Source organism: Pseudomonas sp. PF05 (assembly GCF_056521845.1).
In genome coordinates this window covers 1-57,671 of sequence record NZ_JBWLPW010000023.1, presented here as the reverse complement: position 1 = coordinate 57,671, position 57,671 = coordinate 1, and the positions used below count along the sequence as shown (strand labels likewise).

46 protein-coding genes, 3 tRNA genes, 1 other RNA gene and 1 pseudogene (1 of these 51 running past the window's edge) are annotated in these 57,671 nt (G+C 57.4%); 33 read left to right on the top strand and 18 right to left on the bottom strand.

What is annotated here, in order from left to right; all coding sequences use genetic code 11:
• Positions 1 to 147: the start of an integrase domain-containing protein gene (locus AC09SL_RS26830; RefSeq protein ID WP_058543813.1), read on the bottom strand. The gene continues 717 nt to the left of window position 1, outside the view; only the first 147 of its 864 coding nucleotides appear in the window; the start codon lies at positions 145 to 147; the stop codon falls past the left edge of the window.
• Between the two features lie 1,235 nt (positions 148 to 1,382).
• On the opposite strand from AC09SL_RS26830, the gene AC09SL_RS26825 reads away from it, so the two are divergent.
• From AC09SL_RS26825 to AC09SL_RS26815, 3 genes are all read left to right on the top strand, one after another.
• A complete protein-coding gene (locus AC09SL_RS26825) occupies positions 1,383 to 3,209 on the top strand; it encodes an ATP-binding protein (RefSeq protein ID WP_058543812.1) in 1,827 nt (608 codons plus the stop codon).
• Between the two features lie 380 nt (positions 3,210 to 3,589).
• The gene (locus AC09SL_RS26820; RefSeq protein ID WP_155742109.1) at positions 3,590 to 6,985 is read left to right on the top strand and encodes an NACHT domain-containing protein; all 3,396 of its coding nucleotides are present in this window, start codon (positions 3,590 to 3,592) and stop codon (positions 6,983 to 6,985) included.
• 845 nt (positions 6,986 to 7,830) lie between these two features.
• Positions 7,831 to 8,604 carry a hypothetical protein gene (locus AC09SL_RS26815; RefSeq protein WP_058543811.1) on the top strand — a complete coding sequence of 258 codons (774 nt, stop codon included), beginning with the start codon at positions 7,831 to 7,833 and terminating at the stop codon, positions 8,602 to 8,604.
• Positions 8,605 to 8,943: 339 nt separating this feature from the next.
• Here AC09SL_RS26815 and AC09SL_RS26810 read toward each other — a convergent pair.
• The 12 genes and pseudogenes from AC09SL_RS26810 to AC09SL_RS26755 form a co-directional block, all read right to left on the bottom strand.
• Positions 8,944 to 9,563 (bottom strand): annotated as a pseudogene (locus AC09SL_RS26810) (transposase family protein); the annotation flags it as partial.
• Between the two features lie 358 nt (positions 9,564 to 9,921).
• A complete protein-coding gene (locus AC09SL_RS26805) occupies positions 9,922 to 10,773 on the bottom strand; it encodes a TIR domain-containing protein (RefSeq protein WP_058543810.1) in 852 nt (283 codons plus the stop codon).
• 444 nt (positions 10,774 to 11,217) lie between these two features.
• A complete protein-coding gene (locus tag AC09SL_RS26800) occupies positions 11,218 to 11,463 on the bottom strand; it encodes a hypothetical protein (RefSeq protein WP_058543809.1) in 246 nt (81 codons plus the stop codon).
• A gap of 307 nt (positions 11,464 to 11,770) precedes the next feature.
• Positions 11,771 to 12,916, bottom strand: a complete 1,146-nt coding sequence (locus AC09SL_RS26795) for an STY4528 family pathogenicity island replication protein (protein WP_058543808.1) — start codon at positions 12,914 to 12,916, stop codon at positions 11,771 to 11,773.
• Between the two features lie 165 nt (positions 12,917 to 13,081).
• Complete coding sequence (locus AC09SL_RS26790) at positions 13,082 to 14,338, bottom strand: integrase domain-containing protein (protein ID WP_058543807.1); 1,257 nt, start codon at positions 14,336 to 14,338, stop codon at positions 13,082 to 13,084.
• 183 nt (positions 14,339 to 14,521) lie between these two features.
• Positions 14,522 to 14,915, bottom strand: a transfer-messenger RNA (tmRNA) gene (gene ssrA, locus AC09SL_RS26785).
• A gap of 96 nt (positions 14,916 to 15,011) precedes the next feature.
• On the bottom strand, positions 15,012 to 15,302 hold the full coding sequence (locus AC09SL_RS26780) for a hypothetical protein (RefSeq protein WP_058543806.1): 291 nt from the start codon (positions 15,300 to 15,302) through the stop codon (positions 15,012 to 15,014).
• A 99-nt stretch (positions 15,303 to 15,401) separates the two neighbouring features.
• Complete coding sequence (locus AC09SL_RS26775) at positions 15,402 to 18,269, bottom strand: FAD-binding and (Fe-S)-binding domain-containing protein (protein WP_058543805.1); 2,868 nt, start codon at positions 18,267 to 18,269, stop codon at positions 15,402 to 15,404.
• Positions 18,266 to 18,937, bottom strand: coding sequence for a LutC/YkgG family protein (locus tag AC09SL_RS26770; RefSeq protein ID WP_058543804.1), 672 nt, complete (start codon positions 18,935 to 18,937; stop codon positions 18,266 to 18,268). Before AC09SL_RS26770 ends, AC09SL_RS26775 begins: the two co-directional genes overlap by 4 nt.
• Entirely contained in the window at positions 18,934 to 20,391 is a 1,458-nt protein-coding gene (locus AC09SL_RS26765) for a LutB/LldF family L-lactate oxidation iron-sulfur protein (RefSeq protein ID WP_058543803.1), read from the bottom strand. The genes AC09SL_RS26770 and AC09SL_RS26765 overlap by 4 nt, the downstream gene beginning before the upstream one ends.
• Positions 20,388 to 21,212 (bottom strand): (Fe-S)-binding protein, encoded by an 825-nt coding sequence (locus AC09SL_RS26760; protein ID WP_058543802.1) that lies wholly within the window; start codon positions 21,210 to 21,212, stop codon positions 20,388 to 20,390. Before AC09SL_RS26760 ends, AC09SL_RS26765 begins: the two co-directional genes overlap by 4 nt.
• A 150-nt stretch (positions 21,213 to 21,362) precedes the next feature.
• Positions 21,363 to 23,057 carry a lactate permease LctP family transporter gene (locus tag AC09SL_RS26755; protein WP_058543801.1) on the bottom strand — a complete coding sequence of 565 codons (1,695 nt, stop codon included), beginning with the start codon at positions 23,055 to 23,057 and terminating at the stop codon, positions 21,363 to 21,365.
• A gap of 262 nt (positions 23,058 to 23,319) precedes the next feature.
• Here AC09SL_RS26755 and AC09SL_RS26750 point away from each other — a divergent pair, with 262 nt between their 5' ends.
• Entirely contained in the window at positions 23,320 to 24,087 is a 768-nt protein-coding gene (locus AC09SL_RS26750) for an FCD domain-containing protein (RefSeq protein ID WP_058543800.1), read from the top strand.
• Positions 24,088 to 24,205: 118 nt separating this feature from the next.
• Here the strand turns inward: AC09SL_RS26750 and smpB are convergent, their stop codons facing one another.
• Positions 24,206 to 24,688, bottom strand: a complete 483-nt coding sequence (smpB, locus tag AC09SL_RS26745; protein WP_047229073.1) for an SsrA-binding protein SmpB — start codon at positions 24,686 to 24,688, stop codon at positions 24,206 to 24,208.
• A 118-nt stretch (positions 24,689 to 24,806) separates the two neighbouring features.
• Between smpB and AC09SL_RS26740 the strand changes: the two genes are divergently transcribed.
• The 3 genes from AC09SL_RS26740 to AC09SL_RS26730 are packed head-to-tail and all read left to right on the top strand — an operon-like array spanning position 24,807 to position 26,960.
• Entirely contained in the window at positions 24,807 to 26,210 is a 1,404-nt protein-coding gene (locus AC09SL_RS26740; protein WP_058543799.1) for a sodium-dependent transporter, read from the top strand.
• Between the two features lie 7 nt (positions 26,211 to 26,217).
• The gene (locus AC09SL_RS26735) at positions 26,218 to 26,661 is read left to right on the top strand and encodes a type II toxin-antitoxin system RatA family toxin (protein ID WP_058543798.1); all 444 of its coding nucleotides are present in this window, start codon (positions 26,218 to 26,220) and stop codon (positions 26,659 to 26,661) included.
• On the top strand, positions 26,658 to 26,960 hold the full coding sequence (locus AC09SL_RS26730; RefSeq protein WP_058543797.1) for an RnfH family protein: 303 nt from the start codon (positions 26,658 to 26,660) through the stop codon (positions 26,958 to 26,960). Before AC09SL_RS26735 ends, AC09SL_RS26730 begins: the two co-directional genes overlap by 4 nt.
• Positions 26,961 to 27,019: 59 nt before the next feature.
• Here the strand turns inward: AC09SL_RS26730 and AC09SL_RS26725 are convergent, their stop codons facing one another.
• Positions 27,020 to 27,547 carry an outer membrane protein assembly factor BamE gene (locus AC09SL_RS26725; protein WP_058543796.1) on the bottom strand — a complete coding sequence of 176 codons (528 nt, stop codon included), beginning with the start codon at positions 27,545 to 27,547 and terminating at the stop codon, positions 27,020 to 27,022.
• A gap of 97 nt (positions 27,548 to 27,644) precedes the next feature.
• On the opposite strand from AC09SL_RS26725, the gene fur reads away from it, so the two are divergent.
• A complete protein-coding gene (fur, locus tag AC09SL_RS26720) occupies positions 27,645 to 28,049 on the top strand; it encodes a ferric iron uptake transcriptional regulator (protein ID WP_058543795.1) in 405 nt (134 codons plus the stop codon).
• Between the two features lie 76 nt (positions 28,050 to 28,125).
• On the opposite strand, the gene recN is transcribed toward fur, so the two are convergent.
• Positions 28,126 to 29,799, bottom strand: a complete 1,674-nt coding sequence (recN, locus tag AC09SL_RS26715) for a DNA repair protein RecN (protein WP_058543794.1) — start codon at positions 29,797 to 29,799, stop codon at positions 28,126 to 28,128.
• A gap of 240 nt (positions 29,800 to 30,039) precedes the next feature.
• Between recN and grpE the strand changes: the two genes are divergently transcribed.
• From grpE to AC09SL_RS26675, 8 genes are all read left to right on the top strand, one after another.
• Positions 30,040 to 30,606, top strand: a complete 567-nt coding sequence (gene grpE, locus AC09SL_RS26710) for a nucleotide exchange factor GrpE (protein ID WP_058543793.1) — start codon at positions 30,040 to 30,042, stop codon at positions 30,604 to 30,606.
• A gap of 101 nt (positions 30,607 to 30,707) precedes the next feature.
• Positions 30,708 to 32,624 (top strand): molecular chaperone DnaK, encoded by a 1,917-nt coding sequence (gene dnaK, locus AC09SL_RS26705; RefSeq protein WP_014336568.1) that lies wholly within the window; start codon positions 30,708 to 30,710, stop codon positions 32,622 to 32,624.
• Between the two features lie 322 nt (positions 32,625 to 32,946).
• Entirely contained in the window at positions 32,947 to 34,071 is a 1,125-nt protein-coding gene (gene dnaJ, locus AC09SL_RS26700; protein ID WP_058543792.1) for a molecular chaperone DnaJ, read from the top strand.
• Positions 34,072 to 34,080: 9 nt separating this feature from the next.
• Entirely contained in the window at positions 34,081 to 34,887 is an 807-nt protein-coding gene (gene dapB, locus AC09SL_RS26695; protein ID WP_058543791.1) for a 4-hydroxy-tetrahydrodipicolinate reductase, read from the top strand.
• A gap of 255 nt (positions 34,888 to 35,142) precedes the next feature.
• Positions 35,143 to 36,279 carry a glutamine-hydrolyzing carbamoyl-phosphate synthase small subunit gene (gene carA / locus AC09SL_RS26690; protein WP_058543790.1) on the top strand — a complete coding sequence of 379 codons (1,137 nt, stop codon included), beginning with the start codon at positions 35,143 to 35,145 and terminating at the stop codon, positions 36,277 to 36,279.
• A 105-nt stretch (positions 36,280 to 36,384) separates the two neighbouring features.
• Entirely contained in the window at positions 36,385 to 39,606 is a 3,222-nt protein-coding gene (gene carB / locus AC09SL_RS26685; protein ID WP_058543789.1) for a carbamoyl-phosphate synthase large subunit, read from the top strand.
• A 2-nt stretch (positions 39,607 to 39,608) separates the two neighbouring features.
• Positions 39,609 to 40,085 (top strand): transcription elongation factor GreA, encoded by a 477-nt coding sequence (gene greA / locus AC09SL_RS26680; protein ID WP_058543821.1) that lies wholly within the window; start codon positions 39,609 to 39,611, stop codon positions 40,083 to 40,085.
• A 28-nt stretch (positions 40,086 to 40,113) separates the two neighbouring features.
• Positions 40,114 to 40,518 (top strand): hypothetical protein, encoded by a 405-nt coding sequence (locus AC09SL_RS26675; protein ID WP_058543788.1) that lies wholly within the window; start codon positions 40,114 to 40,116, stop codon positions 40,516 to 40,518.
• A gap of 10 nt (positions 40,519 to 40,528) precedes the next feature.
• Here the strand turns inward: AC09SL_RS26675 and AC09SL_RS26670 are convergent, their stop codons facing one another.
• On the bottom strand, positions 40,529 to 40,837 hold the full coding sequence (locus AC09SL_RS26670; RefSeq protein ID WP_003177852.1) for a YhbY family RNA-binding protein: 309 nt from the start codon (positions 40,835 to 40,837) through the stop codon (positions 40,529 to 40,531).
• Positions 40,838 to 40,942: 105 nt separating this feature from the next.
• On the opposite strand from AC09SL_RS26670, the gene rlmE reads away from it, so the two are divergent.
• The 16 genes from rlmE to AC09SL_RS26590 all read left to right on the top strand — a co-directional run bounded on the left by rlmE (position 40,943) and on the right by AC09SL_RS26590 (position 56,474).
• On the top strand, positions 40,943 to 41,575 hold the full coding sequence (rlmE, locus tag AC09SL_RS26665) for a 23S rRNA (uridine(2552)-2'-O)-methyltransferase RlmE (RefSeq protein ID WP_003177853.1): 633 nt from the start codon (positions 40,943 to 40,945) through the stop codon (positions 41,573 to 41,575).
• 200 nt (positions 41,576 to 41,775) lie between these two features.
• Positions 41,776 to 43,686 carry an ATP-dependent zinc metalloprotease FtsH gene (ftsH, locus tag AC09SL_RS26660; RefSeq protein WP_013692252.1) on the top strand — a complete coding sequence of 637 codons (1,911 nt, stop codon included), beginning with the start codon at positions 41,776 to 41,778 and terminating at the stop codon, positions 43,684 to 43,686.
• Between the two features lie 8 nt (positions 43,687 to 43,694).
• Positions 43,695 to 44,546, top strand: coding sequence for a dihydropteroate synthase (gene folP, locus AC09SL_RS26655; protein WP_058543787.1), 852 nt, complete (start codon positions 43,695 to 43,697; stop codon positions 44,544 to 44,546).
• 16 nt (positions 44,547 to 44,562) lie between these two features.
• Positions 44,563 to 45,900 (top strand): phosphoglucosamine mutase, encoded by a 1,338-nt coding sequence (gene glmM / locus AC09SL_RS26650; RefSeq protein WP_058543786.1) that lies wholly within the window; start codon positions 44,563 to 44,565, stop codon positions 45,898 to 45,900.
• Positions 45,901 to 45,966: 66 nt separating this feature from the next.
• The gene (gene tpiA, locus AC09SL_RS26645; RefSeq protein WP_058543785.1) at positions 45,967 to 46,722 is read left to right on the top strand and encodes a triose-phosphate isomerase; all 756 of its coding nucleotides are present in this window, start codon (positions 45,967 to 45,969) and stop codon (positions 46,720 to 46,722) included.
• A gap of 4 nt (positions 46,723 to 46,726) precedes the next feature.
• Complete coding sequence (secG, locus tag AC09SL_RS26640) at positions 46,727 to 47,110, top strand: preprotein translocase subunit SecG (RefSeq protein ID WP_081264508.1); 384 nt, start codon at positions 46,727 to 46,729, stop codon at positions 47,108 to 47,110.
• Between the two features lie 21 nt (positions 47,111 to 47,131).
• Positions 47,132 to 47,217, top strand: a tRNA-Leu gene (locus tag AC09SL_RS26635).
• Between the two features lie 97 nt (positions 47,218 to 47,314).
• Positions 47,315 to 47,391, top strand: a tRNA-Met gene (locus AC09SL_RS26630).
• Positions 47,392 to 47,531: 140 nt separating this feature from the next.
• Positions 47,532 to 47,990, top strand: a complete 459-nt coding sequence (gene rimP, locus AC09SL_RS26625; protein ID WP_013692254.1) for a ribosome maturation factor RimP — start codon at positions 47,532 to 47,534, stop codon at positions 47,988 to 47,990.
• 59 nt (positions 47,991 to 48,049) lie between these two features.
• Entirely contained in the window at positions 48,050 to 49,531 is a 1,482-nt protein-coding gene (nusA, locus tag AC09SL_RS26620; protein WP_003177868.1) for a transcription termination factor NusA, read from the top strand.
• Between the two features lie 27 nt (positions 49,532 to 49,558).
• Positions 49,559 to 52,078: a translation initiation factor IF-2 gene (gene infB / locus AC09SL_RS26615; protein WP_058543784.1), complete on the top strand. Its 2,520-nt coding sequence runs from the start codon at positions 49,559 to 49,561 to the stop codon at positions 52,076 to 52,078.
• Positions 52,079 to 52,237: 159 nt separating this feature from the next.
• Positions 52,238 to 52,639 carry a 30S ribosome-binding factor RbfA gene (gene rbfA, locus AC09SL_RS26610; protein WP_003177871.1) on the top strand — a complete coding sequence of 134 codons (402 nt, stop codon included), beginning with the start codon at positions 52,238 to 52,240 and terminating at the stop codon, positions 52,637 to 52,639.
• 3 nt (positions 52,640 to 52,642) lie between these two features.
• Positions 52,643 to 53,560: a tRNA pseudouridine(55) synthase TruB gene (truB, locus tag AC09SL_RS26605; protein WP_014336577.1), complete on the top strand. Its 918-nt coding sequence runs from the start codon at positions 52,643 to 52,645 to the stop codon at positions 53,558 to 53,560.
• Positions 53,561 to 53,703: 143 nt separating this feature from the next.
• Positions 53,704 to 53,973, top strand: a complete 270-nt coding sequence (gene rpsO / locus AC09SL_RS26600; protein ID WP_003197723.1) for a 30S ribosomal protein S15 — start codon at positions 53,704 to 53,706, stop codon at positions 53,971 to 53,973.
• A gap of 194 nt (positions 53,974 to 54,167) precedes the next feature.
• Positions 54,168 to 56,273: a polyribonucleotide nucleotidyltransferase gene (pnp, locus tag AC09SL_RS26595; protein WP_058543783.1), complete on the top strand. Its 2,106-nt coding sequence runs from the start codon at positions 54,168 to 54,170 to the stop codon at positions 56,271 to 56,273.
• A gap of 125 nt (positions 56,274 to 56,398) precedes the next feature.
• Positions 56,399 to 56,474: transfer RNA gene (locus AC09SL_RS26590), tRNA-Thr, on the top strand.
• Between the two features lie 9 nt (positions 56,475 to 56,483).
• Here AC09SL_RS26590 and AC09SL_RS26585 read toward each other — a convergent pair.
• On the bottom strand, positions 56,484 to 57,032 hold the full coding sequence (locus AC09SL_RS26585) for a hypothetical protein (RefSeq protein ID WP_058543782.1): 549 nt from the start codon (positions 57,030 to 57,032) through the stop codon (positions 56,484 to 56,486).
• Positions 57,033 to 57,338: 306 nt separating this feature from the next.
• Here AC09SL_RS26585 and AC09SL_RS26580 point away from each other — a divergent pair, with 306 nt between their 5' ends.
• Positions 57,339 to 57,644 carry a DUF6388 family protein gene (locus AC09SL_RS26580; RefSeq protein ID WP_058543781.1) on the top strand — a complete coding sequence of 102 codons (306 nt, stop codon included), beginning with the start codon at positions 57,339 to 57,341 and terminating at the stop codon, positions 57,642 to 57,644.
• The last annotated feature ends 27 nt before the right edge of the window (positions 57,645 to 57,671 follow it).

Sequence of the window (57,671 nt, the reverse complement as noted above, 5' to 3'; positions counted from 1 at the left end):
CGAGGGCGCTTTCATCTGCCGGAAACCAGACTCGTGCAGTTGGCGGGCGATCAGTCCCAGTGAGCGGATACGGTCGGCTTGAGTGTTGTGACTGCCATCGCGATTGCGTCGGCAAAGTTGCCGCAGGGTGTAGGTCAAATCGTCCATATACCATCCACGCTCACAGGCTTTGACTGTGTTGTTGTCCTGTCCTGAAATCATTGGTAAGTGTTGGTGCCAACTCGCTAGGCGAGATCCCCGAAGGGCAGGGGCATGGTGTTCAGGAAACACCGGTGTCTCGACTGAGACGTCCGTCTTTCTTCCTGCTGGAAGGCCGGACGGAGATGGAGATGGAGCCGGATGAACGAGTTTTTAGCGTCGATGAGAACTCCAAAGAAATGGGTGGGATAGTTAAATGGGAGCAGTCGCGTTGTACAAAGGACCGCTGCCAAGGACGATGCAGTAGCGGAACATCATGGAATAAATCCGATAGAACAAAAGTGGCTCCGCCCCATCGGGTATGGGTCGGTATGCTTTTGGAGCCTTGCTTACCTGGCTAACTCCATCCTGCTGGATCAGCGCTTGCAGGAGTCTTGCGCTGCTGGGATGACGACTTTCGAACCTGTCGTCTTAGGTTTTGCTGGGCCAGTGTATGGGGGCATCATCATGTATGCCGCACTCTTTAGGGTTCAGGATTTGCCCGTGATGTTGGGGCGTCGGCTAGGCCGTCACTGCGGATTGCAGTGACGGCCCGGCTCATGACTTGCGCGATGCCGGGCAAAAACTGGTTTTGCGGCAGGTGCATATTTATCAATCACCTGGGGTACTGACGCGACCTTCGGCCTTGTCGGCTCCCTGCGCAGGTGCGGCATGGTCCCCATGCCACGCCTGCGCAGGGAGCTTGTGTGAAAAGCGGAGCAGGGAACTACATCGTCCATGCTCGCCATGTGAGCGGGACAGTATCTCGTTCGTCACCGAACCGTCTCGACTATGTCGGGTCGCTGGTCCAACGCGCGGTTCACCACCAAGTCGCGCAGATTGATGACCTGCGCAATGCCCCGCGAGGTGTTGCGACTGGTGCCTTCCAATGGACCCACCGGATCAAACGCGTGATATTAGCCAATGCCAGCGGCTCGCAGGCTCGGGGGAGCAAGTCGGTGACGTTGGTATCCGGGTAGACAGAGAGCTTTCTGTCGGAGGTCTGACGCGATTGATAATTGGCAGCCGCAATGGGGCGGTTACGATCCATTGCCGACATGGACAGTTGCAGCCTCATGCGGCGGGCTGGCGTTCCTGCCCACCTAGGCGACTTCGCACCATCGTTCATCCCTGTTGCTCCACCAGTTTCCCCAAGGCATCATCGACGCATAGCCGATCTGGCTGACGTTCAGTGGAGCGACAACATGCGCTTGGAAGCAGTCAGCATTATCAACTTCCGATGCTACGGGGAAGAAGTTCGGGTCGTATTCGACGATTTGACGACCTTTGTGGGGCGGAACGACATCGGCAAATCGACCATCTTGGAAGCCTTGGAAATCTTCTTCAATGGGGATCTTGTTTCCATGGAGCAAGGCGATGCACATGTTCACAACGCTGACAAAACTGTCTCAATCACCTGCGAGTTTTCGGAGCTTCCGCCCACGCTGACTCTGGATGCGGGAGCGGAAACTACCTTGGCTGACGAGTACCTGTTGACCAAGGAAGGGCGGTTGAGGATTCGGAAAACCTTCGATTGCACTAGCAAGAAGCCGACCGCAGAGGTCCTGGTCATCGCCAACCATCCCACCGCTGCCTCCTGCAGCAATTTGTTGGAGCTTAAAGAGAAAGAACTTCAGAAAAGAGTCAAAGACCTCGGAATTGAAGTCGCTCTGAAGGGCAACCCCGGGATGCGACACGCCATCTGGGCCGCCAACGACGACCTGCAGCTTCAAGAACTCGCAATTCCCGTGGGCAAGCCCAAGGAAGATGTAAAGCGGATCTGGGAGCAGATCGAGCTGCACCTGCCCATGTTTGCGCTGTTCCAAAGCGATCGAAGTAGTCGTGATTCCGATGACGAGGTCCAGAGCCCCATGAAGGCCGCTGTGGCCGCAGCGATAGCGGAGGTCCAGGGGGACATTGAGCGTATTCAGGCTAAGGTGCGTGAGAAGGCGGAAGAGATTGCGCGGAACACGCATGCCGCGCTGGCTACGATCGATCCGAACCTTGCCAGTGAGCTGACGCCCGAGTTCAGCCCGCCCACCGCGGCAAAATGGCAGGGGCTATTCTCCCTTGGCTTGAACACTGAAGATGGTATTCCCTTGAATAAGCGGGGCAGCGGCGTACGGCGATTGGTTTTAGTGAGTTTCTTCAAGGCTGAGGCGGAGCGTCGCCTTAAAACCAGCGCCAAGCGCAGCATCATCTATGCTGTAGAGGAGCCGGAAACAGCGCAGCACCCCAAAAATCAGCGCATCCTTATCGACTCATTCAAGGCTCTGTCAGAAGACTCAGGTTGCCAAGTGCTTCTGACCACCCACAGCCCCGGTTTCGCCTCCTCGCTGCCTCAGGAGAGCATTCGCTACGTATCGCGCCATGTCGAGACTAAGAAGGCCCAAATCCAATCAGGGGTCGATGCGTTCGGCCAAGTTGCGGAAGCGCTTGGCGTGACCCCGGACAGCCGTGTTCAAGTATTGGTGTGTGTCGAGGGGCCTACCGACGTCTTGGCGTTGAAAGCTCTGTCCAGTGCATTACACCAAGCCGATGCAACGCTGCCAAACCTAACATCTGATGAGCGCCTAGCTTTCGTTGTCCTCGGCGGTGGCACGCTGGAGCATTGGGTCAACCAGCACTACTTGCGCGGCCTCAACAAGCGTGAGGTGCACATTTACGACGGGGACGTGCCTGAATATGCGGAATCTGCAAGAAAGGTGAACGAGCGGGGAAACGGCTCGTGGGCAGTTGTCACTACCAAGCACGAGATCGAAAGCTATCTTCATAAGGACGCTATCTCGATGGCGTTTGGCTTCGATATCGAGGTCACCGACCATCCGGTGGAGGGCAAAGCGACACCCAAGGTCTTTGGTGAAGCATTTGTAGCTCACTCTGGTAATGGAAAGCCCCTCAAAGATTCCAATGCGAAAAGGAAGCTTGCTCAACAGGCCTTCCCGTATATGACAGCGGCAATGCTAGATGAGCGAGATCCGAACGGGGAAGTTCGAGGCTGGTTTCGTCGGTTGGGCGACATGCTAGCGTAGCCATCAGATCCAGCTACTGGAGCGCATTGTGGACGTGAAACTCGAATTGCCACTCTCGTGTTCAATTGAGCCGAGCCAGAATGGCACTGAATAAATATGTAATTTGAAATCAGACTAGAAAAATGTCAAACGGATCAGATACTACCTCTAACCAAGCCCCATATTACGAGGGACTAGGTTTTCCTGTTGACCGTCTAAATTCGGAAAGTTTCGAAAATTTTGTTTTTGGTTGCCTCTTAAGCATTCAGGACGTCCTTGGACTGAAAATCATTGGCAAACCCTCTGGTTCTGGGGACGGCGGATTTGATGTTCAAGGGGAGATTGTGGCTACTGGTCGTCTTGTGTGCGTTCAATGCAAGCGACAAGGCCAGCCTCTGGACATGGGACAGTTGGTAAAGGAACTTGCCAAGGTCGCGGCTACATCTGCGCTGGAAGGCTCAGATATTGGGGAGCACCGATTCATTTGCACAGGAGGTGTACGCAATAAAGTGATTAGGGCATTGAGGGCCGTCTCACGAGAGGAGATCGCCGAAGAAGTTGGGAGTGTTTTGCAAAACGCCACTGCAGGAGAACTCCTATCCTTGCGAGTTAAGTTAGAGCAGCGAGGGAAGACGCCTCGAGCTATCGCGGAATCGTATGTACTTAAGCTTGATCGCCTCATAGCCTGGGATCTTAAAGAATTCGACGCTGCGTTGTCTCCCCGTTGGGAGGCGGTATTAGAAGTAGCACAGCGTTACTTCCAAATAGCGACAGTAGTAAGGGATAACCCTCGTGCAAAGTTTAATCGCTTGGCCTACATTGCCGAATATCGTGATTTCAACACAGCCATCGAGCCTCGCTTTGTTGCCGCTGATTTGCCTACGGGGATCTCCATAACTACGGCAGCGAATTTCAATACGAGTCAAAATACAGAGCTAAGAAGTTTTGATGATATTGATAGCTTTCTTCAGCTTGACGTTGGTGATCTTGCGCTTATAGTAGGGCAAGGGGGAAGTGGTAAATCTACCTCTTTGGCTCTAATACGCGCCAGAGCATTGCAAATAAGTCCGGAATATTTTTTGCCTGTTTTGATTTCTTTGGCGACATATACTCCAGGCTCTCTTGAGGTGCTAATCAATCAGGAACTCAATACGGATTACGGAACTTGGCGCTTGCTACCAGATAAGGTGCTACTGCTTTGTGATGGGTTAAATGAGTGCTCTCATCTCAATACGACTACATTCCTTGGAGAGTTATCTCTCCTACTTAGACGCAAGCGTATTGCTTGCATTCTTTCGTCTCGCGAGCCAAATAGGCTGAGCAATATTATTCTTCCACAACCCCCGCTGGGGTGTGTAGCGGTTCAGAATATAACGCCTATCGTTGTTCGGAAGATCGCAGAAAGTGAGCTTGATCAGCACTCCGTCGGCATCTTCACGAGGAACTATATTCAATTGGCCGATAATGCTGGGTCATCACTTCTTTGGACCCCCTTTGCAGTTAAAGTCGCCTTGCGAGTTTGGAGTGTTAAGTCAGAAGTTCCTAATACTTTAGGTGAGATGATTGAGGTGCTGCTCCAATCACGGTCGATCCGCAACGCAGACATTCCGCAACCAGAGATTCACTCCACAGTTCTTCTCCAACTTGCAAGTGCGCTAGCGTTTCAGTGCATGTTTGTCAATAAACGCATCGAGTTTCCCCTAAGCGAAGCTGGGAGGTGGATTCGTGAATCAAAAAAACACTGCAGTGATGCACTTGGAATAGAAGAACTTAGAGACAGGGAAATAGTTGAGCTTCTGGTAAGTCATGAGCTACTTTGCATCTCTGAAAGAGGGTATATCGGCTTTGGACACCAACTACTTGCAGGTAGCCTTGCTGCCACACTGCTGGCGGAAACATGGCTAAATCATCTAGATTCTTTGCGTGAATCGGTGACAGACGACGCTTGGGTGTTTGCTGCAAGATTAGTTTCAACAAAACACATGCAAAATTACCTTAGAACTGTCCTTAATGTTGATTTGATTTTAGGCGCTCGAGTTGCTAGAGAACTTCCGAGTGATCTACAAGATATCGCTGCAGAAATGCTGAGTCGATCAATAGCTCCAGAGGTTTCTGAGATAATTAGGCTTCAAGGCCTGTATGCGCTTGCCCGACTTGGTACTCCTAGAGCGGTGGCACAATTGAGAGATGCTACGAACGAGGCCGACCGCCAGATTAGCTATTCAGCCTTTCGAGCGCTCGCCTCTACAGGAGATGTAATTTATCTCCGAGGTTTGCTTCCTGAAATTGATAGGCTCAAATCACTTCCCATGAAATTTTCGGGTGGAAAATCAGACATTTGGAAGATGGCCCCCTTATCAGTGCGAATCAACCTTGCAAGAGAAAGGCTATCCCGATGCGGCGCAGGGGAGCCAGTGGGTGAGTCGCTACTTCTTCTTGCCCACGAGAAAGACCCCAGTGATATATCGGTCATTAAACTACATCTACAAGCTGCTCCTGACTTGATAGCTTTTCAGATTGGGTTATATGCGCTTCATTCTATTTCTCCTTCGCAAGCAAAGGAGATTTTTGATGAGGTACTCTTTGAGCACGTAGAACCACACGACAAGGCTAAACTAATAAGAGTTGCCAGTGGAATTGGCGTAGATATTGACATGCACTTGGCCTTTGAATGTGCCATGACCGAGGTAACGCCGGAGGAACCGAATGATAGTTCTGAACTCTATCTACAAAAACTTATAGCAGATGTGTTAAAGAATTCGGAATTACCACACGATCTAGTACCTATGATTGAGCGGGACTTACCCGGCGCTACGGGGGCGAGGAAGGCCCGGTTGTGGCAAGTGGCTCATCGATGTGAGAGCCCTACAATTTCCCGTTATGCATTATCTTGTATTGAACAATGGACCTCGGATCGAGGCTATGCTTGTAACTATTTCAGTGAGATCCTGCACTCCGCCCTTACCCCGAAGCAGGTACTACTGAGTTTGTGCGAAAGAGGACTGTCAGAGAAAGAGAACGCGTACGACTGGACTACAACCAGAGTATTCGCTCTAGTGGCATTGCTTGGCTTTACAACTAGAACGGCTACAAGCCTTTCAATAATGATAAAGCGACTGGCAAGAATTCGTATTGCAGTAGAGAGCAACGACCACTCAGGCCTTTCAACTGAAGATCTCCATGCATTTAACTCCATAAAGTCAGATCATATGCTTATTCATCTAGGAGGGCTTGCTACAACGCTAATCCCTGCTGCTGCAAAGGCGCGCCACCTACTATCATCTGACGACTTGCTTCTCTTACTACCTTTTCATACAAACGGAAATGACGGCTTAATTGAGCTCCAGCGCGAGATGATATGTGATGTAGATGATATTCATATCGATAATGTGCTGGCAAGTATCAGAGACAAGTGGTCGCGCCTTTCAGCGCTGTTGATTGTAAGCAATCGCAAGCCAACCGACATTCGCATAAAACTTATTGAGCAAGAATTACGAGCTTCCTATGCCCATCCATCAGTACTGCATATTCTCTGCCGGGCAATCAAAAATTGCTGGTGTGAGGATGTTCTTGAGATGATTCTGAATACGATTGCATCCATCCCAATATGGCGCGAACAGGATGCTCAATTTTTCTGGGATTTTGTTCGAATGGTCGCCGAACGTCTCCATGTCGAGGATCTTCCTGCTATCGAATCCACAGCGTTGTCTGCCAGAACTCCATTTGCGGTAAAAATTATCAACATATGGAAAGAGCATGCTTCGGAAGAGAAAATAGGATTGGCTAGGCTTGATTAGCCCTTGAGCTCCAGGTTTGGTTTTCTGAAGCACGAATTCCTGCGATCCGACAGCTTACTGTTTCTGTACTCGCGCCGAATCGCCGAAGATGTGTGCACGAAGGGGCGCCCATCGTAAGCGTCCGGGCATCTCGTTTGCGTACCGAAGGCATTCGGGTGTCAGGTTTCCGCTATCGGAAACTGGGCTGCTACTCACCTCAAGCAAATGTTCCGTTGGCCAAGTCCAGGCATAAGTAGACCTTCGGATTATCAAGGTAATCCTTGTTCCTGATGAGAGGTTGAGATAAGTACTTCTGGAGCCGCTTTGTGATGTCATGAAAACGCGATATTAGCGAGCCATGGGGGCCGCTCCGCTCGGGTGAGACGGCGAGCGCCACGGGAGTCTAGTCCAAGCGATCGCTACCGTCAGATGCAGCCTGATCGGTAAGGGACTGATCTGGACTAGGGCATAGTGGAGTCGCTTTCACAAGGTTTTTTGACGAGTTCCTGACGTGGATCATGTCGAGGTCCGACCACTTTTGAGGAGGTGGGGTTAACGAAGCGACTAATGGCCTATGGGCATCTCTCGGCCAGATGCGGACGTTTGGAGCATAGAAAATTGATCCGTCTCCATTTCTCGGGAGTGGTTGCCGATGTGGAAATGAGCGCGAATTCTGAGATGCTGTCGAACAACTGGGAACCGGTTAGTAGGTGTGATTCTCGTTGCTCACCTTTGACCGATTAGCGCTATTGTATCTCCTCAAGATGTTCACCTCTCCGTCGATAAAGACACAAACGCTAGTTTAATTCGTGACTCCAGTTTGGACGAGCGTCGGACATATTTTTCGGTTTCAAGAGGATCTTGTCATGTTTGATCAGTTACTTGCGATGGTTAATCTCGGAGAGAAGCTACCGGAGGCTGTTGGCTGGAAGTTTATTGGCCCCTATGGGTTTTCTCTTCCCGAGGAGCTTTTGGAAGCAATTAGCGATAAGCAGGCGAAAATCGATAGCACCCTCACCGGCTCTGCGTTGGTCGTGTACAACTACTCAGGAGTTTCGAAGGCTGAAATACGGGTTCTGTACAGTGGTAGCTTTAAGTTCAGACCCAAAGTCTCCTATGGGCGCCGCAATGTCCCTGTGAAATGGGAGCACGATAGCGAGAACAATGAATTCGTATTTTATGATACCCCTCCCAACGAGAGCATCGAAATAGAGCTGTTTAATGTCTATAAGGATTTTTCCGTGGACCAAGTTCTCGTTGACGGAAAATTGATTACGAAATTCATGAGCAAGAGGGCGTTGGCCAAGGCGTATCCCGATCTGTCTTCCAAGATATTGCTTATCAGCCTACCAATTCTTTTCACAGTGACTATCGCGATGACCGCTTACACCAGCTATACCGCTTACAAGCAGAGTCAAGATAACAAGCTAGTCAGCGAAGCCTTTGCTGGTTTCTCCGGGTGCGCGCTCTCCGTATATGACAACCCACCAGGTGAGAAAAGCAGGGAGGTACTCGCCAGAAAAATCAAAAAACTGGAACCTTGGATGAAGCAGGTGCTGCTTGCAAAGAACAAGGTCTCTTCGGAAACTGATCTTTACGACCTTGACCATGTAATAATTTGCAGTCCAGACGCTGTGTAAGGTGAGAGTCGCGTCACTCACTCTATGGCGGATGTGCTCTCAGAGAAAAGGGGACGGATCCTGAGGGATCCCCCAAAAATCTACTCCAATGCCTGTGCCTGTTGATGTAGTTCTGCTCGCAAAGCGTGCTCAAACCTCTCCAACGTGCTTCGAGAATTTGAGCCGCGTCCGCTGCGCCAGTATTCCAAGCCCAGCCGCCACAGCGATAGCACTCGTCGGCGTGTAAGACTATTGCTTGAAAGCGACGCTCGTGACACGCCTCGCGGGCCTGCAACCCAGTTAAACAAACGATGTATTAGCCAGAGCCGATTCAACAAAAGCACTTCGATTCGGTGTGGGCAGTGGCTTCGGTGAAAACGATGCCAGAGCGTAGAGGGTTTTAACTGGCAGCCATGTGTCTGACCCATTTCGGTAGAGATCCCAGTTACGCACGCGTCCACGTAATACCAGCCTTGCGCCTCGACGGCTTTGATTCATGGCCGGCGGAAACCTGCATCAGCCACAAGGATCGGAACGCAGTCTTTGGGGAGCATTTCGGCCAGCGCTTGTAGCAATCGCCGTTGATATTTCGGACAACCCTCGCGCTCATCAACGCTTTCGTAGATCGGGGATGGCAGCGCGCAACAAAAAGAACCCTCCAGCCGCCTCAATGGGTAACCAATCGACCAAGATCAACGAATGCTTCAGCGAACCCTACAAGGCTCGCAGCATGACACAGTAGAACAGCGGGTGAGCGGGTGCTCGGTTTGCAGATGCTGATTATCCAGCAACCGATCTACTCGTTTGATGGTGTGTTTGGGATAGGCTTTGCTCGGCAACAATTGACCAAGCCCCGCCAGAGCGAGCCTACGTCCTCGGAGTAATCCACTGACACAACACATCAACGTCTTCGGACGACGAGAATGAACACCGGGAAGTGCTTGGGCGAGCGCGCTGTGTAAGAGTCGGATGGCCTGTATGGGGCGGGATATTGTTTTGTGTGGTGCAACACAAGCTTCCGACTCATGCAGGTCTCTTAAATATTCCAACTTCTTGGTTTTGCATAAGAAAGTTTGGGGTTCCTTAGGGGTTGCCCCCAATTTTACCGATTTTATTGTTCAGTTTTGATGGTTCTAAGGCTTGCGTATATCGAATGTATGAGTTCGACAGGTCCATATTCGCGTTTGGCGAGGCAATAAGATTTTTTATCGATACAGTCGTTCACCTCCCGAGAAGAATAAATCAGGGGCTAAAGAAAGAGAAAGAGGATGAGTGGCTGCCTGGAAATACAACTGCCTCCATATCACCTCCTAGTCGGTTGCTATGGAGTGGTGTTCCCTAGAATGGTATATCATCATCAAACGAATCAAAGTCTGTTGCTGGACTTACAATATCCTTCTTTGTCGGTTTTGGTTTTTTTGCCGCTTTGACTTCTGTTTCATTTGCTAGGATATAATCTAGCCCGTCAGGCGTCACGGAATATGTGTAATACTCGTATCTTTCATCAGCATATATAGACTTCTGGATAAGCCCTAGACGCTCCAGTTTGATGACCGCGATAGAGTAAAAATCATTCAATTTAGAGTCATTGAATAGTTCGCCCGACATAACTCCCTCGACATTATGTAGGCCTTTTTCAAATATTTCTAATAACAGGCGCAACTCTATTGTTCCGACCTTGTAGTCAAATCCTGTTTTCTTTGTGCGAGCTTTGATAATAGTAACATCGTCCGAAGCCAAGCCAAGTCGTAGAATCTCTTTTTTAACCTTATTACATGGGGCATTTACTGCTTGTGTTAGGTCATTATCTGAACGGTTTCCCTCGAAGTCAGCTGGTGTTAACCCCAGCAGGTCCGTAGGAAAATGAAGAACAATGCCACGAGGCTTAATGATGAAGCATCGTTCCTTTGATAGGCTGCCTATAAAAAGCCCTAACTCGAAAAGCACATTGTCCCTGACTACAATGTGGCTCTGCTCCCGGATAGTTGAAACGTCATCCGGAGTGAACACAAAAATAGCAAAGTCCACCGTTCGAGATTTTTCCATCAAGCTATCTATTGTATAGCTAGACAGCTCAAACCCATCCTTCCAGTGAACAATCTCGGCATCGTAGTCGAGGCTCTCATTGATAGCATTGGCTACATCGAGCCCCTCAACAGAAGACGCCAAAAATATCCGGGGTTTCCTCATCTCTACCGATCCTTGTCCGTGGTGAATTGAGCATTTATTTAGAATAGCGAAATGCCTCCATCTTCACCACTATGTTGAGAAAGCGCAGGAAATTGGGCTCTGCTCCCCCGGAGATAAACGGGTTATCTAATGATCATCATTGAATTTGCACCAGGGGCAATGCACCCCGACTGCTCTCCACCACTGACAGCCCGTACGGCTTGTACTGCGAGGCAGGCAAACTCCGCCCCAAAAAATCTGAACAGAACTGACTACTTTGGTCGGAAGCGGATCTGATGCGGACGTCCTCTATTGGTCGATAGGTACCCTTGGTCGAAGGTCTGTACCTAGTCTAACGCTAGCACCTAGAAAACAAGGCCTGCGCAATTCAGTGACTGGTCCCCAAGAAAAAACCACCTGCCCTAGAACAGGTGGCTCCTGGTACCAACGGAAAAGATGGTCTCGTTAACGAATAAACGCGACTGCGGCGAACAGAATCGCCACCGCGAGGAAAATCATCACGCCAATATTCATAGTAAGACTCACCTCAAGCTGAGATAACGCTGCCCGAAATTGTGCGATGTCGGAATCGGACTTAACTGCAGGAGATGGGTGCAGAGCAGGCTCCATGGCTTGGATTACTGTTTCGATTTTCGGCTCAGGCACGTTAATCGCTTTCAGTGCTTCATACATTGCCAGTCGAATTTTCATTAAGGCCTCCAAAAACAAAGAAAGGCCTGCCCCAGGACGGGGAAAGGCCCGTCGTGGGTGGGGTGGGAATATCGTGCTTCCATCGACACTCAAGTCGACTGTCCGCGCTGCCGGAAGCGATACGGTCATTGGCAGGATCCTGCGGAAAACCGCAGTGCCGTCTTGATGATCCTGACGGCCAGTATGCGCTTGTAAAAGTGCATCCGCGGACGTTTTGCTGTCAATCCAAAAACCGGCTATGGAGTGTTACCTGATGTTAGGTAAGAGCACCGGATATTCATGAGTTAAAGGCGTTGATCACGCATCCTTAGGCGGGGCACGGCTGCCACCCTTTGCTTTCCATCACCTGTGCAGCCAAGTCTCCAGCGTTCCTCGGACCGGCCAGGATTTTGCGCATGTTGGCAATGTGTGGCCGGCCAATTTCGCGCCATGCCGAGCGCTCTGGTGGCTTCTTGCAGACTTCTGTGTAAACGCGAAGTGCGGGCTGAATCGCGACTGGCTCGCCAGCCGGGTGCTGTTTTTTGCGGCCAGCCCACAAGCGAAACTCGCCGATCAACACACGCTTCACCAGGGCGAAGAAATAGGCGACGACATTGCGTACCGTGCCGCTTTGGCTACGTGCCTGTAGTTCGTCCAGCACGTCCTGGCGATGGTGTGACGGCAACCGTTTCAAGGCCGCCAGCACGTCTCTCTGCTGATCTGCTTTGGCACTGGCCAGGCATGGCGGCAATGCCTGGGGCGCTGATGGTGAATCGCTTTCCTCACGCGTATGCGCGCGGTACGTACGTTCTTTTTTATACAAATACGGCTTATACGTACGGTCTTGCTCTTGAGGTATCTGGCGGGTCTGTTTGGTCTGCTGCGTAACGGTCGATCTGTTTGCGGATGTTCGATTGACCGTTGGACGCTTCCGCGATGGCGCCGAGGGCGGTGGTTCATCGTCTTTGTTCCGTTGCTCCCGGATGGCAATGGGGAGATGTTCAGACGTGTTCTCAGAGGTCGCCAGAATGTGCTCGGCAAGATGCTTGATCTGTTTGTTCTCGTGGCCGATGCAGGTTGCCATAAGCTCCTCCAGGCTGTCGTCGAGAGCACAAGCTTCGTGGAAGCTTAGAGCGCGCTCATTGACCCGATACAACACGCTTTGAACATTGCCAGTCAGGAGATCGCAATGCTGCCCCACAAAGCTGATCCATCCTGTAAGTCGTAGCACCGCTAAAGCGCGCCAAGCCGTTGCAGCGCCAGCGCGCTGACCACAGGGAGTACAGGTGAGGTAACGGCGCAGTTGCCCCATGTTCACGAGCGGGCTGAGGCCATCTGCGGTGCGGAGCATGCGCAAGACCTGCCAGCCATTGCGCTCCAAGGGGGTGAGGCGTACGTCGAGCATTAGCGCGGTCAGGGTGGTGCACAGAGCATCTTGGTCTTGCGAGTTCTGGTAAGTGCGTTGGTCTGCCATGAGATGACTCCGAGGTATGGACCACGACGGCCCGTTCCCCTACATCTCATCGCGGATCACCCTGCGTGTAAGTCGACAATGCGATTTGCATCACCACCGTATTGTTCGGGGGCTGACAGTTCGATTGTGAAAAGCTGTTCCGTATCAGCCGATGGAACTCCTTCATCAGCGTATGGCAACCACTTTCCGATCGCTGCTTTCGATGGTTGCTGATACCGAGAGATTGCCGGTAGCTGCTCCCTGGATGTGTTCACTCCACCACTTCATCATTGGCCGTCTGCGCTCAATGTAGTCCGCTCGGTTATAGGCGCTACGAACCTCGTCCTTATCAACGTGGGCAAGTGCAACCTCGATCAGCTCAGGGTCCCAGCCCTTTTCATTGAGGATAGTGCTCGCCATTGAGCGCATTCCATGACTGACCAGGCGCCCCTCAAAGCCCATCCGTTTCAGCGCCATGTTGGCGGTCTGGCTGTTGCAATGGGTGCGCGGATTGCGGTCGGCGGGAAACACGTACTCCCTGTGTCCGCTGTAGGGCTTGATGGCTTCCAGGAGCGCCAAAGCCTGCTCCGTGAGCGGGATGATGTGTGTGCGGCGTTTCTTCATTCGCTCCGGTGGAATCGTCCAGATCTTCTTCTTGAAGTCGATGTCAGCCCATCGGGTGGTCGCAGCTTCGGATGGCCGAGTCATCGTGTGTAGCTGCCACTCGATGAGGCATCGGGTGGTTCTTTTGATGCTGGCATTAGCAATCGCCACCATGAGTTCATTGAGCTCATCGGGGGGCAATGCCGCCATGTTTTTCTTCTTTGGTTTTTTGAAGACCGATCGAATTCCGCTCAGGGGGTTGGCATGAATGAGTCCGTAGTTCACCCCGTAAGTCATGATTTCGTTGAGACGTTGGGTCAGGCGCTTGACCGTTTCCAAGCTGCCTTTGGTCTCAAGTGGTTTAAGCAATTTGATGACCTGAGGAGCGCTGATTTCAGAAATTGGGGTCGCGTGTAGATCCGGGAAGACGTGAAGCGTGAGCGATCGCCAAATATCTTCAGCGTAGGCGGTTGTCACTGAATCTTTCTTCAGTTCAAACCATGCGGTCGCCACGTTTTGAAAGGTGTGCTCTGTCGCAGCTTTTTTCGCTTGGCGATCTGCATCGCGTTGCTCTTTCGGGTCCAGTCCTTGGGCAACCAGCTCCCTGGCTTCAACCGTGCGTTTTCGCGCATGAGCCAGGCTGAGTTCCGGGAACGTCCCCAGTCCCATGTTGATCCGTTTCTTGGTCACGGGATGGATGTAGTTGAAATTCCAAAGCCTCGAACCGTTGGTTCGGACTCGTAACTGAAGGCCGTCGCCGTCGGTCAATGTGTAGTCCTTGTCCTTGGGCTTGGCGGCTTTGATTTTTAGGTCTGAAAGGCGTGTGGCTCGGGCTCCCATGGGTACTCCAACGCTGTTTGTGTATTCCAAAATTTACCAGTCACGGGCTTGGAATACGCCTTGGAATACATTTCAAAATGGATCTGCCTGAAGCGCTGTGGAGCTCAATGGCCCTGAAACCCCCGTATTCACTGGATTTCAGGCACAAAAAAAGACGTCCGTGGACGTCTTTAGATGATGAAGTGGTGGAGCCGGGGGGATTTGAACCCCCGTCCGCCAGTACTCCGCTGTCGGTACTACATGCTTAGCCGTGTCTATTAAGTTAACCCTCAGCGACCCGACGGGCAGGGTGCTTTGGGCGAGTTGTGTAAGTTTTAGCCGATTCGTCCACAACGTACTGCACGGCGATTCTGTTCTATATGACAATCACTTTGGGTTTACAGACATCCCCTGATGATTGCTGGACCCGAAGGTACCAGAAGGGAAGGGCTAAGGCTGCTTACGCAGCGAGAGCGTATTCCCCGTAGGTTTCGTCATTGGCAACTATAGGAAGTTGCAACAGTGGATTTACGAGTTCTGTTACCAACTCGGCATGCACCTAAAGTTTCGCAACCGGCGTCGAATCCTAAACGGCCCCGAACCTGTCGCTCCATGAAGCTGGAGGAGCGGCAGGCATTTGCAGTGTACGCCAATCCGCGTCTGAGGCCAACCCGAAGGTTGGCCGGACGCGACATTACTGCGGATCGCCTTTGGTGTTGTTCTGCAATTTCTGAATGGCTTGAGTGGTCAGCGAGATGCATTCCTTCGTGCCTTGCTCGGTGCCTTTGGCCTGTGCAGCGGAGGCCTGCTGGACGGTGGCATCCATGTCAGATTTCATGCTTTCACTCATTTGCTCGGTGCTGACCTTGGCATCCTTGATTTTTTGCAGATTGACTTGGCAAAGGTCTGCTTGGTCATTTGCAAACACCGGAGAGGCCAACATCGCAGCGGAAATGAACAAGCCAGCAAGTGCGGTGTGCTTCATGTGAATCTCCTTTAACGTCTGGTCTCGGTGCTGGCCGTAGGGTCACAGACAGGGCCGAGCATAAGGGAGGACCCAGCAAAGCCGGGCCTATTCAAGTGACTACAGCGATGCGCAGGAATTCGATTTTTCTTCGAGCCCCCTGGCAAGGCCCTCACCATTGACGGGTTTGGGGCGGGTGACGCGGTCTACCAGATACACCAGCCCGTGGTAGTCGATTGCGCCGTGCTGTGTAAGACCTATCTCACAGGTTCGGCTGGTGGAAATCCCTTCGCTGCAATGCTGTACCGCGTCCTTCAGTGAGCGCAGCGAGTGGGCGTTCAGCTCTGGCGTGGAGAAGCCCTTGTCGCCGGCGAAGCCGCAACAATGGATGCCTTCGGGGATGACCACGTGTTTGCTGCACTTGCGCGCCAGGTCGATCAGCGCCTGGCTTTCGCCAAGGTGCTGCGTGCTGCACGTGACGTGCACGGCGATGGGCGCCTCCTGGGGAATGAAGTCGAGACGATCCATTAAATGCGTGCGGATGAAGCGCACCGGGTCATACAGGTCCAGGCGCACGTCACCGAGGTCCTGAACCAACCGCAGCGTGCACGGGCTGGTGTCGCAGTAGATGGGATCGAGCCCGCCACGACTGGCGTGCAGCAATGCGCCAATCAGTTCCTGGCGCTTGTGCTCGGCCTGTTCGGTGTAGCCTTTGGATGCAAAGGGTTGGCCGCAGCAGAGGCTGTCCACGTTGTCTGGAAAGACCACCTGATAGCCGGCCTTTTCCAGCAGCCGTTGGGTTTTTTCGTACAACGACATCTGTTCTTTATCCCCCGCTGCCGGGCCCATGACCCGAGACACGCACGCCGCCAAGTACACCACCCTCGGACGTGCGTCCGACACGGTAGGGCTGAACCGGATGGCTTTTTCCGGTTGGGGCATGGCGTTGGTCCACTGTGGCACCTGGCCCTTGGACAGGCGCGTCAATGAGGCCGACAGTTTCGCCAGGCGAGGCGCGCCAAGCAGCATGCGCGCACCGTTGGCGACGTGCAGGGCAAAGCGGGCGCCTTGCAATGTGGTGGCGAAATTTCCTTCAATCCAGTTGGCGGTTTTCGTCTTCGTGGCGTCACGGCTGCGCAGCTTTTTCACCAGCTCGCCGGTATTGATGCCTACCGGGCAACGTTGCGCACATAGCCCGGTAGCGGCGCAGGTGTCGATGCCCTGGTATTGGTAGGCACGTTCCAGTTCGGTGGTGTCCGTGCCGGCGCGTTTTTTGGCTTGGATATCCCGCCATATCACGATGCGCTGGCGCGGGCTCAAGGTCAGGTCCTTGGACGGACACACCGGCTCGCAAAAACCGCACTCGATGCACTTATCCACAATCTCATCGGCGGCCGGCAGCGGTTTGAGGTGCTTGAGGTGGATCTGCGGATCTTCGCTGAGCACCACGTCCGGGTTGAGAATGCCGTTGGGATCGAGCAGGCGTTTGAGCTGCCACATCAATTGGTAGGCATCGCTGCCCCATTCCAGCTCGACGAACGGCGCCATGTTGCGCCCGGTGCCGTGTTCGGCTTTCAGCGAGCCGCCGAATTCCACCGCCACCAAGTGCGCCACGTCGTCCATGAACGCCTGGTAGCGTGCGACTTCTTCGGCGCTGTTGAAGCCCTGGGTGAAGACGAAGTGCAGATTGCCTTCCAGCGCGTGTCCGAAAAGGATCGCTTCGTCGTAGTGATGTTTGTCGAACAGCTCGATCAGGCGGTTCACGCCGATGGCCAGTTGTTCCACCGGAAAGGTCACGTCTTCGATGATCACCGTGGTCCCGGTTTTGCGTACTGCGCCCACGGCTGGGAAGGTGTCTTTGCGGATTGCCCAGAGCCGGGCGTTTTCCCGTGGGTCTTCAGTAAAGTCGACTTGTTTTTCCACTGGGAAGCCGGCCAGCGAGGCCATGATCCGGGCCAACTGTTCTTGTAGTAAAGACGAGGAAGCGGCGCGGGATTCGATCAGCAAGGCGCAGGCATTGGTCGACAGATGCTGTACGAAATCCGGCATGCCCGGTTTGTCCTGCACCGAGCGCAGGCTGCGACGGTCCAGCAACTCCACGGCCGATACCGGCTGGCTTTTCAGCACGGTGACGGCGTTGCAGCAGGTTTCCACATCCGGGAAGACGATCAGTGCCGAGGCTTTGTTTGGATGGTCGATGACGGTGTTGTAGGTCACCGCGCTGATAAAGCCGAGGGTGCCTTCGGAGCCGACCAACAGGTGGCTCAAGATATCCACAGGCTCGTCGAAATCCACCAGGGCGTTGAGTGACAGGCCGGTGGTATTTTTCAGACGATATTTATGCCGGATTCGCGCAGCCAGTTCAGTGTTGGCACGGGTCTCGCGGCCCAGAGTGGCGAGGCGTTCCAACAGTTCGCCATGACTTGTACGAAAAGCCGCCACGCTGCTGTCGTCTTCAGTATCCAGACGTGTGCCATCGGCCAGTACCAGGCGGATGCCGGCCAGGGTGTGATAGGTGTTCTGCGCCGTGCCGCAGCACATGCCGCTGGCATTGTTGGCGACGATGCCGCCGATTTTGCAGGCATTGATCGACGCCGGATCTGGGCCGATCTTGCGCCCGAACGGCGCCAGCCAGGAGTTGGCTTGGGCACCGATCACGCCGGGCTGCAAACGGATCTGCGTGCCCTGTTCACGAATCTCGCGCCCGTTCCAGTTATCCCCCAGCACAATCAGCACCGAGTCGCTGATGGCTTGCCCGGACAGGCTGGTGCCGGCGGCACGGAACGTGACGGGGACTTGGTCGCGCTGGGCCAGTTTGAGCAGGGCAATCACTTCATCTTCGGATTCGACGCGCACCACCAGTTTCGGAATCAGCCGATAGAAACTGGCGTCGGTACCGAAGGCCAGGGTCGACAGCGGATCGTCGAAACGGCGTTTTTGCGGAATCAGTTGCTGTACATCACGCAGGAAAGGGGCCGGAAGGGTCATTGGTCCTCCAGAATCAAGACCACCAGATCCTTCGGACCATGGGCGCCATAGGCCAGGACCTGTTCGATGTCAGCGGTTTTCGACGGGCCCGACACCAGCAGGGCGTTGGTGGGCATGCCTTGGGCCCATTGGAATTGCTGCTGCACTTCATAGAAGTTGTCACGGATCTCGCTGGCCTTGAGCAGGGCGAAATGCACCGGTGGCACCAGGCTCATCAGCCGTGGTTCTTCCCGCGTCGGCCAGATAATCAGGCTGCCGGTGGCGGCGATGGCGCCGAGGGTCCCGGTGAGGCTGGCGGGGGTGTCGTTGAACAACTCGGCCTTCCACTCTTCTACCGGGCGGTCGTAGGCCTTGAGGGTTGGCAGGTCCGGATGGTTCGCCCAGAACTGTGTGATTTTTTGCCCGTGCGCGGTGGTCGGGGCGATGAGCAGGCTCGGCAATTGACGGTCGCGCAGCAATTGCGCGAGCAGGGCCGGCCAGCCTTCGTCGGTCGTCAGGTGGATTTCGGTGTGTACCGCTTCCATCAGCTTGCGCAATTGCGCGATACGATCCTCGGGCGCGTAGCGGTAGGTTTGCGTCACCAGCTCGACGTCGAAATTGTCGGCAACCGGTGTGGCGCCGGTCAGGCTTTTGCGCAACTTGGCGAGGATATTGTCCTTGGCGCTCATCGGCGGTCTCCCTGCTGGTTCAGGTGTTCGCGGGCCAGATCATGCAAAGAGCGGGCGGCGGGTTTGGGGGCGCTGTGGTTCTGGGTCCATGGCCCGACGTTGTTGGGCGTCAGGGCGCGCAGGCGCGTGGCGAGGAACCCGAACAGGCGATACAAGCGTGGCGAACTGTTGAGCTGAGCCCAGGCATTCCAGATGAAGCGTTCCTTGGGCGAGTATTTGCTGCCCTGGCCACGCATCACCTGATGGGGGCTGGCCGGCGCCTTGACGTTTTCTTCCCGCAGCCGCCGCAGCAGCGCGGGAATCGGGATTTTCACCGGACACACTTCACCGCAGGCGCCGCACAGCGAAGACGCGCTCGGGTGGTCCGGCACCTTGGCCAGGCCGACCATGTGCGGGGTGATGATTTTTCCGATGGGGCCCGGGTAAACCTCGCCGTAGGCATGGCCGCCGATTCGGGTATAGACCGGGCAATGATTCATACAGGCGCCGCAGCGGATGCAGTTCAGTGTCTGGCGCAATTCGCTGTCGGCAAACGCCTGGCTGCGACCGTTGTCGAGCAGGACCAGGTGGACTTCCTGGGGACCGTCCAGTTCGTCAGCCTTGCGCGGGCCGGAGATCATGTTGACGTAGGTGGTGATCGGCTGGCCGAGGGCCGAACGGGTCAGCAGCGAGAGCAGCGGCACGACGTCGCGCAGGTTCTCGACGACTTTTTCGATGCCGGTCACGGCAATGTGCACCGGCGGCACGGTGGTAGACATCCGCCCGTTGCCTTCGTTTTCCACCAGCAGCAGCGTGCCGGTTTCAGCGACGGCGAAGTTCACGCCGGAGACGCCGATGTCGGCCTCGAAGAATTTCTGCCGCAGCACTTTGCGACCGATCTGAATGAGTTGGTCAACGTCCTTGGTGTACTCCACGCCGAGTTTGTCGTGGAACAAGGACGCGACCTGACCGGCATTCTTGTGGATCGCCGGCATAATAATGTGTGAAGGCTTCTCGTGGTCGAGCTGGACGATGTATTCCCCCATGTCGGATTCGAGACATTCAATGTCCCGAGCCTCGAGGAAATGGTTCATCTCCATCTCTTCGCTGACCATCGATTTGCCCTTGATCACTTGCCGCGCCTCGTGAGCGCGGATGATCGAGAGGACGATGCCGTTGGCTTCGTCCACCGTTTCCGCCCAGTGCACATTCACACCGTTGCGGGTCAGGTTGCTTTCAAGTTGCTCGAGCAGGTCGGGCAGCTTCGATAACGCACGGGCGCGGACGGCGTTGCCCAGCACGCGCAGGTGTTCTCTTTCGTGGGCATCGCTGAAGGACGCTGCCCGCTTGGTCATCAGTGAATCCATCGCTGTGCGAAAGTTGTTTCGCAGTTGCGTGTCGCCCAGCGCCTTGTGGGCGCGGGCGCGAAAATCTTCCTGCACCTCAACGGTCGGAATCAGCGTCGGCGTGCTCATGCGACACCTCCGGTACGCTGCCAGAGGAAGCTCGCCAGGTGCTGGCCGCGTAGCGCCTCCTGCTGTTTTTCCAGTGCGCCATTGATGTTCATCAGGCAACCACAATCGGCACTGATGACCTTGTGCGCGCCGGATTCCTTCAGCGCTCGGGTCTTGTCGGCCACCATCGCGCCGGAAATATCCGGCATGCGAACGCTGAACGTCCCACCAAAACCACAGCATTCGCTTTCGTGGCTGTGGTCGACTCGTTCCACATTGCGCAACTGCGCCAACAACGCGCGGCCGTGCAGGTGGGTGTTCATTTCACGCCGTGCCGAGCAGGACGTGTGCAGCGCGACTTTCACCGGTCCACCGCTGTCGTTCAACTGCACTTTGCAGACGAACAGCAGGAACTCGGCCAGTTCATAGGTCCGGGCGGCCAGGGCCTGGACTTGCTTGAGCGTGTCGGGCTCGTCCTTGAACAGGTCGGCGTAATGCTCGCGCAGCATGCCGGCGCAGGAGCCCGAGGGCACCACCACCGGATAGTCTTCGGCAAACAGGGCCAACTGCGCCCGCGCCACCGTTCGCGCCTGCTCGGTGTAACCCGAGGTGTAGGCCGGTTGGCCGCAGCAACTTTGCCCTTGCGGGTAGTCCACCCGGATTCCTTCGCGCTCCAGCAGATGAATCGCATCCATCCCGGCTTCGGGATAGAACAGGTCCACCACGCACGTGCCGAACAGGTAGACCCGTTGCGGTTTCTCGCTGGGGTACTGCCGAGGCTCGGGCAATGGCGGGGCGACACGGGTCGCGTTCGGCACGGCGTTGTAAAAAAGCTCGCTCATCAGGCGTGTCTCCGGGTGGTCCCGGTTATCCGTCCGCTGAGGCTGCTGAATATAGCCAGGAAATCTTTCAGCAGCCTTGCAGACCCGGTTGTGAATAGCAGACGCCGAATCACGGTTCGGCGTCGGTTTTTCCAGTATCGCGTGTAGGACTTAATGAACCAGCATGCCGGTAAACCAGTAGGCTTGGGCCAGCGTGATCAGGCCGACAATCGTTGCAAAGAATAGGCTGTGTTTGAGGGTGAAACGGAACAGATCCGATTCCTTGCCCACCAGCCCGGTCGCCGCACAGGCCACTGCGATCGATTGTGGCGAGATCATTTTGCCGGTCACGCCGCCGCTGGTATTGGCCGCGACGAGCAAGGTGTCGTTGACGCCGATCTGATGCGCGGTGGTGGCTTGCAGCGAGCTGAACAGCGCGTTGGACGAGGTATCGGAACCGGTCAGGAACACCCCCAGCCAACCCAGGAACGGCGAGAAGAACGGGAACGCTGCGCCCGTGCCGGCCAGCACCAGGGCCATGGTCGACGACATGCCCGAGTAGTTGGTGACGAACGCGAACGCCAGCACCATGCCGATGGACAGGATCGGCCAGCGCAGATCGAAAAGTGTTTCTTTAAAAGTGGTAAGACCAGTTTTGATGTTGATCTTCAGCACCAGCATCGAGATCAGTGCGGAGAAGAAAATCGCCGTGCCGGTGGCGGAAATCGGATCAAGCTTGAACACGGCCGGAATGGCGGTGGGGTTGGTCACGATGGGCGCGACCTTGATCACCATCTGGTCCAGGTGCGGGATGGCGAAGTTGAACACCCAGCCGTACATCGAGCCGCCAGCGGCGAACATGGCCTTGAACGGCTTGAGGGTCCAGATCGTCACCAATACGGTCAGGATCAGGAACGGCGACCACGCCTTGATGATTTCCCCCAGGCTGTAGGGCGAAGCCACGGTGCTGCGCGGTTGGCCGAAACCGCCGACGCTGGCGGTGACCGTTGCGCTGGAGGTGGCACCTGCAATCTGGGCGCCAGCGGTGCGCTTGGGCTGCCAGACTTTGAGGAACAGCGTCAGGGAAATCAGGCTGGCCAGGGCGGAGGTGATGTCCGGCAGTTCCGGGCCAATGAAGTTGGAGGTGAAGTACTGAGTGATGGCGAAGCTCAAGCCTGCCACCAGTGCAGCTGGCCAGGTTTCCCGCACGCCGCGCAGGCCGTCCATCATGAACACCAGCCAGAACGGCACGAACAGCGAGAGCAAGGGCAGCTGGCGACCGGTCATGGCGCCGATCTTGAAGGCGTCGATCCCGGTGACCTGACCGGCCACGATGATCGGAATGCCCAACGCACCGAACGCGACCGGGGCGGTGTTGGCGATCAGGCACAGGCCGGCGGCGTACAGGGGGTTGAAACCCAGGCCTACCAGCAGCGCGGCAGTGATCGCCACCGGTGCACCGAAACCGGCGGCACCTTCCAGGAAGGCGCCGAAGCAAAAGCCGATCAGCAGCACTTGCAGGCGTTGGTCATCGGTAATCGACAGCACCGAGCTGCGAATCACCTCGAACTGGCCGCTCTTGACCGTCAGTTTGTAGAGGAATACGGCGGCGACGATGATCCAGGCAATGGGCCACAGACCATAGGCAAAGCCATAGCCGGCGGCGGCAAAGGCCATGTCTGCGGGCATATTGAACGCGAAAATCGCCACGGCAATCGCCAGCGCCAATGTGATGCTGCCGGCCACATGCCCCTTGAGGCGAAACACCGCCAAGGCCAGGAAGAAAAATACAATGGGAATGACGGCCACGAGTGCGGACAAGCCGAGGCTGCCGAGCGGGCTGTAGAGCTGTTGCCAGGTTTGCATAATGGGTGGGCCCCTAATTGTTGTTGGTCAGGCACTGGTCAGCGGTTTTGGATAATTGGTAATACCAATTTACAAGCGCTGTTGGCTAGGGTAAAAGCGTTGGTTGTCGTGTGTCAATTTGCCGCCCTGAAACTTTCGTCGAATAAGCGGTGCAGAGGGCATCTGATCCGGTGGTGAAACGGCTTTTGATGGGTGTGGACAAAGCCCGGATGGGCCAGAATAGAGAGCCCGGCGAGCCGTCGGGATCGTGGAGAATTGAGTTATGGGGTTTGATCAGATTCGTCAGCGCCGTTTGTCTGACGATATTGTCGAGCGGCTTGAAGGCATGATCCTTGAAGGCACGCTGAAGTCGGGTGAACGGCTGCCGGCCGAACGGACCCTGGCCGAACAGTTCGGCGTTTCACGCCCTTCGTTGCGCGAGGCAATCCAGAAACTGGCGGCCAAAGGCTTGTTGGTCAGTCGCCAGGGCGGCGGCAACTATGTGGTGGAGTCGCTAGGCTCGACGTTCAGTGATCCGCTGCTGCAGCTTTTGGAAAGCAATCCCGAAGCGCAACGTGACTTGCTGGAGTTCCGTCACACCCTGGAAGCGTCCTGTGCTTATTACGCGGCGTTGCGGGCCACGGAGGTGGATCGCGAGCGACTGACGGCGGCATTCGACGAGTTGCAGGATTGTTACTCGCGCCACGACGAGGTCAGCCGGGCGGAAGAGGGCGCGGCGGATGCCCGGTTTCACCTGGCGATCGCCGAGGCCAGTCATAACGCGGTGTTGCTGCACACGATTCGTGGCTTGTTCGATTTGCTCAAGCGCAACGTGGTGACCAACATCGGCGGCATGTACAAGCAGCGCAGTGAAACCCGCGACATGTTGATCAGCCAGCATCGGGAGTTGTACCAGGCCATCATGGGCGGGCACGCGGAGCAGGCGCGGGAAGTGTCCAGCCGACATATCTTGTATGTGCAGGAGGTGTTGGAGGAGGTGCGTCAGGAAGTGCAGCGCGTGGCGCGGGCGGAGCGGCGCAAAGGGATGTGATCGCGGCTTTGGACCCTGTGGGAGCGAGCTTGCTCGCGATGGCGGCCTGTCTGACACATCAATGTCGCATGTGTCATCGTCATCGCGAGCAAGCTCGGCTCCCACAGTCGATCCCGGGCTAGTCTTCCTTGCCCTTGTTGCGCACCGCGCGCTGCAGCTCGCGGCCGGCATCGCGTTCGCGCTCGGTATCGCGCTTGTCGTATTCCTTCTTGCCCTTGCCCAGGGCAATCTCGCACTTGATCAAGTGCTTGCTCCAGTACAACGACGTGCAGACGCAGGCGTAGCCCTTCTGCTGAACGGAGGCGAAGAGTTTTTCCAGCTCGCGTTTGTTGAGCAGCAGCTTGCGCGAGCGCGTCGGATCGGCAATCACGTGGGTGCTGGCCGTGGTCAGCGGCGTGATATGGCTGCCCAGCAGCCAGGCCTCGCCGTCCTTGAGCAGCACGTAGCTGTCGACCAGTTGCGCCTTGCCGGCACGCAGGCTCTTTACTTCCCAGCCGGCCAGGACCATGCCAGCCTCGAAACGCTGTTCGATGAAGTAATCGTGTCGCGCCTTTTTATTTTGCGCGATGGTCCCTGTGGGGTGTTTCTTCTGTTTAGCCATAGGGGCGGCATTATAGGCAGTTGCGTGCGTGTCGGCTACGGTGAAGCTGCGTGCTTGAGCACGTTGAGTGAATCCCGGACAATGCGGCCTCTTTTTTTAACGCTTGGGCGTGATCACGATGTCGACAGACAAGGTTTCTGTCCACGGCAGTTGGGCTAGCCGCTGGGTCTTTATATTCGCTGCAACCGGTTCGGCGGTGGGGCTGGGCAGTATCTGGAAATTCCCCTACATGGTCGGCGTCTACGGTGGCGGTGCCTTCGTACTGATGTTTCTGGCTTGCATCGCGCTCATCGGCGCGCCGGTGATGCTGGCTGAAACCCTGATCGGTCGACGAGCCCGGCAAAGCCCGGCCAATGCCCTGAAGGTGCTTGCGGTGGAAGCAGGCCACTCGCCCAAATGGTCGTGGGGGGCCTTCGCCGGGATGATCACGGCGCTGTTGATCCTGTCTTTCTATAGCGTGGTCGGCGGCTGGTCGCTGGACTACATCATCGACATGGGGCGCGGGGATTTCCAAGGGGTGACGCCTGATCAGGTGGGCGCCTACTTCGGCAATGTGATTGCCGATCCCTGGAGGCTGACCCTCTGGCATACGATTTTCATGGTGCTTTCGGCGGTGGTCATTGCCCGGGGCGTGGTTGCCGGGCTTGAGCGCAGCCTGCGGATCATGATGCCGTTGCTGTTCGTGATGATCCTGGTGCTGCTGGGCTACAGCATGACCACCGGGCATTTCATGGAAGGGGTGCATTTCATGTTCGACTTCCAGCCGGAGAAAGTCATGGATGGCCTGCTGCCGGCCATGGGGCATGCGTTTTTCTCCCTGAGCGTCGGGGTCGGTTCGATCATGATCTACGGCGCCTACATGCCCAAGAGTGCGTCCCTGACCCGGACCGTTGTCGGTGTCGCACTGTTGGATACCTTCGTGTCGCTGTTGGCGGGGATGGCATTGTTTCCGATTGTGTTCGCCGCTGGCCTGAACCCCAGTGAAGGGCCGGGGCTGATGTTTGTCAGCCTGCCTTTTGCCTTCGGCAACATGGCGTTCGGACAGGTGATGGGCGTGGTGTTTTTCCTCCTGGTAGCCATCGCAGCCTGGAGTTCGGCCATCTCCCTGTTGGAGCCCATGGTGGCTTACCTGGTTGAACGGACCCGGCTCAGTCGTGCCTGGGTGACCTTTTGGCTGGCCTTTACCTGCTGGTTTGTCGGCCTGGGTACGGTGTTTTCCTTCAATATATGGAAGCAGGCGAAGTTTTTCGTGAACGAAGACGGGCTCTTCCATCTCTACCGGTGGGGCGCAACCGGAGGGCTGGACTTCTTCGGCGTGATTGATTTCTTCACCTCACGGATCATGCTGCCATTGGGTGGTTTGTGTTTCGTAGTGTTTGCAGGATGGATCATGGGGCGCGAAGCGGTGCGTGATGAATTGTCGCTGCGTAGCCCGGTATTGTTTGGCTTGAGCCTGTTCTTGATGCGCTACGTGGCGCCCATCGGCATTCTTGTAGTGTTTGCCGCCCAGCTGTGGAAGTGACGCTTACATGACGACACATATTCAACGCTCAGCCTTGCTGCCCTACCCGGCGCAGGCACTGTATGACCTGGTCAATGATGTGGCGAGCTACCCGGAGTTCTTGCCGTGGTGCTCATCGGCCGAGGTGCTGGAGAGCTCTGAAAATCATATGCGTGCCAGCCTCAACATTGCCAAGAGCGGCTTGAGCCAGCGCTTCGTCACGCGCAATACATTGGTGCCGGGGCAGTCCATTGAAATGAACCTGGAAGAAGGACCCTTCAACCAACTCCATGGGGTCTGGGTGTTCAAGCCTCTGGGTGAAAAGGCCTGCAAGATCAGCCTGGACCTGTCGTTCGACTACGCCGGCCCTCTGGTGCGGGCGACGTTGGGGCCGCTGTTCAACCAGGCTGCCAATACTCTTGTCGACGCGTTCTGCCAGCGGGCCAAGCAGAATGCAGAGCTCAAGCGTTGATTGAGATAGAAGTGGTGTATGCCTCGGCGGAGCGTCAGGTCCTGCGCAAATGCGCCGTGCAGGAAGGCATCAGTGTTCGCGCCGCGCTGGTCGCTTCGGGCATTGCCGATGAGTTTGCGCAGCTCGACCTGGCGACTTGCCCTGTGGGGATTTTTGGCAAAGTGGTTGCCGATCCAGAGCACCAGCTGGTGCAGGCGGCTGATCGACTGGAGATTTATCGCCCGTTGTTGGCCGATCCGAAAGAAATCCGGCGTCTGCGCGCGGCCAAGGCGGCCCAAGCGCGCCAATCGGAGCCATAACCTGGCTTGAATCGTAGGCAATAAAAAACCCGGCATGCCGGGTTTTTTTATGTCGCGATTTATTGCGGTGAGGTATCCAGGGGCTCTGGCGTCGGGACTGGTACGGTCTCGACCTGGTCCACCTCTTTCTGGATCTGATCCAGCAACGAACCTGGCTTGACCGGTTTTTCCGGTTTGGGCTTTTCGGCATTCTGGGCCGGGTCGGTCACGGTGGTGTCGCTGTCCTTGCCCATGATGGCCTCGTCGCGGCTCACACCAGGCATGAAATCGCCCGACAGGCTGACGAGTTGGTCATTGGGGCTAAAGATAACGCTGATGCGTTCTTGTTGGCGCTCACCGCCGCCTGGCTGCAAGCTGTACAGGTAATCCCAGCGATCGGCATGGAACGTGTCGGTCAGCAGAGGGTTACCCATGATAAACCGTACTTGCCGGCGGGTCATTCCCGGGCGTAACTGGTCTATCATGTCCTGCGTGACGACATTGCCCTGCTGGATGTCGATTTTGTAAACCCCGGGGAATGAACAACCGGCGAGTGCGAGCAGTCCCACAAAGGTGAAACTGGTTAGCAAGAGCTTGGTGTTTTGCATCGGTGGGCGACTTCCACTATCTTGGCTGGGACAACGTAAACGCCGATCATACCCGCATTAAGAGAAGCTGCGAAGCAGCATCGCGAGAAAGCTGACCATGGTTGAAAATAGCGAACTACGCAAAGCCGGCCTCAAAGTGACCCTGCCACGGGTCAAGATTCTACAAATGCTCGATTCCGCGGAGCAGCGTCACATGAGTGCCGAAGACGTCTACAAGGCGCTTATGGAGGCTGGCGAGGACGTTGGTCTGGCCACGGTCTACCGTGTCCTGACTCAGTTCGAGGCTGCGGGTCTTGTGGCTCGTCATAATTTCGATGGCGGTCATGCGGTCTTTGAATTGGCTGACGGGGAACACCACGATCACATGGTGGACGTGGATACCCGTGAGGTCATCGAGTTCATCAGCCCGGAAATCGAAGCACTGCAAAAAGAAATTGCTGAAAACTATGGCTTCGAGTTGATCGATCACCATCTCGTCTTGCATGTACGCAAGAGGAAGTAAGCTCGTTGTGTGAGCCCGCGGCTCCCAAAACGAAAGAAGGCGACCCTAGGGTCGCCTTCTTGCTATGGGGCTTTTGTCAGATTTTTGCGGCGACGACCATTTTTTTCGCGTGAGCCAGGGACTCCTTGGTGAGGTCGATGCCCCCGAGCATCCGAGCCACTTCTTCCACACGCTCGTTTTTGTTGAGCTTGGACACGGCGGTGCGAGTTTCCTCTTCGCCACGTACCTTGTGCACAAATAAATGCTGGTGTCCCTGGGCGGCGACCTGGGGCAGGTGAGTCACCGTCAGCACCTGGCCGCGCTCCCCCAGCCGGCGCAGCAACTGGCCGACAATTTCTGCTGTCGGGCCACCGATGCCCACGTCCACTTCGTCGAATACCAGCGTCGGCACGCGAGAGGTCTGTGCGGTGATGACCTGGATGGCCAGGCTGATCCGTGACAGCTCGCCGCCGGACGCCACTTTAGCCAGGGCCTTGAGCGGTTGTCCGGGGTTGGCGCTGACCAGCAGTTCCACTTGCTCCAGGCCATTGGGCTGGAGTTCGTCGCCAGCGTTGGGGCGTAATTCGATGGTGAAGCGCCCGCCGGGCATGCCCAGGCGCTGGATTTCCTGCTCCACGGCGCTGGCCAGCCCTGTTGCAGCGTGCTGGCGCAGTTTGCTGAGCTCCTTGGCCTTTTCCTGATAATGACGGGCATAAGAAGCCAGCTCGTCCCCGAGGCGTTCGATGGATTCATCGTTGGCGTTCAGGGTTTCCAGTTCTTCCAGCAGCCGCAGCTGGAGTTCGGCAACATCGGTCGGCTGGATGCGGTGCTTGCGCGCCAGTGTATAGATGGTGTCCAGGCGTTCTTCCAGGTACTGCAGGCGAGCCGGGTCGGCATCGAAATGATCGAGGAACCGGTTCAGCTCCCCGACGGCCTCTTCGACCTGGATCTGCGCACTCGTCAGCAGGTTGGTCGCCTCGTTCAGGGCACCCACCGAATTGTTCACGCTCGAGAGTCGGTTCAGGCTCGCGGTCAGTGCATTGAGCACATTGCCTGAATCGCTCTCGCTGCATTGTTCGACCACTTGGCGGCAAATGCCCAGCAGGGTTTCGGCGTTGGTCAGGTTCTTGTGTTCCTGCTCCAGTTCTTCCAGTTCATTTTCACCCAGGGCCAGGTTCTCCAGCTCTTCGAGCTGGTAGCTCAACAACTGGTGCCGGGCGCGCTGTTCGTCGCCGGAATTGGAGAGTCGATCCAGTTCCTGGCGGGTCTGGCGCCAGCGTTGGGCTGCCAGTTGGACCTGTCGGGCCAGGTCCGTGGCGCCGGCGTATTCATCCAGCAAGCGGCGATGGGTGTCGGCCTTGAGCAGGGATTGGTGTTCGTGCTGGCTGTGAATGTCAATCAGCAGCTCGCCGAGGGCCTTGAGGTCGCCCAAGGGGCTGGGTGTGCCATTGATGTAGCCTCGGGAGCGGCCTTCGGCAGTGATGACCCGGCGCAGGATGCACAGGCCGTCGGTGTCCAGGTCGCGCTCGGCCAGCCAGGCGCTGGCCTCGGGGATGTCGACCAGGTCGAACGTCGCCAGGATGTCGGCCTTGTCCGCTCCGGGGCGCACCACGCCGCTGTCGGCGCGGTCGCCCAGGGTCAGGCCCAGGGCATCGAGCATGATCGACTTGCCCGCGCCGGTTTCACCGGTGATCACGCTCATGCCTCGATCGAGTTCGAGGTCGAGGTGTTCGACGATGGCGTAGTTGTGTACGGACAGGTGCACCAGCATAAGGCCGCTCCCAGGCTTTAGGTCTGGTTATTTATACAGTGTTTTGTTTCGGCCTGACAATGCCCTCGCTTAGCTCGATTTGCTTGGTGAAGTGATTTTCTTAGCGCAGCGGGGAATGGTTATGCAGCTGTTTTTTGTAAGGTTAATTCGTCGGATGGCCCTTGAAGCTGCAAAACCCGACCCCATATACCGGGCAGAAGCGCGAGTTGAGCTCGCGGACGAAGTTGAGAGGAGAAATCTATGGCTGACGAACAGACGCAGGACACGCAAAATCTAGACGCCAATCAGGCTTCCCAGGATTCGGGTGAAGATCTGGCGGCACGTGTACAAGTGCTCGAGGAGCAACTGGCCGGTGCGCAGGATCAGGCGTTGCGTGTAGCAGCCGACCTGCAGAATGTCCGCCGTCGCGCCGAGCAAGATGTAGAGAAGGCTCATAAGTTCGCCTTGGAGCGTTTCGCCGGCGACCTGCTGCCGATCATCGACAGCCTGGAGCGTGGCCTGGAGCTGTCCAATCCGGATGACGAGAACATTCGTCCGATGCGTGAAGGCATCGAGCTGACGCTGAAGATGTTCCAGGACACCCTCAAGCGTTATCAGCTCGAAACCCTTGATCCACACGGCGAACCCTTCAACGCCGAGCACCATCAGGCGATGGCGATGCAGGAAAGTGCCGACGTCGAGCCAAACAGTGTGCTGAAGGTTTTCCAGAAGGGCTATCTGCTTAACGGTCGTCTGCTGCGCCCGGCCATGGTCGTGGTCAGCAAGTCGCCAGCGCCGGTTTCGCCTTCTATTGATGAGCAGGCTTGAAAACGGTTGTAGCGGCCCCATCTATAAGTCAAGCGTTTAAGTGCTACCGCAGTTAGCCACCACTGCTGCGGCAACAAAATCCAAGTTCCGGGAGAGTTAACATGGGCAAGATTATCGGTATCGACCTGGGGACCACCAACTCGTGCGTCTCCGTGCTGGAAAACGGCAAGGCCAAAGTCATCGAAAACGCTGAAGGCGCGCGTACCACGCCGTCGATCATCGCTTACGCCAATGATGGCGAGATTCTGGTTGGCCAGTCGGCCAAGCGTCAGGCAGTGACCAATCCGCATAACACCCTGTACGCGGTGAAGCGTCTGATCGGTCGCAAGTTCGACGAAGAAGTCGTCCAGAAAGACATCAAGATGGTGCCTTACAAAATCGCCAAGGCTGACAACGGCGATGCCTGGGTTGAAGTGAACGGCCAGAAAATGGCACCGCCACAGATCTCGGCTGAAATCCTCAAGAAAATGAAGAAAACCGCCGAAGATTACCTCGGCGAAGCGGTGACTGAGGCGGTCATTACTGTTCCTGCCTATTTCAACGACAGCCAGCGCCAGGCGACCAAAGACGCCGGCCGCATCGCGGGCCTGGACGTAAAACGTATCATCAACGAACCGACTGCGGCCGCTCTGGCCTACGGTATGGACAAGGCCAAGGGCGATCACACCGTGATCGTTTACGACTTGGGTGGCGGTACCTTCGACGTCTCCGTGATCGAGATCGCTGAAGTCGACGGCGAGCACCAGTTCGAAGTACTGGCAACCAACGGTGACACGTTCCTCGGTGGTGAAGACTTCGACATCCGCCTGATCGACTACCTCGTCGACGAGTTCAAGAAAGAAAGCGGCATGAACCTCAAGGGTGACCCGCTGGCCATGCAGCGCCTCAAAGAAGCCGCTGAAAAAGCCAAGATCGAACTGTCCTCGAGCCAGTCGACCGACGTGAACCTGCCGTACATCACTGCAGACGCCACCGGTCCTAAGCACCTGAACGTAAAAATCTCCCGCGCCAAGCTCGAAGCGCTGGTGGAAGACCTGGTCCAGCGCACCATCGAACCTTGCCGCATTGCGATGAAAGATGCCGGTATCGACGTTGGCTCGATCAACGACGTGATCCTGGTCGGCGGTCAGACCCGTATGCCACTGGTTCAGAAGCTGGTGACCGATTTCTTCGGTAAAGAAGCACGTAAAGACGTCAACCCTGACGAAGCTGTGGCCATGGGTGCTGCTATCCAGGGCGCGGTATTGGCTGGTGACGTGAAAGACGTTCTGCTGCTCGACGTCAGCCCGCTGACCCTGGGTATCGAAACCATGGGCGGCGTGATGACCGCGCTGATCGAGAAAAACACCACGATTCCTACCAAGAAATCCCAAGTGTTCTCGACGGCCGACGACAACCAGGGCGCCGTGACCATTCACGTGCTGCAAGGCGAGCGTAAGCAAGCGGCCCAGAACAAGTCCCTGGGCAAGTTCGACCTGGCCGAGATTCCACCAGCGCCACGTGGTGTGCCACAAATCGAAGTGACCTTCGACATCGACGCCAACGGCATCCTGCACGTCGGCGCGAAAGACAAGGCCACTGGCAAGACTCAGTCGATCGTGATCAAGGCCAACTCCGGTCTGTCCGAGGAAGAAATTCAGCAGATGGTTCGCGATGCTGAAGTCAACGCCGAGGAAGACCGCAAGTTCGAAGAGCTGGCCAGCGCCCGCAACCAGGGCGATGCCTTGGTGCACTCGACTCGCAAGATGATCGCTGATGCTGGCGAAAAAGTGACCGCGGAAGAGAAAACCGCTATCGAAGCGGCCGTGGTTGCCCTGGAAGCTGCCGTCAAAGGCGACGACAAGGCGGCCATCGAGGCGAAGATCGAAGAGCTGTCCAAGGTCTCCGCGCCAGTGGCTCAGAAGATGTACGCCGAACAGGCTCAGCCTGCAGAAGGCGCGGCTGCGCAGGGCGAATCGGCTGAGAAAGCCGACGACGTCGTTGACGCCGAGTTCGAAGAAGTGAAAGACCACAAGTAATCGCTTGTTGGTCGGCCGGTTGACTGCATTTGTGCGGTGGCTGGTAGGATGTCGCCGCGCGGGAGCTTGCTCCCGCGTTGGCGTGTCTGGAGCCAGTGAATTTTTTACAGCATGCGACAGTGTTCGGATGTTGGCGGTGTGTTCGGGAATGCTCCTGCTTTCCGGCGATAGACGCCGCGTTTTGGCCGGGGCCCTGGCTGAAAGATATATGACCAGGATCGTTGAATTGACGTGAGTTGGGTCCGGGCCTGTATTGGGGCTCAACGAGTTTGGCAAGGTTCAGGAGAGGTTTGCCGGACGTCCTATAAGAGTGCGAAGACTAATGGCAAAGCGTGACTTTTACGAAGTATTGGGTGTCGAGCGAGGGGCTGGCGAGGCGGAGCTGAAAAAGGCCTATCGTCGCCTGGCGATGAAGCACCACCCGGACCGTAATCCCGGCGACAAAGCGTCGGAAGAGATGTTCAAGGAGGCCAACGAGGCCTACGAAGTACTGTCCGATTCGAGCAAGCGCGCAGCTTACGACCAGTACGGTCATGCCGGGGTCGACCCAAGCATGGGTGGCGGCGGTGCCGGTTTCGGCGGTCAGAATTTTTCCGATATTTTTGGTGATGTGTTCAGCGATTTCTTCGGTGGCGGTCGCGGCGGTGCCCGTGGCGGCGCCCAGCGCGGCAGTGATTTGCGCTACACGCTGGAGTTGAACCTGGAAGAGGCGGTGCGCGGGACTACCGTCAATATCCGCGTTCCAACGCTGGTTAATTGCAAACCATGCGATGGTTCGGGTGCCAAGAAGGGCTCCTCGCCCGTGACATGCCCAACCTGCGGCGGCATCGGCCAGGTCCGCATGCAGCAGGGCTTCTTCTCGGTGCAGCAGACCTGCCCGCGTTGCCATGGCCAAGGCAAGATCATTTCCGATCCGTGCGACTCCTGCCACGGCGAAGGGCGTGTCGAAGAGTACAAGACGCTGTCGGTCAAAGTTCCGGCCGGTGTCGATACCGGTGACCGCATTCGCCTGTCTGGCGAAGGCGAGGCGGGTGCCCAGGGTGGTCCGACCGGCGACCTGTATGTGGTCATCAACGTGCGCGAGCATGCGATTTTCCAGCGCGACGGCAAGCACCTGTTCTGCGAAGTGCCGATCAGCTTCGTCGATGCGGCCTTGGGTGGCGAGCTTGAGATTCCGACCCTCGACGGTCGCGTCAAGCTGAAAATCCCCGAGGGCACGCAGACCGGCAAGCAGTTCCGGATCCGTGGCAAAGGCGTCGCGCCAGTACGTGGCGGTGGTGCGGGCGACCTGATGTGCCGCGTGGCGGTGGAGACTCCGGTCAACCTGGGTCGGCGTCAGCGTGAGCTGTTGGAAGAGTTCCGCAACTCGCTGGCGGATGACAACAGTCACTCCCCGAAAACCACCGGCTGGTTCGAAGGCGTGAAACGCTTCTTCGGCGACCTGTAAGGAGTTCGCATGCGACGTATAGCTGTGATGGGCGCTGCGGGGCGCATGGGCAAGGCGCTGGTCGAGGCGGTACAGCAGCGCTCGCCGCTCTCCGGCCTGACGGCGGCCATCGTTCGGCCCGACAGTACGCTGGTGGGCGCCGATGCGGGCGAGCTGGCCTCGCTGGGGCGTATCGGCGTGCCGATGTCCGGCGGCCTGGAGAAGGTGCTCGACGAGTTCGACGTACTGATCGATTTCACCCTGCCGGAAGTGATGCTGAAAAACCTCGCGATCTGCCGCAAGCACGGCAAGGCCATGGTGATCGGCACGACGGGGCTGGACGCTGCGCAAAAGCAATTGCTGGCCGATGCGGGCAAAGACATTGCGATCGTGTTCGCCGCGAACTTCAGCGTGGGCGTGAACCTGTCGCTGAAGCTGCTGGACATGGCGGCCCGGGTCTTGGGTGACGATGCGGATATCGAAATCATCGAGGCGCATCACCGGCACAAGATCGACGCGCCTTCGGGAACGGCCTTGCGCATGGGTGAGGTGATTGCCGATGCGCTGGGTCGCGACCTGCAGGAAGTGGCCGTGTATGGGCGCCAGGGGCACACCGGTGCGCGTGAGCGCAGCACCATCGGTTTCGCCACTGTGCGCGGTGGTGATGTGGTGGGCGACCACACCGTGCTGTTCGCCACTGAAGGCGAGCGCCTGGAGATCACTCACAAGGCATCGAGCCGGATGACGTTCGCCAAGGGTGCTGTACGTGCCGCGTTGTGGCTGGATGGCCGCGAGGCTGGTTTGTACGACATGCAGGACGTTCTCGACCTGCGTTGATGCCCTTAAGTGCGGGGTTCAGGTTATACTGAGCCCCGTATTACACCGCTTCGCGACGGCCTGTCGCATTCCCCTGCCTTTAAGGCTCATTAGCGGTGGACCAAAAAAGCCTTTTTCTGTAAGCTACAGCTTTAGTGTGTCCACTAAAAGCGCGCAGAATAATTCAGTGAACAAGCGGGGTGACGTGTCCATACGTCACTCCGCTTTTTTACAACCTGCGATCGCCCTTTCAGGCTTTATTTACGGGAGGTCTTCTTGACTAAGCCAGCCATACTCGCCCTTGCTGATGGCAGCATTTTTCGCGGCGAAGCCATTGGAGCCGACGGTCAGACCGTTGGTGAGGTGGTGTTTAACACCGCAATGACCGGCTATCAGGAAATTCTTACCGATCCTTCCTACGCCCAACAGATCGTTACCCTGACTTACCCGCACATCGGCAACACCGGCACCACGCCGCAAGATGCCGAGTCTGATCGTGTCTGGTCCGCTGGCCTGGTCATCCGTGACTTGCCGCTGGTAGCGAGCAACTGGCGTAACACGATGTCCCTGTCCGATTACCTGAAAGCCAACAACGTCGTGGCGATCGCCGGTATCGACACCCGTCGCCTGACCCGCATCCTTCGGGAAAAAGGCGCGCAAAACGGCTGCATCATGGCCGGCGACAACATTTCCGAAGAAGCCGCCATCGCCGCTGCCCAGGGCTTCCCTGGCCTCAAGGGCATGGACCTGGCGAAAGTCGTCAGCACCAAGAAGCAGTACGAATGGCGCTCCACGGTCTGGGACCTGAAGACCGACAGTCACGCGACGATCGAGGCCTCCGAGCTGCCTTACCACGTAGTGGCCTACGACTACGGCGTCAAGCTGAACATCCTGCGCATGCTGGTCGAGCGTGGTTGCCGCGTCACCGTGGTGCCGGCCCAAACCTCGGCTGCCGACGTCCTGGCCCTCAAGCCCGACGGTGTGTTCCTGTCCAACGGCCCGGGTGACCCCGAGCCTTGCGACTACGCGATCCAGGCGATCAAGGACGTGCTGGAAACCGAGATCCCGGTATTCGGTATCTGCCTCGGTCACCAACTGCTGGCCCTCGCTTCGGGCGCCAAGACCATGAAGATGGGCCACGGCCACCACGGTGCCAACCACCCCGTGCAGGACCTGGATACCGGCGTGGTGATGATCACCAGCCAGAACCACGGTTTTGCGGTGGACGAAGCCACCCTGCCGGCCAACGTGCGCGCGACTCACAAGTCGCTGTTCGACGGCACGCTGCAAGGTATCGAGCGTACCGACAAGAGCGCGTTCAGCTTCCAGGGCCACCCTGAAGCCAGCCCGGGCCCGAACGATGTGGCTCCGCTGTTCGATCGCTTCATCAACGAGATGGCCAAGCGACGCTGACCGCGAAAAGCCCGAGGGCGGCCCCGAGCGCGGCGGCCCCTTCGGGCGCTTCAAAGATTGTTCGACGGCCTAGCCGACTGACCTGCGGATTTGAGTGACAAACCCATGCCAAAACGTACAGACATAAAAAGCATCCTGATTCTCGGCGCCGGCCCGATCGTGATCGGCCAGGCCTGCGAATTCGACTACTCCGGCGCCCAGGCCTGTAAAGCCCTGCGCGAAGAGGGCTACCGCGTCATCCTGGTGAACTCCAACCCGGCCACCATCATGACCGACCCGGCCATGGCCGACGCCACCTACATCGAGCCGATCAAGTGGCAGACCGTTGCCAAGATCATCGAGAAGGAGCGCCCGGACGCGCTGCTGCCGACCATGGGTGGCCAGACCGCGCTGAACTGCGCCCTGGACCTGGAGCGCGAAGGCGTCCTGGAAAAATTCGGTGTGGAAATGATCGGCGCCAACGCCGACACCATCGACAAGGCCGAAGACCGTTCGCGCTTCGACAAGGCGATGAAATCCATCGGCCTGGACTGCCCACGCTCGGGCATCGCCCACAGCATGGAAGAGGCCAATGCCGTCCTGGAGCGCCTCGGCTTCCCATGCATCATCCGTCCGTCCTTCACCATGGGCGGCACCGGTGGTGGCATCGCCTACAACCGTGAAGAGTTCGAAGAAATCTGCGCCCGTGGTCTCGACTTGTCGCCGACCAAGGAATTGCTGATCGACGAATCCCTGATCGGCTGGAAAGAATATGAAATGGAAGTTGTCCGCGACAAAAAGGACAACTGCATCATCGTCTGCTCCATCGAAAACTTCGACCCGATGGGCGTGCACACCGGTGACTCGATCACCGTCGCACCCGCCCAGACCCTGACCGACAAGGAATACCAGATCCTGCGTAACGCCTCCTTGGCGGTCCTGCGTGAGATCGGCGTGGAAACCGGCGGCTCCAACGTCCAGTTCGGCATCTGCCCGAACACCGGGCGCATGGTGGTCATCGAGATGAACCCGCGGGTATCCCGTTCGTCGGCCCTGGCTTCCAAGGCCACCGGTTTCCCGATTGCCAAGGTCGCTGCCAAGCTGGCCGTGGGCTACACCCTGGACGAGCTGTCGAACGACATCACCGGCGGCAAGACCCCGGCGTCCTTCGAACCGTCCATCGACTACGTCGTCACCAAGCTGCCACGCTTCGCCTTCGAGAAGTTCGCCAAGGCCGATGCCCGCCTGACTACCCAAATGAAGTCGGTGGGTGAAGTCATGGCCATCGGCCGGACCTTCCAGGAATCCTTGCAAAAAGCCCTTCGCGGCCTGGAAGTGGGTGTCTGCGGCCTCGATCCGAAGCTGGACCTGGCCGACCCGGAAAGCATGAGCGTGCTCAAGCGCGAGCTGACCGTGCCGGGTGCCGAGCGTATCTGGTACGTGGCCGATGCCTTCCGTGCCGGCATGACTGTCGAGCAGATCTTCGGCATGAACATGATCGACCCTTGGTTCCTGGTGCAGATCGAAGATCTGATCAAGGAAGAGGAGAGGGTCAAGACCCTGGGCATGTCCAGCATCGACCGCGACACCATGTTCCGCCTCAAGCGCAAAGGCTTCTCCGACATGCGCCTGGCCAAGCTGCTGGGTGTGACCGAGAAGAGCCTGCGCGCGCATCGCCACAAGCTGGAAGTGTTCCCGGTCTACAAGCGCGTCGACACCTGCGCGGCCGAGTTCGCCACCGACACCGCCTACCTGTACTCCACGTATGAAGAAGAGTGCGAAGCCGCGCCATCGACCCGCGACAAGATCATGATCCTGGGTGGCGGTCCTAACCGGATCGGCCAGGGCATCGAGTTCGACTACTGCTGCGTACACGCGGCGCTGGCCCTGCGCGACGACGGTTACGAGACCATCATGGTCAACTGCAACCCGGAAACCGTGTCCACCGACTACGACACCTCCGATCGCCTGTACTTCGAACCAGTGACCCTGGAAGACGTGCTGGAAATCGTCCGTGTCGAGAAGCCAAAAGGCGTGATCGTCCAGTACGGCGGCCAGACTCCGTTGAAGCTGGCGCGCGCCCTTGAAGCCGCTGGCGTGCCGATCATCGGCACCAGCCCGGATGCGATCGACCGCGCCGAAGACCGTGAGCGCTTCCAGCAGATGGTCGAGCGCCTGAACCTGCGCCAGCCGCCAAACGCCACCGTGCGCAGCGAAGACGAAGCGATTCGTGCCGCCGCCAAGATCGGTTACCCGCTGGTGGTGCGTCCGTCCTATGTACTGGGCGGCCGTGCGATGGAAATCGTTTACCAGGAAGACGAGCTCAAGCGCTACCTGCGTGAAGCGGTCCAGGTGTCCAACGACAGCCCCGTGCTGCTGGACCACTTCCTCAACTGCGCCATCGAAATGGACGTGGACGCGGTCAGCGACGGCAAGGACGTGGTAATTGGCGCGATCATGCAGCACATCGAACAAGCGGGCGTTCACTCTGGTGACTCCGCTTGCTCGCTGCCGCCTTACTCGCTGCCGGCGCACATCCAGGACGAGATGCGCGAGCAGGTCAAGAAAATGGCCCTGGAACTGGGCGTTATCGGCCTGATGAACGTGCAACTGGCCCTGCAGGGCGAAGACATCTACGTCATCGAAGTCAACCCGCGCGCTTCCCGGACCGTGCCGTTCGTCTCCAAGTGCATCGGTGTTTCCCTGGCGATGATCGCTGCGCGGGTCATGGCTGGCAAAACCCTGAAGGAACTGAATTTCACCAAGGAAATCATTCCGAACTTCTACAGCGTGAAAGAGGCGGTGTTCCCGTTCGCCAAGTTCCCTGGCGTCGACCCGATCCTCGGCCCGGAAATGAAGTCCACCGGTGAAGTGATGGGTGTGGGCGATACCTTCGGTGAAGCCTTCGCCAAGGCCCAGATGGGCGCCAGCGAAGTGTTGCCGACCGGCGGCACGGCGTTCATCAGTGTGCGTGATGACGACAAGCCACTGGTTGCAGGCGTAGCCCGTGATCTGATCAACTTGGGCTTCGAAGTGGTCGCCACTGCCGGTACTGCCAAGCTGATCGAAGCGGCAGGCCTGAAAGTGCGCCGCGTGAACAAGGTGACCGAGGGGCGTCCGCACGTGGTCGACATGATCAAGAATGACGAAGTCACGCTGATCATCAACACCACCGAAGGTCGCCAGTCGATCGCTGATTCCTACTCCATTCGTCGCAATGCGCTGCAGCACAAGATCTACTGCACGACGACCATTGCGGCGGGCGAAGCGATCTGCGAAGCGCTCAAGTTCGGTCCCGAGAAGACCGTGCGTCGCTTGCAGGATCTACATGCAGGATTGAAGGCATGAGCATAACCAAGTACCCGATGACTGTTCAGGGCGCGAAAGCCCTGGAAGAGGAACACGCCCACCTGACCAAGGTCGTTCGTCCGAAGCTCAGCCAGGACATCGGCACGGCCCGGGAACTGGGTGACCTGAAGGAAAACGCCGAATACCACGCTGCTCGCGAGCAGCAGGGTATGGTCGAGGCGCGTATCCGTGACATCGAGGGCCGCATGCAGAATGCGGTGATCATCGACGTCACGACGATCCCGCACACCGGCAAGGTGATCTTTGGCACTACCGTGGAAATCGCCAACGTCGAGACCGATGAAAGCGTCACTTACCAGATCGTTGGCGAGGACGAGGCAGACATCAAGCTCGGCAAGATTTCCGTTGGTTCGCCCATTGCTCGCGCCTTGATTGCCAAGGAAGAGGGCGATGTGGTGGTGGTGAAGACGCCAGGTGGTGTCATTGAGTATGAGATTGTCGAAGTCCGTCACATCTGAACGAAGGCGCCCGCTGCGAGCGGGTGCCATGATCTGGCAGCTCACCCAGATGTTGTGGGTGGGCGGCGTCTGGTTGTTGCACGTCGGTTTGCTGCCGGTGCTGGGGCGAGTCGGCCTGGCACCGCTGCTCATTGATGAAATCGCAGGCATGCTGACGGCGCTGCTGGTGGGTTTTTCCGCGGCGTGCGTGTTGTTTCAGGCTTTGGTGCTGGTTCAGGCCGAGGGCCTTGCCAGTCTATGGCGCGACATTCGTGGGCAATTGTTGCTCATGTCGCTGTACGCATGCGGGATGTTCTTTGCTGTGCGTCTAGGCTGGCCGGATGCGAGCCAGTGGCAGGTATTCAGTTACCTGGTGCTGGGTTTTTCCGGACTGGTGCTGGTGTTGCAGCCGGTTCCCGGGTGGAGCGGCAGGGTGTGCGAGGCACACCCTTGACCCTTTGGCATCACTTGAAGCGGTGAACGTTCGACAGTTGCTTGTTGACGCTGAAGTTCTTGCGATAAATCAGCGCCATCTTGCCGATGACCTGCACCAGGTCTGCCTTGCCGGTCTTGCACAGTTCGGCAACGGCAGCCAGGCGGGCTTCGCGGTCGAGGATGTTGAGCTTGATCTTGATCAGCTCATGATCGCCCAAGGCGCGTTCCAATTCGGCGAGTACACCTTCAGTCAAACCGTTGTCAGCCACAGTCAAAACCGGTTTCAGATGGTGGCCAATGGATTTGTATTGTTTCTTCTGCTCTTGAGTGAGCGGCATAATCTGACCCCTGCGTCTGATCTTGTAAAAAGCGGCGGCCAGTTTACCCGAGCAAGTCCGGGACCGCCCACTTAATCACGACCCGTTTTATTTTTGAGGTGGCCCGTGGCCCGTTCCAAGACAAGTCTTAAATGGCTGCAAGAGCATTTCAACGACCCATTCGTGAAAATGGCGCAAAAAGACGGGTATCGTTCCCGTGCCAGCTACAAGCTGCTGGAGATTCAGGAAAGAGACCGATTGATCCGTCCAGGCATGAGCGTGATCGACTTGGGCGCCGCCCCGGGTGGCTGGTCCCAAGTGACCAGTCGTCTGATTGGTGGGCAAGGCACACTGATCGCTTCCGATATCCTGGAAATGGACAGCATCCCGGATGTGACCTTTATTCAGGGCGACTTTACCGAGGACGCCGTACTGGCGCAGATCCTTGAAGCGGTTGGAAAAAACGAGGTGGACCTTGTGATTTCCGATATGGCCCCCAATATGAGTGGATTGGCATCTGTTGATATGCCGCGATCAATGTTCCTGTGTGAGTTGGCACTGGATCTTGCGACTCGGGTGTTGAAGCCAGGTGGTGATTTTTTGATCAAGGTCTTCCAGGGTGAAGGCTTCGACGAATACCACAAGAGCGTGCGCAAGCAGTTCGAGAAGGTCACGACACGCAAGCCGAAATCATCGCGTGATCGCTCCCGTGAGCAGTACCTGCTGGGCCGTGGTTTCCGTGGTCGCAGTGAGGAATAAGAGGTTTTTCGACCGGGGCGATAGGTTTTTCGTATTTCGTCCCGTGAGCATTAGCGAATATTGTGTGGAAAGTGTTTCACAAAGGGTTACAGACGGCGCCTGCCAGAGTCGTAGGTAATGTAGTAAGTTAGGCCGGTGAATATCATGCGAAGCACGCGCCAGTAGCGGAGCTTGCTTCAGAGGGTAGTTAATTGAACGATATGGCAAAGAATCTGATCCTGTGGTTGATCATCGCCGCTGTCCTTGTGACCGTGATGAACAACTTCTCCAGCCCTAATGAGCCGCAGACCCTCAACTATTCCGACTTCATCCAGCAGGTCAAGGATGGCAAGGTCGAGCGCGTAGCCGTTGATGGCTACGTGATTACCGGCAAGCGCACCGATGGCGACAGCTTCAAGACCATTCGTCCGGCGATCCAGGACAATGGCCTGATCGGCGACCTCGTGGACAACCATGTCGTGGTCGAGGGCAAGCAGCCTGAGCAGCAAAGCATCTGGACCCAGCTCCTGGTCGCCAGCTTCCCGATCCTGGTGATCATCGCCGTGTTCATGTTCTTCATGCGCCAGATGCAGGGCGGCGGCGGAGGCAAGGGCGGGCCGATGAGCTTTGGCAAGAGCAAGGCCCGGCTGCTTTCCGAAGACCAGGTGAAAACCACCCTGGCCGACGTCGCGGGTTGTGACGAAGCCAAGGAAGAAGTGGGCGAACTGGTTGAGTTCCTGCGTGATCCGGGCAAGTTCCAGCGCCTGGGCGGTCGTATTCCTCGCGGCGTGCTGATGGTAGGCCCGCCAGGTACTGGTAAAACCTTGCTGGCCAAGGCGATTGCCGGTGAAGCCAAGGTGCCGTTCTTCACGATTTCCGGTTCCGACTTCGTGGAAATGTTCGTCGGCGTGGGCGCCAGTCGTGTCCGTGACATGTTCGAGCAGGCCAAGAAACACGCACCTTGCATCATCTTCATCGACGAAATCGACGCCGTCGGTCGCCATCGTGGCGCCGGCATGGGTGGCGGTCACGACGAGCGTGAACAGACCCTCAACCAGTTGCTGGTCGAGATGGACGGTTTCGAAATGAACGACGGCATCATCGTGATTGCCGCCACCAACCGTCCTGACGTACTTGACCCCGCGCTGTTGCGTCCTGGTCGTTTCGACCGCCAGGTCGTGGTGGGGCTGCCGGACATTCGCGGCCGCGAGCAGATCCTCAAGGTCCATATGCGCAAGGTGCCAATGGGTGACGACGTCGCCCCGGCAGTGATCGCGCGTGGTACGCCGGGCTTTTCCGGTGCCGACCTTGCGAACCTGGTCAACGAAGCGTCGCTGTTTGCTGCTCGCACCGGCAAGCGCGTCGTGGAGATGAAGGAATTCGAGCTGGCCAAGGACAAGATCATGATGGGCGCAGAGCGCAAATCCATGGTCATGTCGGAGAAAGAAAAGCAGAACACTGCGTACCATGAGGCGGGTCACGCGATCGTCGGTCGTGTCGTGCCTGAGCATGATCCGGTCTACAAGGTCTCGATCATCCCGCGCGGTCGTGCCCTGGGCGTGACCATGTTCCTGCCGGAAGAAGATCGCTACAGCCTGTCCAAGCGTGCATTGATCAGCCAGATATGTTCGTTGTACGGCGGCCGTATCGCTGAAGAAATGACGCTGGGCTTCGACGGTGTGACCACTGGCGCCTCCAACGACATCATGCGTGCCAGTCAGATCGCTCGGAATATGGTCACCAAGTGGGGCCTGTCCGAGAAGTTGGGGCCGCTGATGTATGCCGAAGAAGAGGGGGAAGTATTCCTCGGTCGTGGTGGCGGTGGCCAGCATGCAAGCTTCTCCGGCGAGACGGCCAAGCTGATCGATTCCGAAGTGCGCAGCATCATCGACCAGTGCTACGGCACTGCCCGGCAGATTCTCACGGACAACCGTGACAAGCTCGATGCCATGGCTGATGCCCTGATGAAGTACGAAACCATCGATGCCGAGCAGATCGACGACATCATGGCGGGTCGCGTGCCTCGCGAGCCTCGTGACTGGTCGGGTGGTACGGGTACTTCCGGTACGCCGCCGGCAGTACAGGGTGAGCGTCCGGAAACACCGATTGGCGGTCCGGCCGCTGATGTCTAAGGCTTGAAATGACTTCTGTTCAGTCCTCGACCCGGTTGCCTTGCGGCAACCGGGTTCTTGATTTGGCCCATGCGCATGTCATGGGCATTCTCAATGTCACGCCTGATTCCTTTTCCGATGGTGGTCGATTCAGCCAGCTCGATGCTGCGCTGCGGCATGCCGAGGCCATGGTGGTCGCGGGGGCAACGCTGATCGATGTGGGTGGCGAATCGACCCGGCCGGGCGCACGCGCGGTCTCGCCTACCGAAGAGCTGGAGCGAGTGGCGCCGATTGTCGAGCGCATCCATCGCGAACTTGATGTCATTATCTCGGTCGATACGTCCACGCCTGCGGTCATGCGTGAGACGGCGCGACTGGGGGCAGGCCTGATCAATGATGTTCGGTCCTTGCGGCGCGATGGTGCCCTGGACGCTGCGGCGGCCACCGGGCTGCCGGTGTGCCTGATGCATATGCTCGGCGAGCCGGGGACCATGCAGAATGACCCGCACTATGATGATGTGACCAGGGAGGTGGGTGAATTCCTGGTGGAGCGTCTGAGCCAGTGTGCTGCCGTGGGCATCCCCGTCGAGCGGATCATTCTTGACCCCGGGTTCGGCTTTGCCAAGACCCTGGCTCACAACCTGAGCCTGTTCAAACATATGGAAGCCTTGCATGCCCTGGGGCGGCCCCTGTTGGTTGGGGTCTCGCGAAAGAGCATGATAGGCAATGCCTTGGGCCGCCCGGTGGGCGAGCGCCTGTATGGCGGTCTCGCGCTGGCCGCCTTGGCCCTTGCCAAGGGTGCGCGCATATTGCGCGTGCACGATGTAGCCGAAACGATGGATGTCGTGCGGATGATTGCAGCTGTGGATTCAGCCGAATAAGAATGACGGAGCACTTATGAGCAAGAAATACTTTGGCACCGACGGTATTCGTGGTCGGGTCGGCGAATACCCTATTACCCCTGATTTCATGCTCAAGCTCGGCTGGGCGGCCGGCATGGCGTTCCGCAAAATGGGCGCTTGCAAGGTGCTGGTTGGCAAGGACACGCGAATTTCCGGCTACATGTTCGAATCAGCACTCGAGGCCGGCCTGACGTCGGCGGGCGCCGATGTGATGCTGCTGGGCCCGATGCCGACGCCAGCCATTGCCTACCTGACGCGTACGTTCCAGGCCCAGGCGGGCATCGTGATCAGTGCCTCGCACAACCCGCATGATGACAACGGCATCAAGTTTTTCTCCGGCCAGGGTACCAAGCTGCCGGATGATATCGAATTGATGATCGAAGAGCTGCTGGACACGCCGATGACTGTGGTTGAGTCGAGCAAGATCGGCAAAGTGTCGCGGATCAACGATGCGTCGGGTCGCTACATCGAGTTCTGTAAAGGCAGTGTGCCGACCGGTACCAGTTTTTCCGGTCTGAAAGTCGTCGTCGATTGCGCCCACGGCGCCACCTATAAAGTTGCGCCGAGCGTCTTTCGCGAGCTGGGCGCCGAGGTGGTGGTGCTTTCCGCCCAGCCTAATGGCCTGAACATCAACCATAACTGTGGCTCCACCCATACCGAGGCACTGCAGGCTGCGGTGCTGGCAGAGCAGGCCGATCTCGGGATCGCCTTCGATGGCGACGGTGACCGGGTCCTGATGGTTGACCACACCGGGACGGTGGTCGACGGTGACGAGCTGCTGTTCATCATTGCTCGCGACCTGCATGGGCGCGGCAAGCTGCAGGGCGGTGTGGTCGGTACATTGATGAGCAACCTCGGGCTTGAACTGGCCCTGGCGGACCTGGATATCCCGTTCGTGCGGGCTAACGTGGGTGACCGCTACGTGATCTCGGAGCTGCTGGAGCGCAACTGGGTGATCGGGGGCGAGAACTCCGGCCACATCGTGTGCTTCGACCATACCACCACGGGGGACGCGATCATTGCGGCCCTGCAGGTGCTGATGGCGCTCAAGGCGCGCAATGAAGGTCTCGCACAGTCGCGCCAGGCTTTGCGCAAATGCCCGCAAGTGTTGATCAACGTGCGTTTCGGTGGCGGCGTAAATCCTCTTGAGCATGCGAAGGTCAAGCAGGCCAGTGAGCGTGTGACACAGGCGATGGCGGGGCGTGGGCGCGTGTTGCTGCGCAAGTCCGGCACAGAGCCGCTGGTGCGCGTCATGGTCGAAGGAGAGGATGAAGCGCAAGTTCGCGGTTATGCCGAAGAGCTGGCAAAACTGGTTACTGAAGTTTCTGCCTGAATTCGGCTTGCCAGTCATGAATCGGTTGGGTAACATCTGCGCCCACTTTGACCGACGAGGTACAGCATGCGTCGCCCTATGGTAGCTGGTAACTGGAAGATGCACGGTACCCGCGCCAGCGTCGCTGAGCTGATCAATGGCCTTCGTCATCTGGCCTTGCCTAGCGGTGTTGATGTCGCGGTATTCCCGCCTTGCTTGTATATCAATCAAGTGGTTGATGGCTTGAAAGGCAAATCGATTTCGGTCGGTGCGCAGAATTCTGCGGTGGAATCCATGCAAGGTGCGCTGACCGGCGAGATTGCGCCGAGTCAGTTGGTGGATGCAGGTTGCTCCCTGGTCCTGGTCGGACACTCCGAGCGTCGCCAGATCATGGGCGAGCAGGACAGGACCTTGATCCGCAAGTTTGCTGCGGCCCAGGCCTGCGGTCTGATTCCGGTGTTGTGCGTAGGGGAGACCCTTGAGCAGCGGGAGGCCGGCAAGACCCTTGAGGTTGTCGGGCGTCAGCTGGGCAGCATCATCGAAGACCTGGGTGTCGGTGCTTTTGCAAAGGCAGTCATTGCTTACGAGCCGGTCTGGGCCATTGGCACCGGGCTGACTGCTTCGCCGCAACAGGCGCAGGATGTGCACGCAGCCATCCGTGCCCAGTTGGCGGCAGAGAATTCTGAAGTGGCACGAGGTGTGCGGCTTCTATACGGCGGCAGCGTGAAGGCGGCCAATGCGGTCGAACTGTTCGGCATGCCGGATATCGATGGGGGGCTCATTGGTGGAGCGTCCCTGAATGCAGATGAGTTCGGTGCGATTTGTCGCGCCGCGGGAAACTGAAAAAATGCTGGAAACAGTCGTAGTCGTTTTTCATCTGCTGGGTGCACTGGGCGTAGTTGCCCTCGTATTGCTGCAGCAGGGTAAAGGTGCGGATGCTGGTGCGTCTTTCGGTGCAGGTGCTTCAAATACTGTGTTCGGAAGCCAAGGTTCCTCTACCTTTCTTAGTAAGTTTACTGCTATACTTGCCGCCGGTTTCTTCTTGACCAGCTTAGGGTTAGGTTACTTTGCTAAAGAGAAAGCTCATGAGCTGACTCAAGTAGGTTTGCCAAACCCAGCGGTACTGGAAGCGCCAAAGCAACAACCGGCTTCTGATGATGTCCCGGTGCTTCAAGAGCAAAAGTCGGCCAATCCGGCGACTGACGTGCCTCCAGCTCAAGAGCAGAAGTAAGAAGGTTTCAAACGCTGTATTGCCGAGGTGGTGGAATTGGTAGACACGCAACCTTGAGGTGGTTGTGCCCATAGGGTGTAGGGGTTCGAGTCCCCTTCTCGGTACCAATTATCAGGAGAGCCCGCGAATGCGGGCTTTCTTGTAGGTGGAAGGGTTACATTGACCCTGTAAGGGATCGGTCGTATACTTCCGCCCCAGCTTTGTCGCGGGATGGAGCAGTCTGGTAGCTCGTCGGGCTCATAACCCGAAGGTCGTCGGTTCAAATCCGGCTCCCGCAACCAGTTTCAGGGGCCCCTTCCAAGGGGCTTTTTGTTAGCTGGACACTTTATAACGCCGCTGTTCGACGGCGTTTCAGGGATGGGCGATTCGCCCATTTTTTTTTATTTGCACAGCATGCACAAACATGCACGAGGGGGTTCAGGTGTCGAGCAAGCTAGAACAGTTGCAGGCCTTGTTGGCCCCGGTGGTCGTGGCCCTTGGCTATGAATGCTGGGGTATTGAGTTTTCGGCTCAAGGTCGCCACTCACTATTGCGCGTTTATATCGATAAGGAAGGCGGCGTGTTGGTGGATGATTGCGCCATCGTCAGCCGTCAGATCAGCGGTGTACTGGATGTTGAAGATCCAATCACCTCTGAATACACCCTTGAAGTTTCCTCGCCTGGCATGGAGCGCCCCCTGTTCACACTTGAACAGTTCGCTTCGTTTGCCGGTGAACAAGTGAAGATCAAGCTGCGTTCGCCTTTCGAAGGTCGACGCAACTTCCAAGGCCTTCTGCGCGGTGTAGAAGAGCAGGACGTCGTGGTGCAGGTAGATGACCATGAGTTCCTGTTGCCGATCGATATGATCGACAAGGCCAACATTATTCCCAGTTTTGACTGATACGTGCCAGATACTGCGGATCCCGCGGATCCAATGGCTTGCGAAAGGCGAGGCGTACGATGAGCAAAGAAGTACTGCTGGTTGTTGAGTCGGTATCCAATGAAAAGGGCGTACCGGCTAACGTTATTTTTGAAGCGCTGGAGCTGGCTCTGGCCACTGCTACCAAGAAGCGGTTTGAAGACGAAGTTGATTTGCGTGTGGAAATCAATCGCCACACTGGTGCCTACGAGACTTTCCGTCGCTGGACGGTGGTCGAGGAAGCCGACCTGGACGATCCGGCTATCGAAACCTGGCCGAGCAAGGTTGCAGAAACGCACCCGGGCGCCAAGGTAGGTGATGTCGTCGAAGAAAAAATCGAATCCATTGAATTCGGTCGCATCGCTGCACAGACTGCCAAGCAGGTTATTGTGCAGAAAGTTCGCGAAGCCGAGCGCGCGCAAGTCGTCGACGCTTATCGCGAACGCCTGGGGGAAATCATCTCCGGCACCGTGAAAAAAGTGACCCGCGACAACGTGATCGTCGACCTGGGCAACAACGCTGAAGCGTTGCTGGCTCGTGAAGACATCATCTCTCGCGAAACTTTCCGGGTCGGCGTGCGTTTGCGTGCGCTGCTCAAGGAAATCCGCACCGAGAACCGGGGCCCGCAGCTGATCCTGTCGCGTACAGCGCCGGAAATGCTGATCGAGTTGTTCCGCATCGAGGTGCCGGAAATTGCTGAAGGCCTGATCGAAGTCATGGCCGCCTCCCGTGATCCCGGTTCGCGTGCCAAGATCGCGGTCCGCTCCAAGGACAAGCGTATCGACCCGCAAGGTGCCTGCATTGGCATGCGTGGTTCGCGTGTCCAGGCCGTATCCGGCGAGTTGGGCGGTGAGCGTGTGGACATCGTCCTGTGGGACGATAACCCGGCTCAGTTCGTGATCAATGCCATGTCGCCTGCTGAAGTGGCGGCAATTATCGTCGACGAAGATGCCCACGCCATGGACATCGCCGTTGGCGCAGACAATCTGGCTCAGGCCATCGGTCGCGGTGGTCAGAACGTGCGTCTGGCCAGCCAGTTGACTGGCTGGACCCTGAACGTGATGACCGAATCGGACATCCAGGCTAAGCAGCAAGCTGAAACCGGCGACATCCTGCGCAACTTCATCGAAGAGCTTGAAGTCGATGAAGAGCTGGCTCAGGTGCTGGTGGATGAAGGCTTTACCAGCCTGGAAGAGATTGCCTACGTACCGGTGGAGGAAATGCTCAACATCGACGGCTTTGACGAGGAGATCGTCAACGAGCTTCGCGCTCGGGCCAAGGATCGTTTGTTGACCAAAGCCATCGCTACTGAGGAAAAGCTGGCAGACGCCCATCCGGCCGAAGACCTGCTCTCGCTTGAGGGCATGGACAAGGATTTGGCGATGGAACTGGCGGTGCGCGGCGTAATTACCCGCGAAGACCTGGCCGAGCAGTCTATTGACGATCTGCTCGACATCGACGGCATTGACGATGATCGTGCCGGCAAGTTGATCATGGCCGCCCGAGCCCACTGGTTCGAGTAATTAGGCGCGGCCTGAGGAGAGAAGTGCATGACGCAAGTCACGGTGAAACAACTGGCCGATGAGGTCAAAACACCGGTAGAGCGCCTGTTGCAGCAGATGCGTGAGGCAGGTCTGCCGCACACCGCCGCCGAGGAACATGTGACCGACAGTGAGAAGCAGTCCCTGCTGACTCACCTGAAGAGCAGTCACAAGGCGAAAGTGGAAGAACCGCGCAAGATCACTCTGCAGCGTAAAACTACCAGCACCCTGCGTGTTGCCGGTAGCAAAAGCATCAGCGTTGAAGTACGCAAGAAGAAAGTCTTCGTACAGCGCAGCCCGGAAGAAATCGAAGCCGAGCGCAAACGCGAACAGGAAGAACGTCGCGCAGTAGAAAATGCTGCTCGTCAGAAGGCTGAAGAAGAAGCCAAGCGTCGCGCCGAAGAAGAAGCGCGTCGCCAGCCTGCTGCTGCGCAAGCCGCTCCGGTAGAAGCCGTCGAGGCTACTGCCCCGGTAGCCGAACCTGCGCGCGAAGCCGCTCCAGTCGTGGCGCCGGCGCCGGCTCCAGCCGATACCCGCAAGCGCGACGAGCAGCGTCGTCCCGACAAACCACGTGCCGACGACAACCGTCGTGGCAGTGGCGATGGCGAGCGCAAGAACGCTCCTCATCGTGCTTCGGTCAAGGAAAAGGCGCCGGCACCCCGTGTTGCGCCACGTACCACCGACGAAGAAAGCGACGGCTTCCGTCGTGGCGGTCGCGGCAAGGCCAAGCTGAAGAAACGCAACGCCCACGGTTTCCAGAGCCCTACCGGCCCTGTCGTGCGTGAAGTGAAGATCGGCGAGACCATCACTGTGGGCGATCTGGCCCAGCAGATGTCGGTCAAGGCTGCTGAAATCATCAAGTTCATGTTCAAGCTGGGTACGCCAGCCACCATCAACCAGGTACTGGACCAGGAAACTGCCCAACTGGTTGCTGAAGAGCTGGGCCACAAAGTGACCCTGGTCAGCGACACCGCCCTGGAAGATTCCCTGGCCGAGTCCCTGAAGTTTGAAGGTGAGGCGGTTTCCCGTGCACCGGTCGTGACCGTAATGGGCCACGTCGACCACGGTAAAACGTCCCTGCTCGACTATATTCGTCGTGCGAAGGTTGCAGCAGGTGAGGCTGGCGGTATTACCCAGCACATCGGCGCCTACCACGTTGAAACCGACCGCGGCATGGTGACGTTCCTCGACACCCCGGGTCACGCCGCGTTTACCGCGATGCGTGCCCGTGGTGCCAAGGCGACCGACATCGTGATCCTGGTAGTTGCAGCGGACGACGGCGTGATGCCGCAAACCATCGAAGCCGTTCAGCATGCCAAGGCAGCTGGCGTACCTCTGGTGGTTGCGGTGAACAAGATCGACAAGCCGGGCGCCGATCTCGATCGCATCCGTAGCGAACTGTCGGTTCACGGCGTGACTTCCGAAGAGTGGGGTGGCGACACTCCATTCGTACCGGTCTCGGCGAAGATGGGTACCGGCGTTGACGAACTGCTCGAAGCCGTTCTGTTGCAAGCCGAGGTTCTGGAATTGACCGCTACGCCTTCGGCTCCTGGCCGTGGTGTGGTCGTTGAATCGCGCCTCGACAAGGGCCGTGGCCCGGTTGCGACCGTCCTGGTCCAGGACGGTACGTTGCGTCAAGGCGACATGGTGCTGGTCGGCTCGAACTATGGCCGCGTGCGCGCCATGCTCGACGAGAACGGCAAGCCAATCAAGGAAGCCGGTCCCGCTATCCCGGTCGAGATCCTCGGCCTGGACGGCACCCCGGACGCTGGCGACGAGATGAGCGTTGTGGCTGACGAGAAGAAAGCCCGTGAAGTGGCTCTGTTCCGTCAAGGCAAGTTCCGCGAAGTCAAACTGGCTCGTGCTCACGCTGGCAAGCTGGAAAACATCTTCGAGAACATGGGCCAGGAAGAGAAGAAGACGCTCAACATCGTCCTCAAGTCCGACGTCCGTGGCTCGCTCGAAGCGTTGAACGGCGCCTTGAACGGCCTGGGTAACGACGAAGTGCAAGTGCGTGTGGTCGGTGGCGGTGTCGGTGGTATCACCGAATCCGACGCCAACCTGGCACTGGCCTCCAACGCTGTACTGTTCGGCTTCAACGTGCGTGCCGATGCCGGCGCTCGCAAGATCGTCGAGCAGGAAGGCCTGGATATGCGTTACTACAACGTGATCTACGACATCATCGAAGACGTCAAGAAAGCGTTGACCGGTATGCTGGGCAGCGACGTCCGGGAGAACATCCTGGGTGTGGCCGAAGTTCGCGACGTGTTCCGTTCGCCGAAGTTTGGTGCCATCGCCGGTTGCATGGTGATCGAGGGTGTTGTTCACCGTAACCGTCCGATCCGTGTACTGCGTGAAGACATCGTGATCTTCGAAGGCGAGCTGGAATCCCTGCGCCGCTTCAAGGATGACGCTTCCGAAGTACGTGCCGGCATGGAATGCGGTATTGGCGTCAAGAGCTACAACGACGTCAAGGTCGGCGACAAGATCGAAGTCTTCGAGAAGGTCCAGGTTGCTCGCAGCCTCTAACTCGCGTACTTCAAGAGCCGCACCGGGCAGCCGCATGAACATGCGCTGCCTGGTTGGCGGACTCTAAACGCAACGCCCGGTCTGGCTTTTGCCAGGCCGGGCGTTTGCCGCTTTCAGACCTTGCGGGTTTCACCGTGGGGCAGTAACAGGTAACAAGACATGGCAAAAGAATACAGCCGTACCCAACGAATCGGCGATCAGATGCAGCGTGAGCTGGCCCAACTGATCCGTCGCGAAGTCAAAGACCCGCGCGTCGGCCTGGTCACCATTACCGCAGTGGAAGTCAGCCGTGACGTCGGTCATGCCAAGATTTTCATCACCGTGATGGGCCAGGACAGCGCCGAAGAAATCGCCCAGAGCATCAAGGTGCTCAACTCGGCCGCCGGCTTCCTGCGTATGCAGCTGGCCCGGGAGATGAAGTTGCGCAGCGTCCCTCAGTTGCACTTCCACTACGACGAAAGCGTCGTGCGGGGTGCGCATCTGTCGGCCCTGATCGAACGCGCCGTGGCTGAAGACAGTCAGCACCCGGTTGCGGCTGAACCCGAAGACACCAAGGAGTAATCGGTGGCTCAGGTCAAACGTATCCGTCGTAACGTCAGCGGTATCATCCTGCTCGACAAGCCGCTGGGGTTCACGTCCAACGCGGCGTTGCAGAAGGTTCGCTGGCTGCTCAATGCTGAAAAGGCCGGGCATACCGGTAGCCTCGATCCGCTGGCCACCGGCGTGTTGCCGTTGTGCTTTGGCGAGGCGACCAAGTTCTCCCAGTACCTGCTCGATTCTGACAAGGGCTATGAGACCCTGGCGCAGCTGGGCAAGACCACCACCACGGCAGATGCCGAAGGTGAGGTTTTGCTGGAGCGCCCGGTGACCGTTGGTCAGGCAGATATCGAAGCGGTGTTGCCGAAATTTCGCGGGCAAATCAGCCAGATACCGCCGATGTACTCGGCTCTGAAGCGTGATGGCCAGCCGTTGTATAAATTGGCCCGTGCAGGCGAAGTAGTGGAGCGGGAACCGCGTTCTGTTACTATTGCGCGCTTGGAATTGCTGGCCTTTGACGGTAATACTGCGCGGCTGGCCGTGGACTGCAGCAAAGGCACCTATATCCGGACCCTGGTGGAGGATATCGGTGAACAGCTCGGCTGTGGCGCGTACGTGGCAGAATTGCGACGGACCCAGGCCGGGCCTTTCACGTTGGCCCAGACGGTCACGCTGGAAGAGCTTGAAGCGGTACATGCCGAAGGCGGCAACGAAGCGGTCGACCGTTTCCTGATGCCATCGGACAGCGGGTTGCTGGACTGGCCGCTGTTGCAGTTCTCGGAACACAGCGCGTTCTACTGGCTCAACGGCCAGCCGGTACGCGCCCCGGATGCGCCGAAGTTCGGCATGGTCCGGGTACAGGATCACAACGGTCGCTTCATCGGTATCGGTGAAGTGAGCGAAGACGGGCGTATTGCGCCGCGTCGATTGATTCGGTCGGAATGACCGGAACCAGCCTGCCTGACAGCAGGTTGGCGAGTGTGGCTGTTAACAGGCACGGTCACTACTCATTTATAGATACAGGGATTTGTCCCTGGCCTGTTGAAGCTGTTTCCTTGAAACAGTTTCCTGACTAAAAGGATTGCCTCATGGCTCTCGACGTTCAAGAAAAAGCTCAAATCGTAGCTGACTACCAGCAAGCTGTTGGTGACACTGGTTCGCCAGAAGTGCAAGTTGCACTGCTGACCCACAACATCAACAAACTGCAAGGTCACTTCAAGGCCAACGGTAAAGATCACCACTCCCGTCGTGGTCTGATCCGCATGGTAAACCAGCGTCGTAAGCTGCTGGACTACCTGAAAGGCAAGGACGTGAGCCGTTACAGCGCTCTGATCGCTCGCCTGGGTCTGCGTCGCTAATCAGCGATTGCGCTAGAGGTTGGTGGTCTGTCGTACGTCAGTGGGTTTTCCGCTGGCGCATGGCAGGCTCCCAGCCTCAAGTTTTATCTGGATACACGTTTTACCCTGGACAGACGTCGGGCCGATTCCCGTCACTGCCCAAGAATTTCGCAAGAAGACAAGTTCCCCAAGAGCCACAAAGAAGGTAGGACACCGTGAACCCGGTAATCAAAAAATTCCAATTCGGTCAGTCGACCGTTACCCTCGAGACTGGCCGCATCGCCCGTCAGGCCTCCGGCGCAGTGCTGGTCACCGTTGACGACGACGTCAGCGTATTGGTGACCGTTGTCGGTGCCAAGCAAGCCGATCCAGGCAAGGGCTTCTTCCCTCTGTCTGTTCACTACCAGGAAAAGACTTACGCTGCCGGTAAGATCCCTGGCGGTTTCTTCAAGCGCGAAGGCCGTCCTTCCGAGAAAGAAACCCTGACTTCCCGACTGATCGACCGTCCGATCCGTCCGCTGTTCCCAGAAGGCTTCATGAACGAAGTGCAGGTTGTCTGCACCGTCGTCTCCACCAGCAAGAAAACCGATCCGGACATCGCTGCGATGATCGGTACCTCGGCTGCCCTGGCGATCTCCGGCATTCCTTTCGATGGCCCGATCGGCGCTGCCCGCGTCGCGTTCCACGAAAGCACCGGCTACCTGCTGAACCCGACCTACGAGCAACTGAAGGCTTCGAGCCTGGACATGGTCGTGGCCGGTACTTCCGAAGCCGTGCTGATGGTTGAATCCGAAGCCAAGGAACTGACCGAAGACCAGATGCTGGGCGCCGTGCTGTTCGCCCACGACGAGTTCCAGGTGGTGATCAACGCCGTCAAGGAACTGGCCGCCGAAGCCGCCAAGCCAACCTGGGCCTGGGCTCCGCAAGCCGAAGCCACCGAACTGCTGGGTGCGATCCGTGCCGAGTTCGGCGAAGCGATCTCCCAGGCCTACACCATCACCGTCAAGGCCGACCGTTACGCACGCCTGGGCGAGCTGAAAGACCAGGTCGTTGCCAAGCTGTCCGGCGAAGAAGGCCAGCCATCGGCCAGCGACGTCAAAGCCGCTTTCGGTGAAATCGAATACCGCACCGTTCGCGAAAACATCGTCAACGGCAAACCGCGTATCGACGGTCGCGACACCCGCACCGTACGTCCGCTGAACATCGAAGTCGGCGTCCTGCCGAAGACCCACGGTTCGGCACTGTTCACCCGTGGCGAAACCCAGGCGCTGGTCGTTGCAACACTGGGCACCGCCCGTGACGCGCAACTGCTGGACACCCTGGAAGGCGAAAAGAAAGACCCGTTCATGCTGCACTACAACTTCCCTCCGTTCTCGGTGGGCGAGTGTGGTCGCATGGGTGGCGCTGGTCGTCGCGAAATCGGTCACGGCCGTCTGGCTCGTCGTTCGGTCCAGGCCATGCTGCCAGCCGCTGACGTGTTCCCGTACACCATTCGCGTGGTATCGGAAATCACCGAGTCCAACGGTTCGAGCTCGATGGCTTCGGTCTGTGGCGCTTCCCTGGCCCTGATGGACGCCGGTGTGCCGATGAAGGCGCCGGTTGCCGGTATCGCCATGGGTCTGGTCAAAGAGGGCGAGAAGTTCGCCGTCCTGACCGACATCCTGGGTGACGAAGACCACCTGGGCGATATGGACTTCAAAGTGGCCGGTACCGCCAAAGGCGTCACCGCACTGCAGATGGACATCAAGATCAAGGGCATCACCGAAGAGATCATGGAAATCGCCCTGGGCCAGGCCCTGGAAGCGCGCCTGAACATCCTCGGCCAGATGAATCAGATCATCGGTCAGTCCCGTACCGAACTGTCGGAAAACGCTCCGACCATGATCGCGATGAAAATCGACACCGACAAAATCCGTGATGTCATCGGTAAAGGCGGCGCGACCATCCGTGCGATCTGCGAAGAAACCAAGGCTTCGATCGACATCGAAGACGACGGTTCGATCAAGATCTTCGGCGAAACCAAGGAAGCGGCAGAAGCAGCACGCCAGCGCGTCCTGGGGATCACCGCAGAAGCCGAGATCGGCAAGATCTACGTCGGCAAGGTTGAGCGCATCGTCGACTTCGGCGCGTTCGTCAACATCCTGCCGGGCAAGGACGGTCTGGTTCACATCTCCATGCTGAGCGATGCTCGCGTCGAGAAAGTGACCGACATCCTCAAAGAAGGCCAGGAAGTGGAAGTGCTGGTATTGGACGTGGACAACCGCGGCCGTATCAAGCTGTCCATCAAGGACGTCGCAGCAGCCAAGGCATCGGGCGTTTAATCACCCCTTCGCCTGACCGCTGAACAAGCAAACGCCCCGACTGGTTCGGGGCGTTTTGCTGTGTGGTGAAAATCCCTGCGTCGCGGGTTGCCTGGCCACAGGGGACGGTGCTAGGTTTAGCCACCGCCCGTGTAGCTCAGTCGGTAGAGCAGCGCACTCGTAACGCGAAGGTCGCAGGTTCGATTCCTGTCTCGGGCACCATCCCCCTCGTTATTTCACTTTCCTGCTCAGCTCCTCGACCGTGCGTTTGAGCTGATCCATCTCGCGATCCTGATCGCTGAGTTCCCGTTTCAGGGACGAAATCTCGCTGTTGCTCGAACTCGAACTGGAGCCGCTATTGCGCTTGAGTTCTTCCACTTGCTTACCGAGGTCGTTCAGGTCGCGTTCCTGTTCCTTGATGGTGCGCTTGAGTTCGTCGATCTCCTTGCTGCTGGAGGTGGAACTGGAGCCACTGTTGCGCTTGAGTTCTTCGATCTGACGGGCCTGCTCGCTGAGGACGCGTTTCTGGCTTTCCAGTTCCTCGGCGTTGTTCTTCACGGTTTTTGGCAGGTTTTCCAAGGCGCTGACGCTGACATCGGTCTTGACGAGTACGTACTTATCAAATCGGTCATAACGAAGGGCAGGAATGGCGTCGTTGGAAGACGGCCCATCGGAGGAGACTTCAACAGCCGCTTGAGCAATGCCGGTCAAGGTCAGGCTGCCGAGCAGCAAGGTCGCGGTAGCAAGCCGGGTCAACGAACGTTTCGAAAAGCTGCGCATCACTGGGGTTCCTTGTGAAGTGCCGGTATGGCACATGGCTACGACTGGTTATTTTGACAGATGTTCCCAAGCTCCCCTGGTTTCTCATGCGCATTGTTTTTTTGTGGGATAGATGTAAAGAACCGTGTAAATCGTCGGCAAAACGTCCTATATTCATTGCCTGCATGTGCATCGCCCAGCAGTTTTCAGATGATCCCCGAATGGTTCTGAAGGCCAGATAAACCGGGCTTCACACGGTTTTTTTGCGTCAGAGAGATCCTTGATGATCCAGATCCATCTTCCATTCCCCAGATCAACGAGAACGCCATGACTGTTAAAGAATTGACCCAGGAAGCCAGGCACGAAGAAGCGCTGAAGAAATACGTATTGGATGCGCCCCAGTTGCTGGAAGAGATCAAGGACTTGTCTGCCGACGATCAAAAAGACCAGATCCAATGGGCGTTCGAGGACGAGGCCGAAGCCCAGGGGCTGCAACCTTGGGAGCTGACACTCAAGTACACCAGCGCACCTGAAGAATTCGAGGCGCAGCGCCTTGCCTTGCACAAGGAAGCGGCCGAGGTGTTGGGTGTGGAATGGGATGAGTACTGCGAGATGAACAATCTGGTGGTCTGAAAAAAACGCCAGCCTTCAAGGCTGGCG

Coding starts and splice junctions, on each gene's coding strand:
- AC09SL_RS26815 (WP_058543811.1), top strand. CDS start 7,831: ATGTTTGATCAGTTACTTGCGATGGTTAATCTCGGAGAGAAGCTACCG.
- AC09SL_RS26750 (WP_058543800.1), top strand. CDS start 23,320: ATGGGGTTTGATCAGATTCGTCAGCGCCGTTTGTCTGACGATATTGTC.
- AC09SL_RS26670 (WP_003177852.1), bottom strand. CDS start 40,837: ATGCCGCTCACTCAAGAGCAGAAGAAACAATACAAATCCATTGGCCAC.
- AC09SL_RS26825 (WP_058543812.1), top strand. CDS start 1,383: ATGCGCTTGGAAGCAGTCAGCATTATCAACTTCCGATGCTACGGGGAA.
- AC09SL_RS26580 (WP_058543781.1), top strand. CDS start 57,339: ATGACTGTTAAAGAATTGACCCAGGAAGCCAGGCACGAAGAAGCGCTG.
- AC09SL_RS26735 (WP_058543798.1), top strand. CDS start 26,218: ATGACGACACATATTCAACGCTCAGCCTTGCTGCCCTACCCGGCGCAG.
- AC09SL_RS26755 (WP_058543801.1), bottom strand. CDS start 23,057: ATGCAAACCTGGCAACAGCTCTACAGCCCGCTCGGCAGCCTCGGCTTG.
- AC09SL_RS26795 (WP_058543808.1), bottom strand. CDS start 12,916: ATGGCAGACCAACGCACTTACCAGAACTCGCAAGACCAAGATGCTCTG.
- AC09SL_RS26765 (WP_058543803.1), bottom strand. CDS start 20,391: ATGAGCACGCCGACGCTGATTCCGACCGTTGAGGTGCAGGAAGATTTT.
- dapB (WP_058543791.1), top strand. CDS start 34,081: ATGCGACGTATAGCTGTGATGGGCGCTGCGGGGCGCATGGGCAAGGCG.
- grpE (WP_058543793.1), top strand. CDS start 30,040: ATGGCTGACGAACAGACGCAGGACACGCAAAATCTAGACGCCAATCAG.
- AC09SL_RS26790 (WP_058543807.1), bottom strand. CDS start 14,338: ATGGGAGCCCGAGCCACACGCCTTTCAGACCTAAAAATCAAAGCCGCC.
- folP (WP_058543787.1), top strand. CDS start 43,695: ATGACTTCTGTTCAGTCCTCGACCCGGTTGCCTTGCGGCAACCGGGTT.
- carB (WP_058543789.1), top strand. CDS start 36,385: ATGCCAAAACGTACAGACATAAAAAGCATCCTGATTCTCGGCGCCGGC.
- ftsH (WP_013692252.1), top strand. CDS start 41,776: ATGGCAAAGAATCTGATCCTGTGGTTGATCATCGCCGCTGTCCTTGTG.
- AC09SL_RS26805 (WP_058543810.1), bottom strand. CDS start 10,773: ATGAGGAAACCCCGGATATTTTTGGCGTCTTCTGTTGAGGGGCTCGAT.
- dnaJ (WP_058543792.1), top strand. CDS start 32,947: ATGGCAAAGCGTGACTTTTACGAAGTATTGGGTGTCGAGCGAGGGGCT.
- AC09SL_RS26775 (WP_058543805.1), bottom strand. CDS start 18,269: ATGACCCTTCCGGCCCCTTTCCTGCGTGATGTACAGCAACTGATTCCG.
- infB (WP_058543784.1), top strand. CDS start 49,559: ATGACGCAAGTCACGGTGAAACAACTGGCCGATGAGGTCAAAACACCG.
- nusA (WP_003177868.1), top strand. CDS start 48,050: ATGAGCAAAGAAGTACTGCTGGTTGTTGAGTCGGTATCCAATGAAAAG.
- AC09SL_RS26725 (WP_058543796.1), bottom strand. CDS start 27,547: ATGCAAAACACCAAGCTCTTGCTAACCAGTTTCACCTTTGTGGGACTG.
- recN (WP_058543794.1), bottom strand. CDS start 29,799: ATGCTGGTGCACCTGTCCGTACACAACTACGCCATCGTCGAACACCTC.
- AC09SL_RS26760 (WP_058543802.1), bottom strand. CDS start 21,212: ATGAGCGAGCTTTTTTACAACGCCGTGCCGAACGCGACCCGTGTCGCC.
- smpB (WP_047229073.1), bottom strand. CDS start 24,688: ATGGCTAAACAGAAGAAACACCCCACAGGGACCATCGCGCAAAATAAA.
- AC09SL_RS26800 (WP_058543809.1), bottom strand. CDS start 11,463: ATGAAAATTCGACTGGCAATGTATGAAGCACTGAAAGCGATTAACGTG.
- tpiA (WP_058543785.1), top strand. CDS start 45,967: ATGCGTCGCCCTATGGTAGCTGGTAACTGGAAGATGCACGGTACCCGC.
- rpsO (WP_003197723.1), top strand. CDS start 53,704: ATGGCTCTCGACGTTCAAGAAAAAGCTCAAATCGTAGCTGACTACCAG.
- glmM (WP_058543786.1), top strand. CDS start 44,563: ATGAGCAAGAAATACTTTGGCACCGACGGTATTCGTGGTCGGGTCGGC.
- AC09SL_RS26740 (WP_058543799.1), top strand. CDS start 24,807: ATGTCGACAGACAAGGTTTCTGTCCACGGCAGTTGGGCTAGCCGCTGG.
- AC09SL_RS26780 (WP_058543806.1), bottom strand. CDS start 15,302: ATGAAGCACACCGCACTTGCTGGCTTGTTCATTTCCGCTGCGATGTTG.
- dnaK (WP_014336568.1), top strand. CDS start 30,708: ATGGGCAAGATTATCGGTATCGACCTGGGGACCACCAACTCGTGCGTC.
- AC09SL_RS26585 (WP_058543782.1), bottom strand. CDS start 57,032: ATGCGCAGCTTTTCGAAACGTTCGTTGACCCGGCTTGCTACCGCGACC.
- AC09SL_RS26820 (WP_155742109.1), top strand. CDS start 3,590: ATGGGACAGTTGGTAAAGGAACTTGCCAAGGTCGCGGCTACATCTGCG.
- rbfA (WP_003177871.1), top strand. CDS start 52,238: ATGGCAAAAGAATACAGCCGTACCCAACGAATCGGCGATCAGATGCAG.
- AC09SL_RS26675 (WP_058543788.1), top strand. CDS start 40,114: ATGATCTGGCAGCTCACCCAGATGTTGTGGGTGGGCGGCGTCTGGTTG.
- secG (WP_081264508.1), top strand. CDS start 46,727: ATGCTGGAAACAGTCGTAGTCGTTTTTCATCTGCTGGGTGCACTGGGC.
- AC09SL_RS26770 (WP_058543804.1), bottom strand. CDS start 18,937: ATGAGCGCCAAGGACAATATCCTCGCCAAGTTGCGCAAAAGCCTGACC.
- fur (WP_058543795.1), top strand. CDS start 27,645: ATGGTTGAAAATAGCGAACTACGCAAAGCCGGCCTCAAAGTGACCCTG.